This is a genomic window from Streptomyces sulfonofaciens (genome assembly GCF_014656295.1).
Classification (GTDB): Bacteria; Actinomycetota; Actinomycetes; order Streptomycetales; family Streptomycetaceae; genus Streptomyces; species Streptomyces sulfonofaciens.
Genome location: NZ_BNCD01000021.1, coordinates 31,099 through 88,769, shown reverse-complemented (window position 1 = coordinate 88,769; position 57,671 = coordinate 31,099). Strand labels below are relative to the sequence as shown.

Sequence of the window (57,671 nt, the reverse complement as noted above, 5' to 3'; positions counted from 1 at the left end):
GACACCACCGCCCGGGCTCGTCTGGCGGCCGATGCCACCGTGAACGGCACCAAGTGGGAGGCCGTGCTCGGCTGAGCCTCTCCGGGCGGTCCGGACCGGCTTCACCGGGACAGGGCATGCAGGGCACTCACCACACTCCGGTCCGCCGTCCAAGCAGAGCCCTCACATGTCCTGGCCCGGTCGCCTGCGGCCGCGTGACGGCAACCGCCGTGCCCCTCGCCACCGGACCCGGCGCGGCGGCGGCCGACAGCTTCCCGGCCGCCGCCGCGTCGTTCTCCCACGCGGTCGTCCGGCAGGACTTCGCGAACATCCGCACCATCCGTGTCGGCGACGCGTACTGCTGCTCGGCCTCACCGCACTACTCGCCCGGGTGCCGGTCCCGCGCTCCTGCGGCCTGGCCAACCGGCCCGTTCGCCGCCCACCCCTCACTTCGGTCCCTGCCAGGACCGCAGCGGCGGGCGGGCCTGCGTCAGAGGCTGCGGGCGGCCTCCCCCAACGCGACAACGGCACCACCCGGGTGGCCGTGGTGGCCGCCACCCGGCAGGTCCGGGTCGTCGTAGTGCCCGGGACGCTGTGCGCTGGGGTGCTGGGCGCAGTCGAAGTCGATCGGCACGCGGTCCGTGGAGGGGCTCTGGCCGCGGTGGATGTCCTTGCGGCTGCGCCGCGCGGTGGACATGCCCGGCGCCCAGGCACTGGCCGTTGCCGTTGCCGTGGGCTCGGCGGTCACCTGCCGTCCGGAGCAACTGGACCGGTGATCCGGGTCGGGACGCCCTTCCGATCGGCCGGGAGTTATCCGCTCACGGTGATGTTGGAGCTGCCGCTGCTCTGGTAGCCCTCGGTGGCGAGGATCATGTAGTAGGCGAAGTTGCCCAGGGGCATGCCGTGGCTGGCCCAGGCGTCGAAGTGGTTGCCGGTGGTGATGGTGCCGGAGCTGTTCAACTGCTTCTGCTGCCGGACGCTCCAGTACTGGTTGAAGGTTCTGGTGCCCTCGACGGACGGGGCGTTGTAGCGCGTGGTCTGGTAGATGTCGTACGTAGCGCCATCGCTGTAGACGGTGCCCTTGAAGCTGCCCGTGGGCCGGAAGCTGCCCCAGTTGTCGACGACGTAGTACTCCACCAGCGGGTTCGAGGTCCAGCCGTAGAGGGCTCCGTATCCGTTGCCCGACGGGTTGAAGTACCCGTTGTAGCGGACCGTTCGGCGTCCGCCGTTGCTCCATCCCTTGCCCGCGACGAAGTTGCCGCAGTTGCTCCACTGGGTGCTGTAGCTGCCGTTGCCGTTGAGGTTCATGGAGACCGACCCGCCGCCGTCGGTCCAGAAGGAGTAGTACATGCCGTCGTAGCCGGTCTGGCTGCCGGTGATGGTGTAGTCGGCCGAGGCGTGGGCCGTACCGGGCAGCAGCAGCCCGGACGCGGCCCCGAGCGTCAGAGCACCGGCGCCGCCGAGGAAGCCTCGGCGGCCGATCCTGTGAGCTGCGGCACCGTTGGTGGGTCCGGTCTCGTTCATGCGTGCGCTTCCTCTCGTGAAGGTTGGGACAGGGGCCGGTCGCCTGGTGTCGCCCAGCCGGCCTGTCAGATGGCCAGGACGCCGCCGACCCGCATATGGCATCGCGCAACGCGGAAGCGGGGGTGGCTCGCCGTGCGGCCGACGACCACACGGCCCCTCGCGCTGCTCGTCCAGGTCGACGGGTACCGGGGTCCGTCGATGCCGAAAGAGTGGGTCGACAGCATCTGGCCTGTCAACGATTTCGACAGGATTTCGAAAAATTGCGGGCTGCTGTTATGCATCTTCCGTCATCTATCGTGCCTGGTCATTGCATAGGCCCTGCTGCTGATGCGCGGACTCGACCGTGCTCCCGCTGGACTCAGTGCAAGTAGTGGAATTGTCAACGTTGTCGAAAGTTTCGGGGTCTCGGTCCCGCGCTGTGACGGGCTCGTCGAGCTGATCGACCAGAAGGCAGAGGGGCATCGTCCGGGGCGGAACCCGAGTGGGCCGCGACTTCCGCCACCTGCATCGCTCCAAGACGGACCGGCGACTCGTCGTGGGGGCGGTGCCCCGCACGGCTTCCGCACCAGCGCCCCCTCCCGGCGCGACACCCGGCGTGGCCCACGACGAGAGCGCCGACCGCGAGTCGTGCACGACCGGGAGCCGGTTCCGCGCCGGGGCGTTCGACGGCGCGGTGGCATGACCCGCGCCCACGGGTGCGTACCGGTACGCAGGGGCGCGCGTCGCCGTACAAGGCGCGGACGCACGGGCTCCGGCGCCACGGCGCGTCTGCCGGACGGACGCCGCATCCGCAGCCGTGCCCGGTCTGCGGCGGGCCTGCGTCACCGTGCGGCCCCCGTCCCCTGCGTACGGGGCGAGCCCGCCGGGCCTGGCTGCAGGGCGACCATGGCCACATCGTCGTCCAGCCCCATCTCGCCGCCGACGTGTGCCGTCAGGCCCGACAGCACGTGGCTCAGCAGTTCGTCCGGGGTCGAGCCCGGCCACGATGCGACGCGGGTGTCCAGGTCGTAGAACCGGCCCTCCGCGTCGCGGGCCTCGTAGGTGCCGTCCGTGTACAGCAGCAGTGTGGATCCGGGGGTGAAGGGAAAGGTGTCGACGAGGTAGTCCTCCGCGTGGACGCTGCCCAGGCCGAGCGGGGGAGCGGGGCGCTGCGGCAGCACCACACCGGCTCCCTGGGGGCTGATGAGATAGGGCGGCGGATGCCCGCAGTTGACCATCCTGACCTCCCCCGCGCCCTCCGGAACCTCCAGCACCAGCACGGTGATGAAACGCTCAACGGCGTCCGGGTCGACCATCGCGGCCTCCGAGAAATAGCTCCGCGCATTCGCTTCGAGGTCCGCCACGAGCTGCCGCAGGGGAAGCGTCCTGTGCGAGGTCCCGCGGAACGCGCCCAGCAGCGCCGCCGCGTCCTCCACCGCAGGCAGCCCCTTGCCCTTCACATCGCCGATCATCACCCGAGCCCCGTCGGCCGTCCGCACCGCCGCAAAGAGGTCACCTCCGATCAGGGCGTGCGGATGGGAGGCGTGGTACGCCGAGCGGATGAGCAGGGAACCCATCCGCGGCGGCAGCGGGCGCAGCAGGATGCGCTGCATCGTCTCGGAGACCGTGCGCACCTCCGTCAGCTCCCTGATGTTGCGCTCGCGCAGGCTGCGGAAGCCGATGACGAACCCCGAGACGAGCAGGATCGCCAGCAGGTGCACCGCGAAGATGGAGGTGTCCAGCAGGCCGTCGTAGGCGTCGAGGATGAGGGCGCCGCCGCATGAGAGGCCGGCGATGACGGCGGTCACCCGGGACCCTGCGAGTGCGGCGGTGGTCGCCGGGACGGTCACCATGAGCGATGCCAGGTGCTGGGAGGTGGGCAGCAGGAATCCGGCGAGCAGGATCACCGCGATCATGGCCAGTGCCACCCCGAGCGGCCCGTACCGCTCCGTCAGCAGCCTTCTCAGGGTCATGGCCTTCGGCTGCACGCGGGGCCAGGGAGTGGCGGCCGGGCCCTCGGCCGGAGGGACGAGGCGGCGGAGGAGTCCCCGTACGGTCACGGTGCCGTCAGCCCACCGCGGTCCGACCGGCGCGCGCACCGAGGGACCGGGCCGGTGGGGAGCGCGGCGCGGGGCACGGTGGGGGACACCGCGACTGCGGCGGACCGCGCGCATCCCACCGGGCTGCCCGGGGCGGTGCCGGACCCGCACTCCGGGGGGCCGCTCACGGCGGCACCGGCGGTGGCGCCGCCGGCCGGTCCCGAGGGGCCCGGGAGTTCCGCAGTCATGGATGGCTCCCTGTCAGTGGGCGGACCCGTGCTGCTTCCCCAACGACCGGGGTCGGAGGCGGGGTACGGCCTGGCCGCCCGGGCGGACGGCGATGGAGTGACGCCTCCCCGGCCGGCCGAGCGGGCGCACCGCGGGCCACGGGCGTGGTGACGCGCACGGGCCTGCCCCCGCCCCGGCGCCGTCCTGCGGGCAGGTGTCCCCGGACGGCGGACGGCGGACGGCGGACGGCGGATTGCGGACGGTGGACCCGTGGCGGAACGGCTAGGCCGCCTGCCGCAGCGCCTCGTCGGCCACCTTCTTGTCCAGGGCGGCCCGTACGAGGGCGGAGGCGAAGGCGGCGGGCTCGTGGTTCTCGTCCAGCCGGGACAGTGCTTCGGGCTCGTCCGGCAGGCCCAGGCGGCGGGCGCCCTGGATCGCCTTGGCGTCCAGGTAGGGCGCGGCCTCCGGCCAGACGCCCTGCACCTCGCGCAGGAAGATGTCCGCGCCGGTCGGGCCGAGTCCCGGCACGCGCTGGAGCAACTGGCGCAGTTCGGCCACGTCGCCGTGCGCGTCGGCGCGCAGCCTGCGCAGATCGCCGCCCCAGGCGTCCAGCACCAGCCGGGCGCCCTCGCCCAGTTGGGTCGCCGTGCGCTCGTCGTAACGCCGGTAACCCCCCTCGCCGAGCGCGTCCACCCGCTGCTGCCAGGTGGCGTCCGCCATCCGGCGTGCGCTGCGCAGTCCGGCGTCGTGCAGCGCGCGTGCCGTCGCGACCGCCACCGAGCTGCGGATCCTGGCGCTGAGCAGAGTGGCGAGCACGAGGGTGCGGTACAGCGGCTGCGGGGTGTTGGCGAGACGGATGCCCGCGTCCGCCGCGAAGGTCCGGCCCTCGGCGGCGAGCAGTTCCCGGATCACCTTCTTCTGGGCAGGCATGTGGTGCACCTCCTCCGCTCGGCGGCTCCCGGTCTCCCGGCCTCCCCCTCTCCCGGCACCGCCACCGGCACCGGCACCGGCGCTGGGCCGGATGTCCGCGCTACCGAGTGCCCGGCCGCCCCCTGGCGGAAACGTGCGCGCGCCCCGCGCCCGCGGTGCGGGGCCCGCTGGTACGCGCCCCCATGCCCCCGCTCGCGCAGGGCAGGGCCCTGCGGCCCGGCCCTGGCGGCGGACGCTTCACAGGCGCGGGGAGGCGGGCTATAGTCCGAAACTAGCGGTGCTAATTAAAGGGTGTCCGCCGACCGCCCACCACGCGGTGCCGGTACCGTCCACCGGTTCCTCACACCAGGAGTGCCATCGTGCGTCCAGTCCACTTCGCCGCCGCCCGCCGCACCCCCGTCGGCAAGCTGCGCGGGGCCCTCTCCTCGGTGCGTCCCGACGACCTCGCCGCGACCGTGATCCGGGGGCTGCTCGCCGAGACGCCCGGTCTCGACCCGGCCCGCATCGACGACGTGTACTGGGGCGCCGCGAACCAGGCGGGCGAGGACAACCGCAATGTCGCGCGCATGGCGGCGCTCCTCGCCGGGCTTCCCGACTCGGTGCCCGGTGCCACCGTGAACCGGCTGTGCGCATCCGGCCTGGAGGCGGTGACCACCGCGGCCCGCACCATCGCCGCCGGCGAGGCCGACGTCGTGCTGGCCGGCGGCTCGGAGTCCATGAGCCGGGCCCCGTTCGTCCTGCCGCGCCCCGACAAGGCGTTCCCGCAACGCATGGAGACCGCCGACACCCGGCTCGGCTGGCGGCTGATCAACCCCAGGATGAAGGACCTGCACGGGCTGCTCGCGATGGGCGAGACCGCGGAGGAGGTCGCCGAGCGGTACTCGATCTCCCGGGAGCGCCAGGACGGCTTCGCGCTGCGCAGCCACCTGCGGGCCGCGGATGCCCGCAAGGACGGCCGCTTCGACGCCGAACTGCTCCCCGTCACCCGCCAGGACGACGTGGTCGTCGACGCCGACGAGGGCATCAGGGTCGACACCTCGTACGAGAAGCTGGCCGCGCTGAAGCCGGTGTTCCGGCAGGGCGGCACGGTCACCGCGGGCAACTCCTCGCCGATGAACGACGGCGCGGCCGGCCTCCTGCTGGTCAGCGAGGAAGCGCTGGACGAATACGGCCTGGAGTCCCTGGGCCGGTACGTCGGCGGCGCCTCCGCCGGAGTGCACCCGGACATCATGGGCGTCGGGCCCGTGCCGGCCACCAGGAAGGTGCTGGCGCGGGCCGGCTGGTCCATCGGCGACATCCAGGAGGCCGAGCTCAACGAGGCGTTCGCGGCACAGGTGCTGGCCTGCGTGGACACCCTCGGACTCGACCCCGAGCTGGTCAACCCGGACGGCGGCGCCATCGCGCTCGGACACCCGCTGGGCTGCTCGGGCGCCCGCATCCTGACCACCCTGCTGCACCGTATGCGGCGCACGGGTGCCGCACGGGGCCTGGCCACGATGTGCGTCGGCGTGGGCCAGGGCAGCGCGGTACTCGTCGAGCGGGCCTGAGCGGTGGGCGCCCAGCCCGGGCGCGCCCGCCCCGGGGCGAGGCGGTTCGGGCCCGCCCCGGTATGAATCGGCTCGGCGCCCCTGCCCCGGCGTGAAGCTGTTCGGTGCGCCCGCCCGAGCGTGTGGAGGCGGGGCGCGATCGGCCGGGGCGCGAATGGGCGGGGCGCGACCGGCCGGGGCATGACCGGCCGGGGCGCGACGCGCGTGGTCGGCCAGGGCGGGGCCCGCAGGCGGGCGGGGGAGCGGTGCGCCCCCGGGGCGTGCAAGCCGGCACACGGCCCGCGGACCCGCCGACCCGCCGACAGCACCGGCACCGGCATCGGTGCCGGCACCCACGAGCCATGCCGGGCGCGGCGGGTACCGTCGCGGATGCGAAGAGGGCGGCCTTACCCGCGGTGATGCGTGGGCATAGCATCTGTCCCCGGTATGGACATCACCTTGTGGGACTTCATGGCGCTCGCCGCGGCGGCCGCGCTCGTCGGGTTCGCGAAGACCGCCGTGAGCGGCGCCAACACGGTGAGCCTCGCGGTGTTCGCCGCCGTGCTCCCGGCCCGTGAGTCGACCGGCGTCCTGCTGCCCATCCTGATCACCGGCGACGTGCTGGCGGTCCTCACCTACCGGCGGCACGCCCACTGGCCCACCCTGTGGCGGCTGTTCCCGGCCGTCGCCGCCGGGGTCGTGGTCGGCACGCTCTTCCTGGTGTGGGCGGACGACGAGGCGGTGCGCACCTCGATCGGAGCGATCCTGCTGCTGATGGCAGCGATCACCGTCTGGCGCAGACGAGCCGTCCGGGACGAGGAGCCGCCCGGGTCCGCCGGCCACGGCGAGCGGCTGAAGGCCCACTCCTACGGGGTGCTCGGCGGCTTCACCACGATGGTCGCCAACGCGGGCGGCCCCGTGATGTCGCTGTACCTGCTCTCCGCCGGTTTCCGGAAACTGAGCTTCCTGGGCACGTCCGCCTGGTTCTTCCTGATAGTGAACACCTCGAAGGTGCCCTTCAGCGCCGGACTCGGCCTGATCGACGGGCACTCCCTGCTGCTGGACGCGGAACTCGCCCTCTTCGTCCTGCCCGGCGCACTGATCGGAAAGGTCTGCGTGGCCCGGATCAACCAGCGCCTCTTCGAACAACTGGTGATCGCCGCCACCGTGCTCGGCGGCCTGGAACTGCTGCTGCGCTGACGGCGGTCGGCGGCGCCGCCGTGATGTGACCAGGGCTCAGCCGGGACCCCCGCCGCGCAGCCGGGGAGCCCAGGCCGCCGCGTCGACGGGAGAGCCGTCCTCGTCGACCGCATCCGCCAGCTCCCGGGCCCATACGGTCAGACCCGGCACGTCGAGGCCGTACGGCTGGAGCCGTGCGGCGGTGCTGCACCAGTCGCCGGCGGCCTCGGCGCCGCGCCGCAGCAGCCGGGCGCCGCCCTTCGCGTTGCCGCGGGCCGCGTGCGTCAGGCCGACGGCGAGCTGGGCCAGGGCACGCCACAGGGCGCGCTCCGCGGCCGGGCCGGACTTCCAGGCGTCCTCGAAGACCTCGTGGGCGTGGAAGGGCTTGCCCTCGTCCAGGAGGAGCTGGGCCTCGTCGATGGTGGCGGTGGGGCTCCGGGAGATGCCCTCAGGCTGCCGGGCGGTGCCCTGCGCGCCGTAGCGCAGGGGTCGGCCGAGCCCGTCCCGGGGGCGGGCGTTCCTGGCCCGGCCGTCCCGGTCCCGGTCCCGGTCCGGACCCGCCGGGCGCCCCGTGCCGCTCTCGCCTTCGTCGTCGTCCATGCGCCCCATTGTCCAGCGCGACCGCCGGGACCCGAAACGGGCGGGAGCGTTGCGGTGGACCGGGACGGAAGGCGGCGGACGAATCCGCGGCCCGCAGGTGTCCTTGCTGCGGGGAGGTCCGTGTGGTGATGTTGGCGGGGGCCGAGGGACCATGGGGGGACACGGATGGGGAGTGTGACGGGCGCGCACGCCCGGTTGAGGGCCGCGCAGAAGTCCGCCAAGGGCGTCTCGCTGTACTCGCGCCATGTGAACCGGCCGGCCGGACGCTGGCTGGCGGCCGGCGCGTACGGGCTCGGCCTCACGCCGAACCAGGTCACCGCGATCAGCGCCGTGTTCAGCTTCGCGGCGGTGGCCTGCGTCGCCACCGAAGGGCCGTCCCGGGGCCTTGGCCTGGTGGTGTGGCTGGGGCTCGCGGTCGGCTTCGCCTTCGACTCCGCGGACGGCCAACTGGCCCGGTTGCGCGGCACCGGCAGCCCGGCGGGCGAATGGCTGGACCACGTCGTGGACTGCGCCAAGATCACCGCGCTGCACACCGCCGTGCTGATCGCCTTCGACCGTCACCCGGACCACTTCGGCCTGACCGGCGACGCCTGGCTGCTGGTCCCGCTGGGCTTCCAGTTCGCGGCCGTCGTCACCTTCTTCGGCGGACTGCTCACCGAGAAGCTCAAGCCGGAGGCGGCCGCGGGGGGACCGGCCGCGGCGCCGTCCACCCTGCGCGCGGTGGCCCTGCTGCCCGTGGACCACGGCGTGTTCTGCCTGGTCTTCCTGCTGCTGGGCGACGGGTCGTGGTTCCGCTGGGCCTACACGGCCCTCGGCGCCGCGGCCTGGCTCTTCCTGCCGGCGTTCCTCACGAAGTGGTTCCGGGAACTGACCGCAGCTCCCCGCTGAACGGCACCTCGCCGCCGCCCCGGCCGCCCAGCACGTCCAGCGCACGGCGCAACTGCGTGCTGGAGGTGTGCACGGTGTACGGGAAGTAGACGACGCTCACGCCCACCGACGCGAAGTCGCTCTCCAGCCGGTCGCCCTTGGGCGTGCCGCGCCAGTCGTCCCCCTTGAACAGCACGTCGAAGCGGACCTGCTGCCAGGTCTCCAGCTTGTCGGGAACCGTTTCCACGAAGGCGGCGTCCACGTACTTGACGCTGCGCACGATCTCAAGACGCTCCACCAGCGGAATCATCGGCCGCCGGCCCTTGGCCTGCTCCGCCATCTCGTCCGAGACCACACCGGCCACCAGGTAGTCGCACTGCGCGCGTGCGTGGCGGAGGATGTTGAGGTGCCCGATGTGGAAGAGGTCGTACGCTCCTGGTGCGTACCCCACGCGCCACCTTCTGCCCGGTCCGCCCGCTGTCACCCGTACCCCCCAGGGTTCGTTCGTGCCCGTGCGCGCCCCGGCCGGCCGGGCCGTGCGCGGTCTTCGACGATAGCGTGCACAATTCGTGCCCGTATGGTGAACGATGAGGGTGATCGCAGCTTCCGCCGACCGCCGGCCGGACGCTGCCAGCGGATCCGGGAGGGGACCACCGGGTGAGTGAGGACGAGCGGGACGGGAGCGCCCGGACGCCGCACCGCAGGCTGTTACTGGTGTCGACGAACTACGCACCGGAGCACGCCGGAATAGGGCCGTACGCCACGCAGATCGCCGAGCACTGGGCCGGGCGCGGCCATGAGACCCATGTGCTGACCGGGATGCCGCACTACCCGTCCTGGCGCCTCGACGCCTCCTACGCCGGCGTCTGGCGGCGCACCGAGCGGCGCGCCGGCGTGCTGGTGCACCGCAGGCGCCATACGGTGCCGCCCCGTCAGACCGCCGGGCGGCGCGCGCTGTTCGAGGCCTCCGTGCTGACGCACGGCCTGCTCGCGCCGCCCCGCACCGGCCGCCCGGACGCCGTGCTCGCCCAGATGCCGAGCCTGGCCGGCGGACTGCTCGGCGCCCGGCTCGCGGCCCGCCACCGCGTGCCGTACATACCCGTCGTCCAGGACCTGATGGGGGCGGCCGCGGCGCAGAGCGGCATCCGGGGCGGCTCGCGGGCGGCGTCACTCGCCGAGCGGGCCGAGGGATACGCGCTGCGCCGCGCGGCGCTCGTCGGCGTGATCCACGAGACCTTCGTCGACCGGGTCACGGCCCTGGGCGTGGACCGCGGCCGTATCCGCCTGGTGCCCAACTGGTCCCATGTGCCCGGGCCCCGTGCGCCCCGCGAGGAGACCAGGGCCCGGCTCGGCTGGCCGGCGGGGCAGGCCGTGGTGCTGCACTCCGGGAACATGGGCCTCAAACAGGGCCTCGACGTACTTGTCGAGGCGGCCCGCCGGGAGCCGGGGATCCGCTTCGTGCTGATGGGCGACGGCAGCCAGCGTGAGGCCCTCACGCGGCTCGCGGCCCATGTGCCCAACGTGGACTTCCTGCCGCCCGCCGCCGCCGACGACTTCCCCGAGGTGCTGGCCGCGGCCGACGTGCTCGCCGTCACCCAGCGTGCCTCGGTGCTCGACATGAGCGTGCCCTCCAAACTGACCTCGTACTTCGCCGCCGGACGGCCGGTGGTGGCGGCCGTGGCCGCGGCCGGCGGCACCGCGCAGGAGGTGCGGCGCTCCGGCGCCGGAGTGCTGGTCGCCCCGGAGGACCCCGCCGAACTGCTGTCCGCGGTGCGTAGACTCACCGCCGATCCGGCCCTGGCGGACGCGCTGGGCGCCGAGGGGCCCCGCCACGTGGCCGCCCACCTCTCCCGGGAGGCGGGCCTGGCGCGGATCGACGCACTCATCGACGAGGCCTTGGGGGGACCAGGCACGTGACCGACACACATGTTCCGGCCAGGGGCGAGGACGAACCCGACCAGTTGCGCGAGCAGTTCCGGCAGTTGCTGCGCTACCGCTGGCTCATCGGAGGCGGCATCGGCGTCGGCCTGCTCGGCGGTGCCTGGCTCGGGGTGACCGGGGCCGACTCCTACGCGGCGAGCAGCGACATCGTGCTGCGGGCGCCCACCAACGACCCCTTCAACCCCGCCGTCTCGGTGGACAAGACCCTCAACATGGGCTCCGAGCGGCAGACCGCGCTCAGCAGCAGCGTCGCCCAGGTGGCGGCCCACGACCTCGGCATGACCGACCGCAGCGGCGACCTCCAGCACGGACTCCAGGTCACCAACCCGCCGCAGACCCTCGTGCTGCACTTCACGTACACCGCCGCCGACCCGGCACAGGCGGCCCGCCGCGCCAACGCCCTCACCGTGGCCTACCTGGAACTGCGCAAGAGCCAGTGGGAACAGGTCAGGGGCAGCATGATCAAGAAGTACAGCGACCAGCTCGCCCCGCTCGTCAAACAGCACGAGGACATCACCAAGCAGATCGCCCAGCTCCCCGACGGCGGCTCGGCCACTGACTCCGCTTACGCCGTGAAGGCCAACCTCCTCAACCGCATCACCGAGCTGAACGGCCAGATCAGCAGCCTCAAGGCGCTCGACATGACACCCGGCACGGTGATCCGCGAAGCCGTGCCGCCCAGCGCCCCCGACGGCCCCGGCCTGCTCATGGCGCTGGGCCTCGGCGGCGCCGTCGGCATCGCCCTCGGACTGCTGTCCGCCTGGGTGCGCCTGGTGTTCGACCCGACCCCGCGCTCCGCGGGCGAGGTCGCCAGGGCGGTGCGCGCGCCCGTGCTCGGCATCCTGCCCCGCGGCGGCACCGGCGTCCTGCTCGTCGGCGGCCAGAGCGACTCGCGGGCGGCCGAGGAGTACCGCTCGATCGCTTTCCGGCTCGCCTACGACGACCGGTTCGCCGACCGCCGCCGGCTGCTGGTCGTGGCGCCCCGCGGTGGCGCGGAACCGGCCGCGGCGGTCGCGGCGGTCGCCTGCAACCTCACCGCGTCGTTCGCCGAGACCGGCAAGGACGTGCTGCTCGTCGAGGCCGACCTGCGCACCCCCTCGCTCGTCGAACGGCTCCGCACGACCACCACCCCGCGCCCCCAGTGGACCTTGCCGGAACCCACCTCCCGGGCCCATGGCCAGGACGGCGCCGACTGGCCCGGGGGCGGCCACCTCGCCGTCGACGCGGGCGAGTCGGGCATGTTCGACCTGGTGCCGGGCGAGCGGGTGCGCAACGTGCCCCGGGCCCTCACCTCGTCCCGGATGACCCGGCTGATCGCCGAGGCGGACGACCCCGGCTCCACCGTCGTCGTCCTCGCCCCGCCCGTCCTCGCCTACGCCGATGCGCTCGCGCTCGTCGACCGGGTGGACGGCGTCCTGATCGTGTGCGACCCGCGCGCCGTGCACCGCTCGGACCTGGCCCGGGTGCGGGAGCTGATCGGCGGCGCGGGCGGCACCGTGCTGGGGGCCGTCATCCACACCGAGGGCGGCCGGGCCCGGCGCGGCAAACGGCGCGGCGCGGCGGGCGGCGGCCACCGAGCGGGACGGCAGGCGGCCCCCGAACCCCCGCCGGGACCCCGCAAGGTGCACAGCACCCGGCGCGCACTCCTCGACGACGACGGGGACATCGTCGCCCCGCGCGGCGTGCGCGCGGGCGACAGGTGAGCGACCGCCCGGGGCCGCAGGGCCCCGAAGGCCCGCCGGCGGACGGGCGACCGGTCGTGCGGAGCCGGCTCACCGGGGCCGTGGCGGCCTCCGTCCTCGACCAGGCCGCCTCCAGCTTGACCAACATCCTGGTCCTGGTCATCGCCGCCAGGGTCTCCACCACCACGGGCTTCGCCGCGTTCTCGATGGTCTACCTGACCTTCACCGTGCTGCTCGGCCTCAACGTGGCGTACGTGGGCCAGGCCCTGGTGCTTGAGCGCGGCGACGAGCACGCGCTCGGCGCCGCGTGCCGCTCCGCGGTCGCCTTCACGGCCTGTGCCGCCTGCGCCGCGGGCGGCCCGCTCCTGCTGGGCGGGCTGCTCGCCGGGGGGCGGCAGGGCGGCGCGTTCGCCGCGCTCGGCCTCGTCCTGCCGCTGGTACTCGTTCAGGACGGGCTGCGGTACGCGTTCTCCGCGCTGCGCAGGCCCGGTCGCGCCCTCGCCGCCGACACACTGCGCCTGCTGTGCGTCGTCCCGGCGCTCGTCCTGCAACCGCAGCACGCCACGCCCGCCCGGCTGGTGGCCGTCTGGGGCCTGTCGGCGGTGCCCGCGCTGCTGCTCGGTCTCGGGCTGCTGCGGCCCTTCGCCACGGGCGCCGCCGTCCGGCTGCGCGGCTACCTGCGCCGCGGCCACCTGGGGATGCGGTTCGCCGTCGAGTTCTGCGTGGGCAACGCCTCCAGCCAGTTGGCGGTGCTCGCCCTCGGGCTGCTCGCCGACCCGCTCGCGGTGGGGGCGCTGCGTGGCGCCACCACCCTCTTCGGCCCGCTGAACGTCCTGTTCACCTCCGTCAACGCCTTCGGCCCGCCGGTCCTCGGGCGGCTCGGCGGACGGCGCGCCACCACCAGGGCGGCCGCGGCGCTCGGAGCGGTGCTCGCCGCGCTCGGCCTCGGCTGGGCCGCCGTGCTGTACGCGTTGCCGGCCTCAGCGGGGCGGCACATCCTCGGTGCCACCTGGCCGTCCGCGGCCGCCCTGCTGCCGGCCACGGGCGGCCAGTACGCCGTGATGGGCCTGGGCACCTGCGCCCTGGTCACCCTGCGGGTGCTCACCCCCCGCGCCACCCTGTCAGTCCAGGTGGTGTTCTCCCTGCTCACGGTCGTCCTGATGCTCACCGGCTACCGGGTCGGCGGCGCGTCGGGCGCGGCCTGGGGGCTGGCCGCCGGCTCGGCGCTCAAGGCCACGGCCGCCTGGCTGCGGGTGCTGAGACCCCGGCCCGCGGAGCGTGCGGCGCGCACCGGCGTCAGCGCAGCGCGGCACCCCGATCCTGACGGCGTGTCGTGATCAGCAGGATGCAGCACAGCGCGATGGCCACCCGGCCCGACGCCTGCAGCAGCGGCCCGCGCAGCAGGATGAACGAGTAGCCCGCGACCAGCGGCACCACCAGGGCGATCAGGCTGCCCGGCGGGGCCCGCCGGCGCGCCCGGTGGGCGTAGCGCCGGTCCACCCGCGCCGCCGCGTACCCCATGGCGAGGAAGCCCGCCACCATGCCCACCGGCCCCGCGTCGATCCACAGCTCGGCCCACACGGGCGAGGACAGGTTGGTGTTCACCGCACCCATCCACTGCCCCACCAGCACACCGGTGTCCAGCGGTTTGTCCGGCCACACCGAGCGCGGCACCGCGAACAGCAGGGAACCCGCGAGCTGCCTGCCGTAGGTGTGCCCCTCGCCCGACCTGACGAACGTGACCGTGTTGGCGAACATCCCCACCTGGTCGTAGTCCTTGATGGCCAGCGGCTCAAGCACCGAGGTCGTCTGGAGGGGGTGGTAGTTCAGCTCGTCGTAGCGGAACCGGTCCGCGAACGGGAACACCACCAGGGCCATCACCACCCCGAGGCTCAGCGCCGAGCGGTACATCGCCGCGCTGACCGGGAAGACGGTGAACAGCAGGGAGAACAGGACCGTGAGGAACCAGTAGCGGGGGTTGGAGACCGGGTTGTTGACGACCGTGTTCACCGCCAGCAGCGCCACCCACACCGCGAGCACGGCGGGCGAGCGCCGGGAGCGCCGCGAGGTGACGAGACGGCGGGTGTAGACCAGCAGTGCGATCAGCGCGGGCACGGTGCCGAAGCCGCGCAGGAATGCCTGGCCCGCCTGCGAGTCGGCCTGGGAGATACCGGCCTCCTGGAGGTCGGCGACGATCTCCTGACGGCTGCTGAAGAACACCGCGGGCCCGCCCAGCTTCACCACCAGCGCCGCACTGCCCGCGAACGCGAGCAGCACGAGCAGGCTCAACCGGTGCCGGTGCACCAGGGCCGGCCGCGACTCGCCCCGGCCCGTGCCACCGGGCCGGTGCCTGGCCAGCAGTACCCCGACGTCGAAGGCGACACAGCCGATCAGGACCAGGGCGATGGCTTCGGTGAGGTCGGAGCGCGGCCCGACCACCGGCGTCGGCACCTGTCCGAGCACCGTCTGCGCCAGCGGCGCCACACCCATCGCCATGTAGACGAAGAGCCAGAACGACCCCTGCAGCAGCTTGCGGCGGCCGGTGAGGATCATCGCGGACAGCCGGGCACCCGCGTACACCGTCAGGGTGAGCTGGAGCCAGTACGCCGCGTCCCTGCTGCCCGCCCCCGGCTGGGCGGCGACGGCCAGCGGCAGCAGCACGGACAGCCCCAGGACCAGCGGCACGGACAGCGCTCGGGAGAGCAGCGTACGGGGCGACACCGCGGCGGGGCCCCGCGCGCCGGGAGCGGGCCGTGGCGCGCCGGGTGCGTCCTCGCCCCCGGACGCGGCGGGAGCCGTGGCCCCGGTGGGCGGTGCCCCGGGCCCGGGCGCCGGCGCGCGGGGACCGCGGCGGGCCCCGGCAGCGGACCGCGCGTCCGCGGAGCCCTCCGTCGCACTCCCGTCCCGCGGCACCTGCGGCACGACCGCCCCCCAACTCGCCCCACCCGAGGGGGCGTCCCCGCGGGCAGTCTACCGACGCCGCCGTGTCACCCCGCGGTTACCGTTAGGCTGCTTCGACAGGCGTTCGAGGGGGCGCCGTTGGGGGGTACAGCGGTGCGCGATCTGACGGCCTTCACCCTGGCCGGCTACGACAAGGGGCGCGGCAGACTCGTCCAGGCCCTCTGGTTCGCCGTGCTGAACACGCTCTTCATGGCGTGGTTCTGCCCCGCCCGGCTGCGGGTGGCGCTGCTGCGCGCGTTCGGCGCGCGGATCGGCACCGGGGTGCTCATCAGGCACCGGGTGCGCGTCCTGTGGCCGTGGAAGCTGACGGTCGGCGACCACACCTGGATCGGCGAGGGCGCCTGGATCCTCAATCTGGAACCGGTCACCCTCGGCTCGCACGTCTGCCTCTCCCAGGAGGCGCTGCTGTGCACCGGCAGCCACGACCACCGCGCCGCCGACTTCCGGTACCGCAACGCCCCGGTCACCGTCGCCGACGGTGCCTGGATAGCCGCGCGCGCCACCGTGCTGGCCGGGGTCAGCGTCGGCCGGCACGCCGTGGTCGCCGCGGGCACCGTCCTCGACCGGGACCTGCCCGAGCTGACCCTGCACACCGCCGCCGGCCGGCGGCCCGTCGAGGACCCGGCATGAAGGTCCTGCACGCGGTCACCCTGCACAGCCCCACCGGCGCCTTCGGCGGTCCCGTGCGTGTGGCGCTGAACCTCGCCAAGGGGCTGGCGGCCCGGGGCCACGAGCCCCGCCTCGTCGCGCTCGCCGACGGCTTCCCCGGGCCGCCGCCCACGGAGGTGGAAGGGGTGCCCGCGCGGCTGTACCCGGCCCGCAGGGTCCTGCCGCTCGGCTTCAGCGGCCTGACGTCGCCCGCGCTGCTCGCCGGTGCCGGCCGGCTGGTGCGCGGCGCCGACGTGGTCCACGTCCACCTCGCCCGCGACCTGGTCACGCTGCCCGTCGCACTGGCCGCGCTGCGCGCCCGCAGACCGCTGGTGCTGCAGACCCACGGCATGGTGGACCCGAGCGGGCGCGCGTCGGCCCGGCTGCTCGACGCCCTCGCGGTGCGCAGGGTGCTGCGGTCGGCGGACCGGCTGCTGTACCTGACGGACCACGAGCGCGGCGCCCTGGAAGAGGTGGCCGGCCCCTTCGCGCGGGCCCGCGCGGTGCGGCTGGTGAACGGGGTGCCCGCCCAGGACGCGGGCGCCGCGCCCGCCGGGCCGCCCCGCATCCTGTACGCGGCCCGGCTCCAGGAGCGCAAGCGGCCGCGGGACTTCGTGGCGGCGGCGCCCGAGGTGCTGCGCGGCAACCCGGCCGCGGAGTTCGTGGTCGCCGGTCCCGACGAGGGCGAGCTGACGGCGGTGCGGGCCCTGGCCGACGAGTTGGGCCTGGCCCACAAGGTGCTCTTCCCCGGGCCGCTGACCGGCGCGCAGATGCTCACCGAACTGCGCCGTGCGCACGTCTACGTGCTGCCGTCCGTGGACGAGCCGTTTCCCATGTCGGTGCTTGAGGCGATGGCCGTCGGCACTCCGGTCGTCGTCACCCGCTCCAACGGTCTGGCCAGTGACGTGGCGAAGGCGGCTGCGGGCCGGGTGGTGGCGGACGCGGACGGCATCGCGGGCGCGGTGCTCGACCTGCTGGACCCGGACACCCGCCGGGCCGCCTCGGCGGCGGCCCGGGCGCTGAGCGCCGAGGCGTTCTCGATGGACGCGGTGCTCGACACGCTGCTGGGGGAGTACGAGCGGGTGCGCGCGACCGCCGCGTAGCCTCGCCGGCGTACGACGCGGCGGCCGCGTCAGCGCGGGTGCGAGGTGGTGTTCGCGGCGTCGAGCGGTGCGCCGCAGCGTGTGCAGAGCAGGTGGCCGTCGGGCGCGCCGCCGCAGCCGGTGTGCAGGAACGCGCGCGGCGGGCCCTCGGGGGACGGGTAGTGGGTGTCGCCCCACCTGGCCAGGTGGATCAGCACCGGCCACAACTGCCTGCCCTTCTCGGTGAGCAGGTACTCGTGGCGCACGGGGTGCTCCTGGTAGGGCCTGCGCTCAAGGACGCCCTCGCCCACCAGCCGCTCCAGGCGTGCGGTCAGCACGCTCCTGGTGATGCCGAGCCGCTCGACGAAGTCCTCGAACCGGTGCACACCGAAGACCACGTCGCGCACCAGCAGCAGGGACCACCGCTCGCCCACCACCTCCAGGGCGCGGGCGATCGAGCAGACCTGGGTGTCGTAGTCGCGGCGCAGCATCGGCGCCAGTGTACCGGGTGCGTTCGGTGAAGCGACTGGCTATGCTGACCGAGTCGCTTCACCGAACCCACCCGGTGAGAGCCCGTACCGAGGAGTCCTCGCGATGGCACCACCTCCGCAGCAGACCCCGCGCATCCCCGCCCCGCCCGCCTCCGGTGCCGCCCGGGCCGGGGCCGCCCCGGGCGCGGTGCTGCTCGTGGTGTCGTCCGCGGTGTTCCTGGCCAGCCTGGACCTGTTCATCGTCAACATCGCGCTGCCCGCGATCCGCCAGGCGTTCCCCGGCGAAGACCTGGCGAACGCCTCCTGGGTGCTCAACGGCTACACGGTCGTCTTCGCCGCCTTCCTCGCGCCCGCCGGCCGCCTGGCCGACCGCTACGGCCGGCGGCGGGCGTTCCTGGTGGGCACGGCGCTGTTCACCGCGGGCTCGGCGGCCTGCGCCGCGGCCCCCACGATCCCGCTGCTGGTCGCCTTCCGCGCGGTGCAGGCCCTGGGCGCCGCCCTGGTCATGCCGACCTCGCTCGCGCTGCTGCTCTCGGCCTTCCCCGCCGCCCGCCGCGCGGTGGCGGTCAGCGTCTGGTCGGCGGTGGGAGGCGTGGCCGCCGCCGCAGGGCCGCCGCTGGGCGGGCTGCTCGTCCCGCTCTCCTGGCGCTGGATCTTCCTGGTCAACCTGCCGGTGGGACTGCTCGCGCTGGCCTTCGGGCCGAAGATCCTGCGGGAGAGCAAGGACACGTCCTCGGGGGTACCGGATCTGCCGGGTGCCGGCGGGCTCGTGCTCGGCATCGGCGCCCTCACCTGGGCGCTGGTCTCCGGCTCCGACGACGGTTGGGGAAGTCCACGGATCCTGGCCGCGGGGGCGCTGTCGGCCCTCGCCCTGACGTGGGTGGCGCTGCGCTCCCGCCGGCATCCCGTCCCGGTCCTCGATCTCGCCGCGCTGTCCCGGCCACCGCTGTGGCTGGCCTGTACGGCGATGCTGCTCTTCACGGTCGGGTTCGGCAGCATGCTCTTCGGCAACGTCCTCTTCCTGACCGGTAGCTGGCACTACTCGGTGATCGCCGCCGGACTCGCCCTGGCACCGGGGCCCGCGGTGGTGGTCGTGGTCTCGCTGACGGCCACGGGCAGGCTCGCCGGGCGGTTCGGGCCCGGGCCCGTCGCGGCCGCCGGTGCGCTGTCGTTCGCGGCCGGGGCGGCGTCCTGGGTCTGGCGGATGGGCGAGGCGCCGCACTACGCCACCGAACTGCTGCCCGGCCAGTTCCTCACCGGCCTGGGCGTCGGGCTGATCCTGCCCAGCCTCTCCGGTGTGGTCGGCACGGTGCTGCCGTCCCACCAGTGGGGCGCGGGCTCGTCCCTGATCAACACCGCGCGCCAGATCGGGGCGGTGCTCGGTGTCGCCCTGCTGGTGGTGGTCTACGGCCCGGCGCCGGGACTCGACGCCTTCCGGCGGGGTTGGACCTTCCTCGCCGCCGTGGCGGTCGCCGCGGCGCTGGCGGCGGCCGCGATGACGACCCGTATGCACAGCGGTGCCGCACCGCGTCCCGGCATCGATCAGGGGCCGGACGCCGATCCGCCGTCCGGCGCGGCGCCCGCCCCGTCCGTCGTCGGCCCGCGGTCCGGCGCGCAGCCGCTGCCGTCCGCCGCGGCGGACGGCGTCCACACCGCCGGCGACCACCCGGACACCTGACACTCGCGGTCACACGACCGGCGGCGGAGGCCACCGCCGGTGGCTGCTGGCGGCGGCTGCCGCCGGGGCGGACGCGGAGGCGCCCCGGCGTCCTCATGAACGGGCGTCAGGCGGGCACCCACGCGTAGCAGCCCTCGGACACGAACTCCCGGGTTCCGGGCGGTACCTTCGCAGTGATCTTCTTGCCGGAGCCGGAGCCGGAGCCGGAGCCGGAGCCGGAGCCGGAGCCGGAGCCGGAGCCGGAGCCGGAGCCGGAAGCGGGCTCGGGCCCCGACGCCAGGACCCTGCCCGCCGCACCCACGGCCCGCCAGGCGCAGGACGCGCTCGGTGTCGGCGCGCGGTACGTTCCGGCGGCCGGCGCCTTCTTCACACCGTCCGGAAAACCGGCCCTCGCCGCCCGCAGTACGGGCATCTGGTCCGGGCACAGCGATGCGACGGCGTCCTTCGCGCCGGGGATGTCCCCGGCGATCACGGCGCCCACGGCGGCGTCCCGGTCGTGCCGTGCGGTGCGTGCCACCCGCTCGCACGCCTCCTGCCCGAGCTGGAGGACCGCGGCGGGATCCATGTTCGCGGGCACCCGCCCGCTGAGGTACTCCTTCTGCTTCTTGCTGAACGAGCCGGTGGCCGGGGTGATCCGGGAGTCGGGCAGCATCGGGACCCGGGACGCCGAGGGCGCGGGGCCGGGACGGCCGGCCGCGGTCCCCGCGCCCGGCCGCCCGCCGTCGTCCTGCGCGCCGCACCCGGCCAGCAGGGCCAGGGCGGCGCTGAGCCCGGTGCAGAGCAGGGCCGCGCGCCGGTGGAGTGGATGCATGGGAGGAAGCTCCTGTGACTCGGGGAGGAAGTCGGCACGGTGCACCGGGCGTCCGGCGCGGCGGCCGGGCCGCGCGGCACGGGGGCGGACGGAGTGGCACGGTGGGCGGACCGGGCGGACCGGGGGGACCGTCAGACGGGTAGATGAGGCAGACGGGGCGGACGGGTGCGCGGACGCACGGCGGAGGCGCCGTCCACCCCCGCCGTGCGTCCGTGCCGCTTACGGCGCGCCGAAGGTGAGCACCAGTTGCGGGGTGCCCTCGGCGGCCGACGCCTCGCGCGACCACAGCCAGAGCGCGTCCGAGCCGCTGCCCGTCAGCGCCATGTCGTAGGAGCCGCCCAGCCCCGCCGACAGCGCGGCGGTGTCCAGTGCCGCCGAGTACACGGCCGAGCCCTCCGCGGTGCCGTCGAGCGTCCCGATCGGCCGGTCGCCGAGCGCGGGACGGCCGGTGTACGTGACGCCGGACTCGGTCCACGCCCCGGTGACCGGCAGGACCGACACGGTGTCGGCCGACTCGGCACCCGACTGGGTGCTGGTCTTCACCGCGAGCCGGGCGCTCTTGAGGACCGTGCCGGACGGCGCGGACGGCAGGGCGAAGCGGAGGTACGACACGTACGCCGAACTGCCCCGCACCGCCAGCGAGCCGGACGAGCCGTAGTTGGTGCCCGGCGCGCCGGCGTTGACGTAGCCGTCCTCGGTCGCGGTGACCGTGCGCACCGTGTCCGCCGGGGCCGAGGCCAGCTCGTAGTGGGCCCACACCTGGCCCGCGGTGAGCGCCTTCGGGTAGACGGCCGTCTCGTCGATCTGGCCGTTGAAGAAGGAACTCGACGGTGCGTCGGGCCAGTTGCGCAGGGTGTCCCCGCCGACGTGCCAGTGGCCCGTGTAGCTCTGGTTACCGGTGATCTTGTTGCTGCCTGCGAGCTTGCCGTCCACGTACAGCGCCATGCCCGACGAACTCTGGGTACCGACGACGTGGTGCCACTTGCCGTCGTTGTACCTGGCCGCGGTGGTGAGGGTGCGGGACGAGTCGGCGTGGACGCCGAAGACCAGCTTCCCGGCGTTGTCCATGTAGACGTGCTTGTCGTAGTACGTGCTGGTGCCGGTGGTGCCGCTGCCGAACCCGATGAGCTTGCCGCCCCGCCCGGTGGTGGTCTTGAACCAGGTCTCCACGGAGAAGGCGCCGGGCACGGTGGTCGCGCGGTCGCTGTAGACCTGCTGGTCGCTGCCGTCGAGGCCGAGCGCGGTGCTGGGGCCGTTCACCGCGGCGGGTGTCTGGCGCAGCGCCGGGCCGCCCACGTAGGCACCGGCGTCGTCGGCCGGCGAGGAGTCGCCGGCGAAGGGGGTGGTGGACTCGTCGTAGCGCCAGTAGAGCGTGGCACCGTCGTCCAGTACCGCCTGCGGGTACTTCTCCGCGGACGTCGGCACCGTCACGGTGGCGGCGGGGGACGGGGCGCTGGTGTTGCCTGCGCCGTCGGTGGCGGTGACCCGGTAGGTGTAGGTCTGGCCGGGGGTCACATCGGTGTCGCTGAAGGACAACTGCGGGCGCGTCCACTCGGCGGAGCTTCCCTCGACGGTGCCGACGGGTGCCGAGGCGCCGTTGCGGTACACCTTGTAGGTGAGCTTGCTGTCGTCCAGGTCGGTGCTGGAGCGCCAGCGGACCTGCACCCGGTCGGGCGTGACGCTGGCGGCGGCGGCCTGCGGGACGCCCGGTGCTCCCGTGTCGTGGTCCGAGGCGAACCTGGTCAGTCCCTGTGCGGAGGCCCCGTTGACGGTGGTGAACTCGCCGCCCACCCACATGTAGTGGGTGTCACCGGTGCCTGCGATGGTCAGCGCGCGCGGGCCGATGCCCTCGCCGAGGCCGTCGTTGGTGTCCGGGAACCAGCCGAGCAGGCTCGGGTCGTCGGTCGGCTCGGCCATCAGGTGGTGCCGCCGCCCGTCGGGGAACTCGCCCATGGTGGAGCAGTCGTGCGCGTGCGAGGCGCTGTAGAGCACGCCCTCGTAGGACAGCACGGACTGTGTGGCGCCCAGGCAGGTGTCACGCCAGCGCTGTTCGAAGGTGCCGGCGTCGACCGCGATGCGTCCGTCGAAGACACCTCCGCCGGTGCCCTCGTTCCCGGTGTAGAAGCCGGTGCCGTCGGTGTCGATGGTCTTGACCACCGAGGTGGTCGTGATGAAACCCAGGGGATACGTCTTCACGTTGGCGCCCGTGGTGGCGTCGACCACGGCGAGGGCGTGCGAGTCCGCGCGGTTGACGGTGAAGAAGTCGCCGCCGAGTACGACGTCCTTGCCGTCCGCGGTCACCTTCACGGCCCGGCCCGGCTCGTCGGCGTCCGCCCGGAACGGCCGTACGTCGCCGCTGGCCGCGTCGACCGCCGCGAACCGCTGCCGCGGCTGCCCGTCGACGGTGGTGAAGTCGCCGCCCGCGTAGACCGTGTCGTCGGTCACCGCCAGCGCTCGTACGGTGGCGGGGAAGGCGGCGTGGAAGTCGGCCCTCGGGGTGCAGGTGGCGATGTCGATGGCGGCGAGGCTGCTGACCGGGGTGCCGTTCACCGAGCCGAAGTAGCCGCCCGCGTACAGCGTCTTCTGGTCCGAAGACACCGCCAGCGCCCGGACGGTGGCGGTGCCGCTGCCCACCGTGAAGGAGAGGTCGCACGAGGTGGGAGCGCCGGTGGCGGCGTTCATCGCGACGAAGTTCACGGCGTCGCGAGGCGTCCCGTCCGCGCCCTGCGGGGGCCGCACCTGGGAGAAGGTGCCGCCCGCGAAGACCGTGTCGCCGGCGTGCGCGAGCGCCCACACGATCCCGTTGGTCTGCCAGGTGGGCAGGTCGTCGGCCGTGAACGCCACGGGCGGGGTGAGCGCGGCGGCCTCGGGGACGGTGACCACCCCCAGACAGGTGGCGGCGAAGGAGAGGACGAGGGCCGCGGAAAGCCCCCTTGATCTGAACATGTACCCCCCAGGGTGATAGGCCCGGTCATGTGGCCAGAAGTAACCTAAAAAACACCTGTGCTGGCGAACCATACGGGCCTGTGGAGTGCCCCGGGCCACACTTGAAGAAATCCCTGACGAAGCGGAACCGCCGCATGACGCGCTGTCATACCCGGCTGTCGGGCGGTCGGGCCGGTCAGCGATCGATACGGACGGCCGCCCCGGCGAGCTGCTCCTCCACCAGGCGGACATCCGCGTCCACCATGATCCGCGCCAGTTCGTCGACCAGCACCGTCGGCTTCCAGCCGAGCACATCGCGGGCCTTGGAGGCGTCCCCTATCAGGGCGTCGACCTCGCTGGGCCGTTCGTACTTGGGGTCGTAGCGGACGTGCTCGCCCGCGTCCAGCCCGGCGTGCGCGAACGCGGTGTCCACGAACTGCCGCACCGTGGCCGGTACTCCGGTCGCCACCACGTAGTCGGACGGCTCGTCGTGCTGGAGCATCCGCCACATCGCCTCCACGTACTCGGGCGCGTAGCCCCAGTCACGTACCGCGTCCAGGTTGCCGAGGTAGAGCCGATCCTGGAGTCCGGCCTTGATCCGGGCCACGGCCCGGGTCACCTTGCGGGTCACGAAGGTCTCCCCGCGGCGCGGCGACTCGTGGTTGAACAGGATCCCGTTGACCGCGAACATCCCGTACGCCTCACGGTAGTTCACCGTCGCCCAGTACGCGTACACCTTCGCGGCGCCGTACGGGCTGCGCGGGTGGAAGGGGGTGAGCTCGTTCTGCGGCGGGGGAGCGGAGCCGAACATCTCCGAGGACGACGCCTGGTAGATCCGGGTCCGCACCCCGCTCGCCCGGATCGCCTCCAGCAGCCGCAGGGCGCCCAGGCCCGTGACGTCACCCGTGTACAGCGGGGCGTCGAAGGAGACCCGGACGTGGGACTGCGCGCCCAGGTTGTACACCTCGTCCGGCCGTATGTCGCGCAGCAGGTTCACGAGCGCCACGCCGTCGGCGAGGTCGGCGTGGTGCAGCACGAAGGACCGGTTCGCCTCCTGCGGCCCCTGGTAGATGTGGTCGATGCGCTCGGTGTTGAAGCTGGACGAGCGCCGTACGAGGCCGTGCACCGTGTACCCCTTGGAGAGCAGCAGCTCCGCCAGATAGGAACCGTCCTGCCCGGTGACTCCGGTGATCAGCGCACATGTGCTCATGAGGTGTGCTCCCCTTCCGACCGGGTGTGCCCGAGGGGGGACCGCGGCCTGGTGTGGTGACTGCCCCGCCGCCCGCCGACGCCTTCTCCGGCATGTCGTGACGTGGGTCTGTATTTCGGGGTTTGCCACCCCTTGCGGTTCCTGGTCCTGGCATGATCCGGGGCATGACCGAATCGCTGCTGCCCGACCGGGCCCGAATATTCGTCGCCGGACACCGTGGTCTCGTCGGCTCCGCGGTGGCCAGGCGACTGACCGCGGACGGCCACCGGGTCCTCACCCGCACCCGGACCGAGCTCGACCTGCGGGACGCGGCGCGCACCGCCGAGGTGCTGGGCGAGCTGCGCCCCGACGCCGTGGTGCTGGCCGCCGCCAAGGTCGGCGGGATCCTCGCGAACAGCACCTACCCGGTGCAGTTCATCGAGGAGAACCTCCAGATCCAGCTCAGCGTGGTGGCCGGTGCCCATGCGGCCGGTGTGCCGCGGCTGCTGTTCCTCGGCTCGTCGTGCATCTACCCCAAGCTGGCCCCCCAGCCGATCACCGAGGACGCGCTCCTCGGCGGCCCCCTGGAACCCACCAACCGCGCCTACGCCCTGGCGAAGATCGCCGGTGTCGTGCAGGTCCAGGCGTACCGGCAGCAGTACGGTGCGTCCTACATCTCCGCGATGCCGACGAACCTCTACGGCCCCGGCGACAACTTCGACCTGGCGACGTCGCACGTGCTGCCCGCTCTGATCCGCCGCTTCCACGAGGCACGCGAGGAGGGCCGCGACGAGGTGGTGCTGTGGGGCTCGGGCACCCCGCGCCGTGAGTTCCTGCACGTCGACGACCTGGCCTCGGCCTGTGCCGTGCTGCTGCGGCGCTACGACGGGGACGACCCGGTGAACATCGGCTGCGGCACGGACCTGACGATCAGCGAACTCGCGGCGACGGTCGCCGAGGTGACCGGCTTCGCCGGCCGGATCTCCTGGGACACCGGCAAGCCGGACGGCACTCCGCGCAAACTCCTCGACGTCACCCGGCTGACGGCGCTCGGCTGGCGCCCCGCCGTCCCGCTGCGGGACGGCATCGCAGCCACCTACGCGCACTGGCGCGCGACCTCCGGGAGCTGACCGGCGCCGGGCCGCCCGGACCCGGGTCCCACCTGCCCGGTCCCGGACTCCGCCCGACGCGGCGCGGAGAGGGCCCGGCCGGTGGGGGACGGAGCCCGACGCGGCCCGGGCGGAGCGTGCCGGGGCCGCGGCCGCCCGAGCTCCGGCCCGGGCCGTCGGGGATCCCGGCTGCCCGCTGCCCGCACCAGGCCGCCGTGCGCGGGCCGTACCGCGCGCCCTGCCGCGGGCCGTGCCGTGCGCCCACGGCGCCGGTCGTGTCGCCACCGACGTCCCGCCGCCCCTCAGTACGCCCCGCGGCCGTCGACGACGGCGCGCAGGGTGCGTGCCATCACGTCGAGGTCGCTGGTGAAGGACCAGTTGTCGACGTACTGCAGGTCAAGCTGGACGGCCTCGTCCCAGGACAGGTCGGAGCGCCCGCTTATCTGCCACAGGCCCGTCATCCCGGGCCGCACGGCGAGCCTGCGCCGCTCCACCGCCGTGTAGTGGACGACCTCCTCGGCCAGCGGCGGACGGGGCCCGACCAGCGACATCTCGCCGCGCAACACGTTCGCAAGCTGGGGCAGCTCGTCGAGCGAGGTGCGCCGCAGCAGGTGACCCACCCGCGTCACCCTGGGGTCGGCGCGCATCTTGAACAGGGGTCCGTCCTGCTCGTTCTGCCCGGCCAGTTCGGCCTTGCGCTCGTCCGCACCGACGTCCATGGTGCGGAACTTCCACATCACGAACGGCACACCGCCCTTTCCGATCCGCTCCTGCCGGTAGAGCACCGGCCCCGGTGAACCCAGCCGGACCGCCAGCGCGACGGCCAGCAGCAGCGGCGAGAGCACCAGCAGACCGAGCCCCGCGGCGACCCGGTCCAGGGCGTGCTTGAGCGTGGGCTGTACGCCGTGCCGGACCGGGGGAGCGACGCGCAGCAGCGCCATGCCCGCCGCCGAGCTGGTCTCAAGACGCTTGACGGACACCTCCACGAGACCGGGGGCGAGGGCGAGTTCGAGCCCCGCGTCGCCCAGCCCCCACGACAGCCGGCGCAGCCGCTCGCCGGAGAGCGGCGCACCCGGCGCGACCAGCGCGATGTCGGCACCGCGGGCCCGGGCCGCGGCCAGCACCGCCGAGGTGTCCCCGTCCGGTGCGGCGGGCGTCCCGCGGCCGATGCGGGCGGCCGCGGGGACACCGCTGGCCAGCGGGCCACCGCCGACGGCCACCACGCCGACCACGACGTACGGGTGGTCCGTGCGGCCCACGAGGTGCCCCGCGACCTCGTCGGCCGCGGTCGGCTCGCCGACGACCAGGACCCGGATCACCGCCTGCGCCTCCCGGCGGCTCGCCGTCAGGTGGCGGTAGATCAGCTTGTGGCAGAGCAGGGTGGCCAGCAGCGGCGGGACGAGGGCGGCCAGGCAGAGCAGCGGCGGCTGGCGGAGGTCGGCGGCGACCCGGGCGACGGCCAGCACGCCGAGCAGGACCAGCCAGTCGTGCAGCACGGGCAGCGCTCCGCGGGACTCGCCGAGCGCCCGGCCCGCGTACCGGGACCTGAGGAGGCGCACCAGCGGCCAGGCGACGGCGGCGAGCAGGACCGACGGCAGCCAGGGCCCGGGCGGCGCGGCGGGCGGACGCAGGAGCAGCGTCACGGACAGCCCGGCGCCGAAAACGTCGACGAGCAGCGTGACGGGGAGGTACCAGCGGGGTTTTGCGCCCAGCGCGGAGGCCGGCGCCCGGGTGCGGGTCCACGTCGGTGACGTACGTATCTCAGGTTCCTGAACATGCCGCATGTACCCCCCTGGACGTCCTGCCCCGAAATTGCGTTGTCCGTCCCGTTCGCCGATTCCCCAGTAGACGGCCCGGCGTCATAGCGGCGAACAGTATGGCAATCAATGGTGTGTTGAGTGCGGATAACGTGAAAATCATCGGAGAGTTGCGTATGGTTCCGGCCATTTGGTGAGCGTGGCTGTGGAACGAGACTCCGGAGCCCGGGCGAGGTAGCGGCCGGAGACGCCGACCGTGCCGCGTGGATGCGGACGTGGCGGGCCGTAGGAGTGCGGGCGGGGCAGGCGGCCTGGTCAGGGTCGGGGGCGCCCGGTGGGACGCGGTCCACGGGACGCCCCGCACCGGCGCCGCACCGCCCGCTCCGGAAGGTCCGGGCGGCCCGCCCCGAAACCGTCCGGTACGGCCGTGCGCCCGGCCGGGCCCCGCGCCGCGCGTCCGGATCCCGCCCGGGTCCGCCGCTTCGGCCCCGGTCGGCAGGTCCCTGCGGATAGGGTCGCGCCGGCGGTGCGTCCCGGCGGCCGCGGGGCCGCGCAGGGGCGGCCGGATGTGGCATTGCCCCGGTGTCGTCCGATGGGCTCTACTGGCTCATACCGGGGTCTTTGGCCCCAGGCCCGTACGGCCTCCCGCAGATCCCCGCACTCCGCCCGTGCCCCGCGGCCCCGCCACCCGGCCCGCCTCCCCCTGCCCGGCCGCCTCCCGGAGGGAATGACCATGACCCACGCGCCCGACCGCGCGGCGCTGCAGGACCGCCAGGCCGGGCACCGCCGCGGCCGGCCGGGCGGCTACCGCCGCCTAGTGCTCGCCACCCTGCTCGGGGCCCTGCTGATCGGTGCCGTCGCGGGCACCGGACTCGCCTGGGACACCTCGTCCGACCACGCGCCGCCCGCCGCCACCGCCGCCGGCCCGGGCCGCACCGCGGCCCTGCCGTTCGACCTGCCGGACACCCGGCGGCTGCGCGCCGGAGGGCACCTCGTCTTCGCCCACTACTTCCCGCCGTATCCGCTCTCCCTGGACAACGAGCCCGCCAACCGGGACTACTACGCCCGCAACTACCTCACCGTCGACGGCGAGCACGGCAAGCACGCCGCGTACGGCGGCCTGCTGCGGGACAGGCCGCTGCCGGTCGAGCCGTCCGGCGGGGACTGGCGGCTCGCCAACCTGGAACGCGAGGTGCGCACCGCGCGGGACGCCGGCATCGACGGCTTCAGTGTCGACATCCTCGCGCTGTCGGGGCCGAACTGGGAGCGGGCCCGCACCCTGCTGCGGGCGGCCCGTGCCGTGGACCCCGGCTTCCAGATCATGCTCATGCCGGACATGAAGGCCCTGGCCGAGGAGAGCCCAGAGGCCCTGGCCGACGCGCTCGCCCGGCTGTCCGGCTCGCCGGCCGCGTTCCACCTGTCCGACGGGCGCCTCGTCGTCTCCCCGTTCAAGGCCGAGGCGCACACCCCCGACTGGTGGACACGGGTCGTGAACCGGCTCGCCCTGCGGCACGGTGTGCGCACCGCCCTGGTGCCGCTGTTCCTGGACTTCCGCGGCCACGCCGAGCGGTTCGCGCCGATCAGCTACGGCTTCTCCGCATGGGGCAACCGCAGCCACACGGGCCAGTCCGGCACCGCGGAGAACATCAGCCGCGCACACGACCTCGGCAAGCGCTGGATGCAGTCCGTGGCCGTCCAGGACGCCCGCCCTGACCAGGGCGTCTACGACGAGGCGGGCAACACCGCCCTGCTGCGCACCACCTGGGGCGACGCGATCGACAGCGGCGCCGACTGGGTCCAGCTCACCACCTGGAACGACTACTCCGAGTCCAGCCACATCGCGCCCTCGGTGCACAACGGCCACGCCTACCTGGACCTTTGCTCGTACTACCTGGCCCGCTTCAAGACGGGGCAGTGGCCGCGGATCGTCCGGGACACGGTCTACCTCACCTCGCGCGTGCGGTTCACGGGCGACCGCGAGGCCGCCCGCCAGCCCCGGTTGATGGAGCCGCGGCCCGGCACGGCGACCCCCCGTGACACCGTCGAGGTCCTGACTTTCCTCACCGCACCCGCCACCGTGGACACCGCCGTCGGCCCCGTCCACCGCCGTGGGAGGGCACCCGCGGGTGTCCGTTCCGCTCTGCTGCCGCTGGGCCCCGGCCACAGCTCGGCCACCGTCAGCCGCGGCGGCCGCGTCACCGCGGAGGTCGCCACGCGCTACCCGGTGCGCACCGCGACGGAGGTCCAGGACCTCCAGTACTACGCGGTGAGCAGCGGGCGCCCCGGGGAGGCGGGGCACCCCGGATGATCGCCGGGCCCCCGTCGTCCTGTATGGTGTGACGCACAGTACCGGGACGTGGCGCAGCTTGGTAGCGCACTTGACTGGGGGTCAAGGGGTCGCAGGTTCAAATCCTGTCGTCCCGACGGTACGGAGGGTCTTCGCGGGCGGTTGCCCGGCGAAGGCCCTCTTTTCGTACCCCGTCGCATCCCGGCACCTCCCCGCACCCGGCTTCCGGGCATCCGGCTTCCGGTCCGCGGGCCGGGCCCTGCGCCCCGATATCGCGCTCCGTGCCGAGCGTGTCGCCGGGCCACGGCCGGGGCCGCCCTTCCGCACCGCCGCGCCTTCGGTCAGGCCGTGAGGGGTGAGGTCTCCAGCGAGGCGACGGCGGCGACCAGCGGGGCGAGCCTCGGGTCGCGGCCGGCCACGTCGAGGGCCTCGCGCAGGGTGGCCTCGTAGGTCGGCCGGGCCTGGCGGAGCAGGGTGTTGCCGGCGTCGGTGACGTTGGTGTAGATGCCCCGCCGATCGGTGGGGCACAGGTAGCGGGAGAGCAGCCCGCGGTCCTCGAGTCTGGTGACCAGGCGGGTGGTGGCGCTCTGACTCAGGGCGACCGCGTCGGCGACCTGCTTCATCTGCAGATGGCCGTTGTCACCGTCGTGCTGCCGGCTGAGGACGTCCAGCAGCGCGTACTCGCGGGCGCTGAGGCCGTGGTGGGTGTGCAGGGCTCCCTCGATGTGCCCCTCGATCCTGCTGTGCAGCAGGGAGAGCATGCACCAGCCCTGTGCGAGGTCGGTGGCGGGGGTGTCCGATGCGGTCATGGATGCCTCCTGGGGCGGGTGCGGGGCGGGCGGGGAGTGGGCCGGTTTGGGCCCGCGGAAGCGTGATACACGGCACTGGCAATATACAAGGGCCAGCGGTAGAGCGCGCTTGCAATTAATGCTCATGCAAGTATTGTGGACGCTCGTAAAGGGCGTCAGCAATCACTTGGAGTGAACTCTCATGCCCCTCGCACTGCTGGCCCTCGCCATCGGGGCCTTCGGGATCGGGACCACGGAATTCGTGATCATGGGGCTGCTGCCCCAGGTCGCCGGCGACTTCGGGGTGTCGATCCCCACCGCCGGCTTCCTGGTGACCGGCTACGCACTGGGCGTCATGGTGGGCGCACCCCTGATGACCGCACTCGGCACCAGGATCTCCCGCAAGCGGATGCTGATGCTGCTGATGGGGCTGTTCGTGGCGGGCAACCTGCTCTCGGCCCTCGCGCCCGCGTTCGGTGTGATGGCGGCGGGGCGGATCGTCGCCTCCTTCGCGCACGGCGCCTTCTTCGGCATCGGATCGGTCGTCGCGGCCGACCTGGTGGCCCCGCAGAAGAAGGCCGGTGCCATCTCGATGATGTTCACCGGCCTGACCGTTGCCAATGTCGTCGGTGTGCCGCTCGGTACCTCGATCGGCCAGTCGCTCGGGTGGCGGACCACGTTCTTCCTCGTGGCGGCGCTCGGTGTGGTGGGCCTTGCGGGGATCGCCCGGCTCGTGCCCGAGATCCCCAGGCCCCAGGGTGTGCGCCTCGGGAACGAGCTGGCCGTCTTCCGCAACACGCAGGTGCTGCTGGCCATGGGGATGACCGTGCTCGGCTTCGGCGGTGTCTTCGCCGCGATCACCTACATCGCGCCGATGATGACCGAGGTCGCCGGTTACGCGGACTCCTCCGTGACCTGGCTGCTGGTCCTCTTCGGACTCGGCATGGTCGGTGGCAACCTGATCGGCGGAAGGTTCGCCGACCGCGCCCTGATGCCGATGTTGTACGTGTCGCTGGGCGCCCTCGCCGTGGTCCTCGCCGTGTTCACGTTCGCCGCCCACGACAAGATCGCCGCCGCGGTGTGCATCGCCCTCGTCGGCGCGCTCGGCTTCGCCACGGTGCCCCCGTTGCAGAAGCGGGTGCTCGACCAGTCGGCGGGTGCCCCCACCCTGGCCTCGGCCGTCAACATCGGCGCCTTCAATTTGGGCAACGCGCTCTCGGCGTGGCTCGGCGGTCTGGTGATCTCGGCCGGGCTCGGCTACACCGCCCCCAACTGGGTCGGGGCCGTACTCGCCGGATCCGCCCTGGGGCTGGCCGTCCTCTCCGCGGCCCTGGAGCGCCGGGACCTCCGCCGCGCCGGTGCGGCCGCGGCGGCCCCGGCCGACGCCACCTCTGCGCCCGACCGTGCCACCGCCGAGCGGTACTGACACGGACACCACGCGGGCGACCAGCGCCCCTCGCCGCCGAGGAGCACGGCCCGGGCCGCGCACCGCCGGGACGGCAGCGCGGGTCCCCAGGGCGCCGAGGCTCCCGCCGCAGGCCCGCCCGTCCGCACCGCCGCACACTCACACGCAGGAACGACCGAACCGAGAAAGGGCATCATGACCTCCGTACCCCGCGTAAGCCTCCACAACGGCATCGAGATCCCGCAGTTGGGCTTCGGTGTCTTCCAGGTGGAGGACGACCGCACCACCGCTGCGGTCCTCTCCGCCCTGGAGGCCGGCTACCGCAGCATCGACACCGCGGCCATCTACGGCAACGAGGCCGGCGTCGGCCGAGCCCTGGCCGAGTCGGGCCTGCCCCGTGAGGAACTGTTCCTCACCACCAAGCTGTGGAACGCGGACCAGGGCTACGACTCCGCCCTGCGCGCGTTCGACGCCAGCCTGGCCAAGCTCGGCACCGACCACGTGGACCTCTACCTCATCCACTGGCCGACCCCCGCCCGCGACCTCTACCTGGACACCTGGCGGGCGCTGGAGAAGCTGCTGGCCGACGGCAGGACCCGGGCCATCGGCGTGTCCAACTTCCAGCCCGCCCACCTGGAACGGCTGCTCGACCACAGCGATGCGGTCCCGGTCCTCAACCAGGTCGAGCTGCACCCTTATCTCCAGCAGGGCCGGCTGCGGGCCTTCCACGCCGAGCACGGCATCGCCACCGAGGCATGGAGCCCGCTGGCCCAGGGTTCCCTGCTGGAGGACCCGGCCCTCGCCGCGATAGCGCAGCGGCACGGCAGGACGCCCGCCCAGGTGGTCCTGCGCTGGCATCTGCAACTGGGGAACATCGTCATCCCCAAGTCCGTCACCCCCGCCCGCATCCGGCAGAACATCGAGGTGTTCGACTTCACCCTGACCGGCGAGGACATCGAGGCGATCACCGCTCTCGACCGGGGCCTGCGCACCGGGCCCGACCCCGACACCCTGAACTGACCGCCCACCGCGCAGGCGCCCGTGCCGCTCCGGACCCCGGCCGGGGCGGCACGGTCGGCCGGGGCGGCACGGGCCGGGCCCTTCACGCCGGTCACTTCCGGGGCGGGGATGCCTTCGCCCAGGCGCTGTGCGCCGCCGTGCGCACCGCGGTCGGGGCGGCGGGACCGGCGGCGGAGCCGGGCGGGCGGGTGTGCCGGGCGGGCGGGTGTGCCGCTACTCGTCGACCGTCAGGACGAGCTTCCCGCGGACCCGGGAGGTCTTGCTGCGTTCCCATGCCTGCGCCGCCCGGGCCAGGGGCAGCGTCCGGTCGATGGGGACGGTGAGCCTGCCCTCGTCCGCCAGGTCGGCGAGCGCGGCGAGATCCGAACTGTCCGGGCGCACCCAGACGTAGTGTCCGCCTCGGTCGGTGACGTCGGGAGCGACGATGGACGCCACACGGGCGGGGTCCTTGAGGAGGCGCTGCGAGACGGTGACCGCGTCGTCGCCGCCGAAGTCGAGCGCGGCGTCCACCCCGTCGGGGGCGAGTCGGGCGACCCTCTCGGCGAGACCGTCCCCGTACTCGACGGGTTCGGCGCCGAGTTCGCGCAGGAAGTCGTGGTTGCGGGCGCTCGCCGTGCCGATGACGCGGGCACCGAGGGCCACGGCGATCTGCGTGCCGAGGGAGCCGACCCCGCCTGCCGCGGCGTGGATGAGGACGGTGTCACCCGAGCGGACCCCGACCCGCTTGAGGGCCTGGTACGCGGTCAGCCCGGCCAGCGGGACTCCCGCCGCCTGGGCCCAGTCCAACGCCGCGGGTTTGCGAGCGAGCATGCGCACATGGGCGGAGACCAGTTCCGCGTACGCGCCGTGCTGCACCTCGTCCTTGCGGATGTAGCCGAACACCTCGTCGCCGACGAAGAACTCCCCGGCGTCAAGTCCCACCCGGACCACCACACCGCTGACGTCCCAGCCGGGGATCAAGGGGAAGTGGGTCTCCATCAGGCCGTCGAGGCGGCCTTCGGCGAGCTTCCAGTCGACGGGATTGACCCCGGCGGCCTTCACCCGGACGAGTACCTCTCCGGGCGCCACCTTGGGATCCGGCAGATCCGCCGGCGTCAGGTTCTCCGGGCCGCCGTACTGGTCGAGTGTGATCGCCTTCATACGGGCACGTTACCACCGCGGCGCGACTAGAAGCGATTGCAATTATGGGCGTTTGCATGTAATTGCCGGGTGGATCGAGCCCCCGGCCGGCGAGTGCGTCGCCGCCGGCCGGGGGCGACGAAATCGCCGCGCCACGCCGCTGTCCGGCGACTGCCCGCGCCCTGCCCCCGGCCCGGGCATCGCCCCCGCGACGTCACCCCCCGGCAAGGGGTCAGGGAGGCGAGGGGACGAGAACGGGTTGTTATGCTGGGGTTGCCGTAGGACGTGTACCGAGGAGTCAAAGACGTGGTGGGTGACGACGACATCTCCGGGTGAGATCCGGATCTGACGGCCACCGGCCGGCGCTCAGGAGCGCTGCCGAGGTGGTCCGTTTCGTCGTACCCCCTTCTTCCACGTCTGCCCAGGGCAGAGATCTACCCTCTGCCCTCAGTACCTCCGAGGTCACCTCATGTCCGACGCTGCCGTCGTCTGCTCGAACGTCTCCTTCGCCTGGCCCGACGACACCCCCGTCTTCCACGACCTGTCCTTCGCCGTGCCCCCCGGGTGTACGGGGCTGGTCGCACCCAACGGCTCCGGCAAGAGCACCCTGCTCAAGCTGATCGCCGGTGAGCTGAAGCCCGCCACCGGCTCGGTGGCGGTGCACGGCACGCTCGGCTACCTCCCGCAGACCCTGCCGCTGACCGGCGGCCTCACCGTCGCCGAGGTGCTCGGGGTCGCCGCGGTGATCCGCGCCCTGGACGCAGTCGAGTCCGGGGACGTCGACGAGAGGCACTTCGCCACCATCGGTGACGACTGGGACATCGAGGAGCGCACCCGCGCACAGCTCGACCGTCTTGGCCTGGCCGACCTCACCCTGGACCGCAGCCTGAGCACGCTCAGCGGCGGCCAGGTGGTCTCCCTCGGTCTCATCGCCCAGTTGCTCAAGCGGCCCGACGTCCTCCTGCTCGACGAGCCGACCAACAACCTTGACCTCCAGGCCAGGCACAGGCTCTACGACGTCCTGTCGGACTTCAACGGCTGCCTGCTCCTGGTCAGCCACGACCGCGCGCTGCTGGACCGCGTGGAACGCATCGCCGAACTCGGCAGCGACGAACTGCGCCTGTACGGAGGCGACTTCACCGAGTATGAGAAGGCCGTCCGCGCCGAGCAGGAGGTCGCGGAGAAGAACGTCCGCAACGCCGAGCAGGAGCTGAAGCGTGAGAAGCGGGAGCTGCAGCAGGCTCGCGAACGCGCCGAGCGCCGGGCGGGCAACGCTGCCAGGAACCTGAAGAACGCCGGTCTTCCCAAGATCTTCGCCGGAACCATGAAGCGGGGCGCGCAGGAGGCCGCGGGCAGGTCCAGCACCGTGCACGCCTCCCGGGTCAGCGATGCCAAGGCACGTCTCGACGAGGCCGGACTGGCCGTGCGCGGGGAGCAGCGACTCACGCTGGAGCTGCCCGACACCCAGGTGCCCGCCGGCCGTAACCTGTTCCTCGGCCACGGCATACAGATCCGCCTCGGGGACAGGGACGTGTTCGCGGCGGGCGGCGTCGATCTGAGCGTCCGGGGCCCCGAGCGCATCGCACTGACCGGGCCCAACGGCGTAGGCAAGACCACTCTGATGCGGCTGGTCACAGGGGGTCTCACCCCGGACAGCGGGGAGATCAGGCGCAGCGACGGACGGATCGCCTACCTGTCACAGCGCCTGGACCTGCTGGACCTCGACCGAACCGTGGCGGACAACTTCGCCGCGTTCGCCCCCGAGCGTCCCGAGGCGGAGCGGATGAACCTGCTCGCCCGCTTCCTCTTCCGGGGCGCCCGGGCACACCTGCCGGTGGGCGTGCTCTCCGGCGGCGAACGGCTTCGCGCCACCCTGGCCTGCGTGCTGTGCGCGGAACCCGCCCCGCACCTGCTGCTGCTCGACGAGCCCACCAACAACCTCGACCTCGTCAGTGCGGGCCAGTTGGAGAGCGCGCTCAACTCCTACCAGGGCGCCTTCATGGTGGTCAGCCACGACGAGGGGTTTCTCGCCGAGATCGGAATCAGCCGCTGGCTGCGGCTGGCGGACGGAGTACTGAAGGAGACGGGGGCACCGGCGGTGTGAGCCTCGGACGTGTGACGTGGCCCGCGTCCGAGGCCGTGCGCCCGGCGGGCCGACCACCGATCACGCGAGGACGGTACCCCGTGCCCCAGCCCGCTCTGCTCGCCCACGACCTCGTCCGCGTCCTCGGCGGACGTCGCGTTCTCGACGGCGTCTGCCTCACCGCCTCCCCCGGCCATCGCATCGGCCTGATCGGGGAGAACGGCGTCGGCAAGTCCACCCTGCTGCGGCTGCCGGCCGGCGTGGACGAACCCGACGCGGGAAGCGTCACCCGCCCCCGCGACCTAGACTTCCTCGACCAGGAGATGCCGTTCGACACGGACTCCACCCTCGCCGCCGTACTGGACGAGGCACTGCGCGAGGCCCGCGAGGACCTCGCCGAACTGGACCGGTTCGGCGAGGAACTCGCCCGCGTCCCCGAGGACGACCCCGGCCACCAGGAACTCCTGCACGCCTACGGCACACGTCTCGAACGGGCCCGGCACCGGGAATCCTGGGACGCCGACCGCCGCGCCACACGGGTCCTGGAGGGCCTCGGCCTCGGCGCCCTCGCGTACGGCCGGAAGCTCGGCTCGCTCTCCGGGGGACAGCGCGGCCGGCTGGCCCTGGCCGCGCTGCTGGTCCGGCGGCCCTCCGCGCTGCTCCTGGACGAGCCGACCAACCACCTCGATGACGACGGGGCCGGCTTCCTGGAGGGACAGGTCCGGTCCCTGCCGGGCACAGTGGTGGCCGCCGGCCACGACCGGGCGTTCCTCGACGCCGTCAGCACCGACCTGATCGACCTCGACCCGGCGGTGGAGGGACCGGTCCGCTACGGCGGCAACTACAGCGCCTACCTGGCCGAGAAGCACGCCGAGCGGCGGCGCTGGGAGCGGCACTACGCCGAGGAGCAGGAGGAACTGGAGGAACTTCGCGAGTCGGCGGGCGTGATCGCGCACCGGGTCGCGCCGGACCGGAACCGTGCCGACAACGAGAAGATGGGCTACGGCCACCGGGTCGGCCGGGTGCAGAACGCGGTCGCCCGCCGGGTGCGCAACGCCACCCGGCGGCTTGCGGAACTGGAGCGCACCCAGGTCACCGAGCCGCCGCGCCCTCTGCGATTCGCCGCCGGGGACCTGGCGAGGCAGGCCGAGGGGAGCCCGCAGCCGCTGGTGGCCCTGCGGGACGTCCGGGTGCCGGGCCGGCTGGCACTGGACGGCCTGGAGGTGACCGCGTCCGACCGGCTGCTGGTCACAGGCGGCAACGGGACCGGCAAGTCGACGCTGCTCGCCGTGCTCGCCGGGGTGCTCCCGGCCGAGGGCGAGGTGTACAGGCGGCGCCGCCTGACGGTGGGGCTGCTCACCCAGGACACGGTGTTCGAACGGCCCGGGCGCACGGTTCGCGACACCTACGAGCTGTCGCTCGGACCGGTGCGGGCGCAGAGGGTGCCGCTGGCTTCGCTCGGCCTGATGCGGGAAACGGACCTGGACAGACCTCGGCCAGTTGTCCGTGGGGCAGCGCCGACGCCTGGCGCTGGCCTTGTTGGTGGCCGGCCCGCCCCGCCTGCTGCTGCTCGACGAGCCCACGAACCACCTCTCCCCCCGCCTGTGTGACGAACTGGAGGAGGCGCTCGGCACCGGACCAGGCGCGATCGTGGTCGCCAGCCACGACCGCTGGCTGCGCCGACGCTGGCGGGGCCGGGAGGTTCGACTGGCCCTCGGGCCCGACCGGCGGAGCAGTGGCATCGGGACCCGCTGACATCGATCACGGACTCCCGCACGCGGTGACTCCCGGCATCACGGGCGAACGACCCCCGTGGAAGGGCTCCGGTCCACTTCGTGGGGTCGCGTGCACAGGGTGATGGCCGATCTTCGCCTCGTGGTGGTCCGAGCGGTCGCGGACGGTCGGTGCGCGCATGGCCGACCGGCCGCGAACGGACCTGACTCCCCTCACCAGGCCACTGGACCGATCACTTAGGCTGGCGCGGTGACTGGTGAGCAGGAGCGGGTGCAGCCGTCGGGAGTGTGGGCCACGGCGGTGGGGGTGGCCAGGGTGCGGGCGCTGGAGACCGAGCGGGAGGACGCGCTGTTCCGCGACCCACTGGCACGGGCCTTCGCCACCGCCGGCGGTCTGTGGCCCTCCTCGCCGCGGCCCGATGACGAGGCCGCGCGACGCCGCCGGCTGGCCGTGTCGCTCTCCATCGTCATCAGGACGAAGTTCCTCGACGACCTGTTGCGGCAGGCCTCCGCGTCCGGAATCCGGCAGGTCGTGCTGCTCGGCGCCGGCATGGACAGCCGGGCCTTCCGGATGGACTGGCCCGAAGGCACCCGGCTGTTCGAGGTCGACACCGCCGCGCCACTGGACTTCAAGGCTTCGGTGCTGCGCCGGGAGCGGGCCGCCGCACGCTGCGAGCGGACCACCGTCGCGGTGGATCTGCGTGGGGACTGGCCGGGCGCGCTGGCCGCCGCAGGGCACGACCCGGCCGTGCCGACCGCCTGGATCGCCGAAGGACTGCTGATCTATCTGCCCGAGGACGCGGTCGAACTGCTGCTGGCCCGGATCAGCGCGCGGTCGGCGGCGGGCAGCCGGATGGGGCTGACGTTGGGCTCGCGCGGCGTGATCGAGCGCTTCGGCACGGACGCCGCGGCTGGATCGGCGGCGTCCATGTGGGTCTCGGAGATGCCCGACGACCCGGTGGGCTGGCTGGCCGGGCACGGCTGGGAGGCCGACATCCACACCCTGCGCGAGCGTGCTGCCGCCTACGGCCGCCCGATCGGCACCCCGCCGCGGCGCGAGGAGGGGCCCGGGGGCCTGGTCTCGGCGGTCCGCCGGTAGAGCCGGCCCGACCGGGAGTCACGCGACCACACGAGGTGGACCGGAGCCCGTGGAAGGCGACGCGACCGGCAGGGGCCTCGCCCACACCCCGTGCATCCAAGCGGGTCAGCCCGCAGGCTCCCCGCTTCTGCCTCCGCGGCGCGGGCGAGACGTTCGACCCAGTCCTGTTGACAGCGGTTAAGCACACCGGATGCTTGCGCCCGAGCTCCCTCCGGGCGGATCCCGGCCTTGCTGAAAGACCGGACAAGGCGTGCGCCCAGGCCGTTCTCGGGGGTGAAGTGGACGAGGCGCACCCCGTCGAGATCCTGTATGCGCACGAGGGGCTCCCGCACCGGAGGATGGTCGGTGGGTGCCACCAGCGCGATCTCCTCGTCAGCCACGACGGTGGCCGTGAAGCGGTCGGGCACGGGAGCGGGCATCAGTACGACGTCGACCTCGTCTGAGTCGACCAAGCCGTGGAGCTCGTCGACCGCCGTGGATTCGCGCAGGGTCCGGGTGGCGGTGGTGCCACGGGCGGACGACCGGGGCGAGCGCGGACCCGAGGCTCTGTGAGCAGGCCAGTCGCAGCGAGCCGCCGGCCGCTCCGCCGACGGCCCGTGCCGGCCTCACCGCGGAGGCGGCCGCTTCGACGGCCCGTCCGGCATGCGTGACGGTGGCTCGCCCCGCGGGAGTGAGCTTGGGCCGGGCCGGTCGGCAGGAGGCGTTCCGGAGACGCCGGTGGCCCGCTCGGCGGTCGGCCGGTGGTACGGGTCGGAACGGGCCGGTACGGGTCGGCCGCGGCAGGATCCGCCGGAGCGGGTCCGCCGGTCAGCGCACGTGACCGGCGAGCAGGCGAAGGGCGCCGTCGACAGCCCGGGTGTACGCCTCGGCGGAGCCGGCGGCGCGGGCCAGCACATAGCCGCCCTGCAACACGGCGACCAGTGCGGCGGCCGTGCTCGCGGGATCCAGCGCGGCATCGAGTTCACCGCTCGCGCGGGCCTCTGCCAGCAGTCCGGCCAGCCGGTCGGTGAGCCATGCGAAGGTCTCCTCGACCGGCCGGCGGAGCTCGGCGTCGGCCATCACGTCGGGGTCCTGGGTGAGGCGGCCGACCGGGCAGCCCCTGAGCGCGTCACGCTCGCGCCGCAGATAGCCGCTGACCCGCTCGACGGCGGTGCCCGGCCCGGTGAACTCGGCCTCCGCGCGGTCCCGCAGCTCCTCGGCGCTGCGGCCGATGGCGGCCAGCGCCAGGTCGGGCTTGCCGCGGAAGTGGTGGTACATGCTGCCCTGGCCGGCGCCGGATCGCTCCTGGATCGCCTTCGGGCTGGTACCCACGTAGCCGCGCTCCCACAGCAGCTCGCGGGTGCTCTGGACGAGCCGCTCCCTCGTGTCCATGGCCCCGACGATACATACCAGTAGGTACAGCGGGCAACGTCGGACCCCCGATGGCGCTCGGCCGTCGAACAGGGAGAAGCCGCACGCAGCGGCGGCCCCGACGGCGGAGAACACGGTGCCTCCCGGCGGCCGAGCCCCACCACCGCCCGCACATGGCGCACGCCGTCCCCGGCGGACCGCTCCTCCGGGGCCCCTCCCGCCCGAGTGGATCAACGGCAGGCGGCACCATGCCTATACTCGGACGGTTGGAGAGCATGCGTCCGCCGGCCCGTACGCCGGGGTGTGGCGTCCGGGACGAGGGCGGGCCTATCGCGTGAGGCAGTATCAGGCCAGGGCCACCATCAAGGACGTGGCGGCCCGCGCCGGGGTGTCCCCGTCGGCCGTGTCCATGGCGCTGCACGATCGCCCGGGTGTGTCGTCCGCGACGCGCGAGCGCATCCTCACCGCCGCGCGTGAGCTGGGCTGGCGTCCGAACCAGGCGGCGCAGTCGCTGTCCGGACGCCGAGTGCACACCGTCGGCCTGGCCATCGCCAAGCCCGCCCGCACACCGGGACCGGAGCCGTTCTGCCTGGAGTTCCTCTCCGGTGTCGACAACGTTCTCATCGAGCGTTCGTGCTCGCTGCTGCTGCGGCTCGTCGACGCCGACGAGGAGGTGGAGGTGCACCGTAAGTGGTGGCAGGAGGGCCGGGTCAACGGCAGCATCCTGCTCGACGTGCGCACCCAGGACGCACGTATCCCGGCGCTGGCGGCCATCGACCTGCCCACCGTGGTGGTCGGCCACCCCTCACTCGCCGGCCCGTTCACCTCGGTGCACACCGATGACGAGGCGGCCGCCGTCGAGGCGGTCCGCCATCTCGCGGCGCTGGGACACCGAGTCGTGGCCCACGTGGGCGGCTCCCCGGAGCTCGGCCGCACCGTGCTGCGGGCCAGGGCCTTCGAGGACGCGGCCCGTCGGCTCGGCCTGACGGCGCGGTCCGTGCACACCGGCTCCTCCCCGGACGAGGGCACGCGCACCTGCCGGGACCTGATGCTGTCGCGGGACAGCCCCACGGCCGTCCTCTTCGACAGCGACATCACGGCCGCGGCTGCGCTCGGTGTCGCGGCGGAGTCAGGGCTCCGGGTGCCGCAGGACCTCTCACTGCTCGCCTGGGACGACTCCCCGCTCTGCCGGCTCACCCGGCCGACGCTCTCGGCGATGCGACACGACGTCTTCGCTTTCGGGGCCCTTGCGGCGCGCACCCTCTTCGACGTCATGGGAGGCGCCGGGCACACCTCGCACTCCGTGCGGCCACCGACCCTGGTGCCGCGCGGCAGCACGGGGCCCGCGCCGCGGGACCGGCACCACCACGCCTGCCCTGAACGGCCGGTCGCACGGCGCCGTGCAGACCCGCCCCGTGAGCCGGGGCCCTGCGGCACCGGTGGCTAGTGTCATGGCGTAGGGCGGGGGACCGACGTCGATCGGAGCGCTCGACGTACGCGCTGCCAAGGGTCTCGTCGGACGTGCGGCGCACGGTGTGGTCTGCGGTGTGGTCCCCGACCTCCACCGGCACCCGGCTTCCGACGACGCCAGGGAGGTGTGCGCCGCCCTGGACGTCGAGCTGGTGGACATGGTGAACGGCGGCATCACGGCTGCGCCCGCCGGTCGACCGGCCCGCACCGCCGGATCCGTACCGCCACATCCGCACCATAAGGTGCGCGGCGGCGGGCGCCGGCCGGCCGCGCGTGGGACCGCGGCCGACGCGCCGTGCGGCGTTCCCGACCGCGTCGCGGGGCCGGGACCCGAACCGTGGTGCGGCCGTGGCGGCCTCACAGCGAGAAGTCGCCACCCGCGAGCTGCCCACTGCCCATCCGGCTGCCCACGCCGGAGCCCATCTGCTCGAACCTGTCCTGGAACTGCGCGGCGATCTGCCGGGACTCGTTGCCGCGGGACGGCTGGCCGGTGATGTCCATGGCGACCGTGAGCACCCCGCTGATGACGGTCGCCCCGGGGGAGAGCTTCACAGGGGTGCAGGTGAAGGAGAACGTCTTGGGGGTGGAGGAGTTGTACGGAATGAGCTGGGCCTGCGGAAGCGTGATCGTCTGACCGGTGTGGAAGGCCTGATCCATTGTCTTGAAGACACCCACGGAGTCCAGACCGCTGAGAGCCTGACGGCCACGGCTGAGGCGGGGCACCAGACCGAAGGCGTCACCCTGGGTAGCATTGGCGTAGCGCAGAAGGTGGTCGGGGCCCTCGGTGAGCATGATCGGGAAGGGCGCACGGTCGAAGATGGCGAAGAGCTGCTGCTGCTGGGTCAGCAGGCTGTCGCGCAGCTTGAATTCCGACAGCAGGGTCTCGCTGAGCTGCTGCATGCCCTCTCTGGGCTCCCGGCCCCACTGGCGCGGCTTCATGTCGGCCACGCACACCGTGCCGAGGATCATGCCGTTGTGGTCGCGCAGCGGTGTGCCCAGGTAGGAACGTACACCCAGGTCGTTGACCAGCGCGTTCCCCTTGAACCTGGGGTAGTCGAAGACGTCGTCGAGGGCGAGCTGGGCGCCCTGGGCGACGACGTGCGGGCAGAAGCCGTAGTCGCTGGGGGCCTCACGCGCGAGGTCGCTGAGGTCGAAGACTATGCCGTCGGTGCTGCCGTCGGGGACCTCCGACGACGGCGGGACGTACATACCGCGGAACATCTGGCGCTCGTTGTTGATGAAGTTGACCATGGCGAGGGGTGCCTGGGTGAGGGTCGCCGCGATGCGTGCGACCCGGTCGAACGTCGCCTCGGACTCAACGCTGTTGAGTCCGAGGACCTGCAGCCGGTGGGTGCGTTCCTCGGCCGAGTGCTCGGGGTGATCAGGCGTCAGGGAATCCATGACTGGAGATGAAACCAGATCCCTCCCCTCCGCGTACCGCCCCCACTGGCATCTTTGACCGTTCCCCGCCACACGGGCACCACTCGGGCGGGTAACTCGTACCTCCGCGTAACCGCTGGTGGATGCATTGACTGCAGAGAGTGCCAGGCAGGGTGCAACCTTGAATCCTGTCCATGCGCAACCCGTCTCAATCAGGCAACGACCAGTTCCTGCCAATCCTCGACGGGGCAACGACCGCACCGGTTCTTACATACGACAATCGTGGCGTGGTTGGGTTGTTGGGAGCAGTGTGCACAGCGGTAGCCTCAGCGCCGGTTGGGCGGGCCGCGCGGCGTGGTCGCTCTCCCGTCAAGCCGGTATGAATCACGACTGAGTCGAGTAAGGAAGGGAGGGACATGCGGTCGGCCGGGTGCCACGCCTTACGGCGGGGCTTGGAATTATCCCGCAGCCACAGATTCGGCGCCGGAACGAGACGTGAAGTTGGCCGGTTTCCAGCGCAGCCGGGTCCTTCCCGTGCCGTCGTCTCAGGGAGCGGACAGAAGCGTCCGCAGAGGCAGACCCCCACCGCGCCTGTTTCCCCGCGAACGGCCCTCCGCCGACACGGCTGTGATCGAGACCACTGCGACCGCGGCGAGGCATCCCAGTCGGTGCACCGCCCGGCCCTCTGCCCGGCAAGCTCCGCCTCTGGGCGCCGCTGACAGTACGAATCAGGACGCAACCATCACGTGTCGAGTTCCCGCCTGTCAGAATCCGAGATTCCGCACCGCTTCGGCGGCTCAGGATCGTCACGGCCGCCCCCTTTGGGTACGCATGGCGCAGGCGTGCAGGCAACATCGCAGCGGTACCCGGGGATGCATCGAAGGAGTGTTCTGGTGAACAGGTCGACAGCGGACGTCGAAGCACGGTCGGTGGCGGTGATCGGCATGGCCTGCCGTTTCCCGGGCGCGCCCGGGACCGACCACCTGTGGGAGTTGCTCTGCAACGGCGCGGACGCCACGGGCGACACCCCGTCCGAACGCTACGACGTCGACGCGCTGTACTCCACGGTCCCCAAACCCGGCACCGTCCGCAGCCGCAGGGCCGGCTATGTGCAGGACATGGCGGCCTTCGACGCCGAGTTCTTCGAGATGTCGCCCACCGATGCCACCGAACTCGACCCGCAGCACCGTCTGCTGCTGATGGCGGCCTGGGAGGCGCTGGAGGACGCGGGCCAGCGCCCCGACTCGCTCGCCGGCAGCAGGACCGGAGTCTTCGTCGGCAACGCGCACGCCGACTTCCTGGAGATGCAGTACCGCAAGGGCCTCCAGGCCGCCACGGCCTCCCAGTTCCACAACTACCGCTCCCTGCTGTCCGCCCGCCTCTCCTACTTCTTCGACCTCCGCGGCCCCAGCATGGTGCTGGACACGGCCTGCTCGTCCGCGCTGGTCGCCGTGCACACCGCCATGCAGAGCCTGCGCGCGGGTGAGGTGCCGCTGGCGCTGGCCGCCGGTGTGAACATCAAGCTGCGCCCGGACGAGGCCGTGATGATGACGCAGGCCGGGACGCTGGCCAGGGACGGCCGGAGCAAGTTCGGCGACGCCGACGCCGACGGCTACGCCCCCAGCGACGGTGTGGGCGTCGTCGTCCTCAAGCCGCTGGCCGCGGCGCTCGCCGACGGCGACCGCATCCGCGCGGTGCTGCAGGGCAGCGCGGTCAGCAACGACGGCCGCACCGGCGGTGCCCTGCTGACCCCCTCGCTGGCCGGACAGGTCGACGTGCTCCGCTGGGCCTACCAGGACGCCGGGGTGAACCCGGCCGACGTGGACTTCGTCGAGGCGCACGGCGTCGGCTCACCGACGCTCGACCCGCTGGAGTTCACCGCGATCGGCGAGGTGATGGGTCGCGGCCGTCCGGCCGAGCGGCCGTGCCTGGTCGGCTCCGTGAAGACCAACATCGGGCACTCGGAGGCCGCGGGCGGACTCGCCGGCCTGATCAAGACGGTGCTCTGCCTGGAACACGGCCAGGTCCCCGCCAGTCTGCACCTGGCGACCCCCAACCCCCGGATCGCCTGGGACAGGCTGGCCCTGCGCGTGCCCGACCGGCTCCAGCCCCTGCCGTACACGGGCAGACCAGCACTCGCCGGTGTCAGCGGCCAGGGCGTCTCGGCGCTCAACGCCCACCTGGTGGTCCGGCAGGGCGACACCGTCGCCGCCGGCCGCATCCCGACACCACGGGGACTGCGCGGCCGGGAGGTCTACCTGCTGCCGCTCTCCGCGCGCAGCCCCGAGGCGCTCGCGGACCTGGTCCGCGCCTACGCCGAGTACCTCGGCCCCTACGGGCGCGGAGCCGCCTACCAACTGCGCGACATCTGCTTCAGCGCATCCACCCGCCGCCAGCACCACCCCTACCGCACCGCGGTGGTCGGCACCTCGCACGAGGAGATGCTCGCCGCCCTGCACGGCACCGGCACACCGCGTCGCAAGAGCCGCAGCGCGCTGGCCGTCGCCGAGCGCTACTGCGCCGGTGAGACGATCGACTGGCACGAGGTGTACGGCCCCGGCTTCCGGTACGTCCCGCTCCCCACCTATCCCTGGCAGCTCAAACGTTACTGGCCGGGTGAGCAACGCGCGTCACAGGCGGGCGGTGACCTCGCCGACGCGGTGCTGCGCGAGCACGCGCGCACCTCGTACACCGACTCGTCGATGCTCGCCGAGATCGGCATCGACTCACTGGCGATGCTGCGGATCATCGTCGAGCTGTCCGAGAAGTTCGACCGCCAGGTGGAGCCCGAGGAACTGGCCCGGCTGCACGACGTGGCCGCGCTGCGGCAGTGGCTCCTGGAACTGGAGGCACAGAAGGCATGAGCTGCCCGCAGACCGCCTACGCCTGGTTCTCCCGCAGTGCCGACCGGCTCGGAGACGCATGGACCGCCGTGGAGGTGGGCGAGGAGAAACTGACCTACGGTCAGTTGCGGGAGCTGGCGGAGCACCTCGCGGCCCGGCTCGTCGCCGCGGGCGGCGGGAGTGCGCCCCGCAGGGTCGGACTGCTGGCCAACCGCTCCGTGACCGCGTACGCCGGGTACCTGGCGATCCTTCGCGCGGGCGCGGCCGTCGTACCGCTCAACCCGGAGTTCCCCGCGGCGCGCAACGCGTCGATAGCCAAGGCCGCCGAGCTCGACCTGGTGCTCACCGAGACGGCGGAGGACGGCGCCGAACTCGGTGTGCCGCTGCTCGCGGCCCGGCCGCTCGACCCGGACGCGCGGGACCTCGCCCCCGCGCCCCACCCCCGGACCGCACCCGACGACATCGCCTACATCATCTTCACCTCGGGCTCCACCGGCGTGCCCAAGGGCGTGCCGGTGCTGCACCGCAACATCTGCGCCTACCTCGCCCACCTCAGCACGCGCTACGAGGCGGGGCCGGGCAGCCGGATGTCGGGGAGCTTCGACCTGACCTTCGACGGCTCGGTGCACGATCTGTTCGTCGCCTGGGCCTGCGGTGCCACCCTGGTGGTGCCGATGCGCCACCAACTGCTGGCACCGGTGAAGTTCATCAACGCCCAGCAGCTCACCCACTGGTTCTCGGTGCCGTCCCTGGTGTCCTTCGCCTCCCGCCTCGGCACCCTCACGCCCGGCAGCATGCCGACCCTGCGCTGGAGCGTCTTCGGGGGCGAGCCGCTGCCGCTCAACGCTGCCCGGGCCTGGGCGGCCGCCGCGCCGAGCGCGACCCTGGAGGTCCTCTACGGCCCCACCGAACTCACCATCTCCTGCACCGCCTACCGGCTGCCGGCCGCCACCGGGGACTGGCCGAGGCCCGCCAACGGCATCGTCCCCATCGGCACCCCCCACCCGGCGACGGAGTACCTCCTGCTCGACGAGAGCGGCAGGCCCGGTACCGTCGGCGAGCTGTGCGTGCGCGGCGCGCAGCGGTTCGGGGGTTACCTCGACCCGGCGAACGACGCCGGACGGTTCCTGCTGATCGGCGCGGACGGCCTGGCACACCCCACCACCGCAGGCACCCCCCTCACCGAGGAGCACTGGTACCGCACCGGCGACCGGGTCGGGCTGGAGGACGGACAACTGGTGCACCTGGGACGGGTGGACCAGCAGGTCAAGATCCGCGGCCACCGGATCGAACTCGGCGAGGTGGAGGCCATGCTGAGGGAGCAGAGGGGGGTGCGGGACGCGGTGGTCGTCGCCGTGCCCGGGCGGGACGGCGAGCCCGAGCTGGAGGCGGCGGTCAGCGGTAGCGACTGCGACACCGAGCGGCTCTTCTCCGCCCTCGGCAACCGCCTGCCCCTGTACATGCTGCCCCGCCGGATCGTTCCGTTCGACCAGCTTCCGCTGAACTCCAATGGCAAGATCGACCGGCGCGCGCTGCTCGAAGCCCTGGGCAGCGACCGCCCCTGAGCGCGCACCGCCTGGCAGCCGCTGCGCAGGTCGGCCGCAGGCCCCACCGCTCCTCGGGAGCGGGCGTGCACGGATCGTCCACCTGCGCCCGTGTCACCCACCCACCGTCCCGTTCGACTCGTCTGTGAGGCTCACCCATGTTTGACGCCATCGTGGTGGGAGCGCGCTGCGCCGGAGCACCCACCGCCATGCTGCTCGCCCGTGCGGGGTACCGGGTGCTCATGGTGGACCGGGCGGACTTCCCCTCCGACACCCTCTCCACCCACCTCATCCACCAACCGGGCGTCGCGGCGCTGGCCAGGTGGGGGTTGCTCGACCGGGTGCGCGAGTCGGGGTGCCCGCCCCTCGACAACGCGCTCTACGAGGTGGCCGACGTCCGGCTCGAAGGGTGCGCGCGCGGAGTGGAGGGGCAGCGCGCGGGGTATGCGCCGCGCCGCAAGGTCCTCGACGCCATCTTGGTGGAGGGCGCCGTACGGGGCGGGGTGGAGTTCCGCGACAAGTGCACCGTGAGCGGCCTGCTGTACGACGAGACCGGACGGGTCGTCGGAATCGAGGGCAGATACGCGGGCCGCACCTTCACCGAGCGCGCACACCTGGTGATCGGCGCGGACGGTATGCGCTCCAAGGTCGCGGAGCTCTGCGGCGCACCCTACACCTCGCAGAAGCCCCGCATGACCTGTGCCTACTACGCCTACTGGCAGGATGTGCCGGCCGATCTGGAGCTGTACGAGGCACCGTCGAGCTGGGTGGCCGCGGTACCCACCAACGACTCCGCGACCCTGGTGCTCACCTACTTCCCGCAGTCGCGCTTCGACGAGGTGCGCACCGACACCCAGCACGCCTACCTGGAGCAGATCCGCACCACCGCACCGGCGCTCCACGAGCGACTCCAGGGCAAGCGGGTCGTGGAGCGCCTGCGCGGCACCGGTGACCAGCAGAACTTCTTCCGGCAGGCGACGGGCCCCGGTTGGGTGCTGGTCGGCGACGCGGGGCACCACAAGGACTCGATCACGGCACGGGGCATCAGCGACGCCTTCTACCAGGCGGAGAGCCTGGTGCGGCACGTGGGCGGCCGACTCGGCGGCCACCCGGGGGAGCTCGACGCGGCCCTTGCGGCGTACGCACAGGACCGCGACGCCGCACTGGCCCAGGGATACCAGGCCACGCTCGCGGCGGCCCAGCTCACGCAGCACGAGCAGCGCCTGGAGCTGCTGCGTGCGGTGCAGACGGACCCGGACCTCAAGGCGATCTACTTCGACATCGTTGCCGGGATCGAGCCCATTACCGCCCTTTACGTCCCGAAACTCCTGGCATTGCTCTGAACGAGCGGCATGGGCCACTGGCATGTGACCTTGCCCACCGTCGGGTGTTCGCGGCCGCCCTGGCCAGGCATCACTTTCGGCAGGACAGAACGCTGGACGCCGGGAAGCGGGTAGAGTCCGCTGCGGCCCCGCGTCCTGGTCGCCGCGCTGCTCCGTTCCGTGGGCACCCCCCCCCGGAGGCGGTTCCACTCAGGCACCGGACTCGTATGATTGGCTCGCCATGATCCTGGTACGGTGCACCGGGTCGTGATCGGTAGATGACGGCACGTCAGAAGTGGCGCGCGCGGGAAAACAAGGCATGTCGCACCATTTGCTACCGCTACCAGTTTCGCTGCAGTTCAAGGAACCAGATGCCAGCTATACGCGACCGGCACACAGCTAGCAGTGCAGCTCAACGCAACTCCCCTCGATCCGCGTCTGTTCTGCCGGTGGCGATTCCGGCGGTGCTCCTCGTCGGGCTCTGGGGATGCACGGCGACCGGCCTGCTCGCCGACCAGTTCCAGGTGCGTGACGACACGTCCCTGGCCTCGACGGTGGGTGGACCGGCCCACGACGTGCTCTCCCAGTTGCAGATCGAGCGCCGTCTGACCGCCACGTGGCAGGCCAACCAGGCAGAGTCCTCCCGGGCCGCCCTGGAGAAGGCCCGCACCAACACCGACGCCGCCATCGAGAGCTTCCGCCGGTCGACGGACTCCGCTCCGGACGGCAAGGCACTGCAGGACCGCACCAAGAGCCTGAACACCGCGCTGAACAAGCTGCAGAAGAACCGCAGCGCGATCGACCGGCGCACACTCAGCGAGGCCAAGGTCTTCCAGTACTACACGGAGACCATCGCCGACAGTGCCTCAGTGATCGACGCCGCCACGCGGATCGGTGACGGCAGGCTCGCGAAGGCCGCCAGGGCCACCACGTCCCTGGTGCAGGTCGCGGAGATGATCTCCCGTGAGGACGCGCTGCTGTCCAGCGCGTTGGCCTCCGGAGAGCTGTCCGCCACGGCGCGCACCCAGTTCACCCAGTACTCCGCCATCCAGCGGCACATCCGCACCGCGCTCCTGGAAGCGGACGACCTGCCCGGTGACGAGGCCGCCGCCTACGAGCGCCTGCTCGCCGACCCGCAGTGGAAGTCGCTGACGGGTGTCGAGGACGCCGTCGCAGGGAGCGCATCCACCACGGTGCCGAAGCAGGCGGAGGGCTGGCGGACCGCCGACGACACCATCGCCGGCGCCCTGACCGACCTCGACGCCAAGTCCTTCAGCGCCCTCGCCGACGACGGCTCAGACCGTGCCGACGTGCTGCTGCTCCAGGCGATCCTCGGCACGGTGGCCGCGCTCGCCGCGCTGGTCGTCACCGGTGTCCTGGTGCGCCGCGCCACGAAGGCGGACTCCGGTCGGCTCGCCGAACTGCAGGAGCAGATCGAGGACCTGGGCCAGCGCAGGCTGCCGCAGATCCTGGAGGAGCTGGACCGCGGGGAGCACGTCCTCCCGGAGGGAGAGGTGGCGCCGGCCGGTGCGGACGCCGACTCCCTGGAGCGGCTCGGGGTGGCCGTCAACCGCCTCGGCCGGGAGTTCGAGGCCGCCCTGGTGCGGCAGGCGCGGGGCCGCGAGGGCACCGAGAAGGTCTTCGCCAACCTCACGCGCCGCACCCAGATCCTGGTGCACCGTCTGATCTCCCTGCTGGACGACCTGGAGCGCAAGCACGAGGACTCCGACCTCCTCCAGGACATCTTCAAGGTGGACCACCTGGCCACCCGTGTGCGCAGGCACTCGGAGAACCTGGTGATCCTCGGTGGTTCCGCCCCGGGCCGCCGCGGCATCCGTCCGCTGTCCATCACCGACGTGGTGCGCGGTGCCGTGTCCGAGACCGAGCAGTACCGCCGGGTGACGGTGCAGGCGTTCCCACCGGGGCGCCAGGTGTCGGTGGCGGCGCGCGCGGTCACGGACATCACCCATCTGCTGGCCGAGCTCATCGAGAACGGCACCACCTTCTCGCCGCCGGACACCCAGGTGCAGATCAGCGCACGGAAGGTGGCCAGGGGCCTCGCGCTGCACGTGGAGGACCGCGGCCTCGGCATGCCGCCCGAGCAGTACCAGTACCTGAACAACCTGCTGGCCGAGCCGCCGCAGCCGGACATGGACGCCCTCGGCAAGGACCCGCGGCTGGGACTGTTCGTGGTGGCGAAGCTGGCGGAGCGGCACGGGCTCAAGGTGTCGCTGCGCGAGTCCGACTACGGCGGCACGCTCGCGGTGGTCCTGGTGCCCTCCGTGCTCCTGGAGGAGCACGAGTCGTCGCTGCCGGAGAAGCTCAAGGTGGCCACGGGCCACGCCGGCGCGGCGGCCTCGGCCACCGCCCCGAAACCGGCTCCCGCGCCCGCCGCGGTGCAGGTGCCCTCTCCCCGGGGTCCCGAGCCCTTCGCCACCGGTGGCGGCGGCCTGCTGGACACCCCCGGTGTCGCGGTGCCCGCCGGTTCGCCGGGACTGGTCACGGCCGGGGCGCCGGCGCCGCAGTTCGAGACCCACGGGTTCCCCGACTACGGCGGTGCCGGTCTGCTGCCTTCGGTGTCGGAGGAGGCCATGGGCGCCGCCCCGTCTTCGGCGTGGTCGCCCCTCCAGGGGCACCCGGACTTCCAGGACTACCCGGAGTTCCAGGAACGCCCGGACGTCCGCGCGCAGCACGACGTACCGGTGTACCCCCAACCCCGGCACGACCTGCCTGTGCGCGCCGGCTCGCACGCGCACACGGATCTCCACGCCCGTGCCGATCGGTACCAGGAGCCTTCGGATCGCTATGCCGAACACGTGGCTCCGCAGTCCGAACCACCCATGGGGCAGGGTTTGTCGCCACAGCCACTGGAAGACCCCCAGGTCCTTCCCACCAGGACCCGGGGCGCGAGTCTCGCCCAGCAACTGCGGGAGGAGGCGGCGCCCCCGCGCTCGGGACGAGAGGACGTTGAGGAAGACATGGGCAGTTTCACACCTGGTAGGTCCGCTGCCAACATGATGGCCATTCAGCGTGCAACGAGGCGGGCCCGGGACGGCGAGGGCTCTTCGGCCACCGAGCTGGACGGTCCGGCAGAGTCGCGTCAACACGGCACCGACGAACTGTGAGGGATGAATCGGTAATGACTGAACAGGTGGAAACCCTGCCAAGGCTTGATTGGCTCCTGGACAGCCTCGTCGACAGGATCCCGGAGATCCGCCACGCGATCGTCCTGTCCGAAGACGGTCTGACTCTCGCCAAGTCGAAGGAGCTGGGCAGGGAGGACGCGGAGCAGCTTTCCGCGATCGCCTCGGGCCTGCAGAGCCTCTCCCGCGGTGCCGCCAACCGCTTCCACGGTGGGCAGGTGCGGCAGACGGTGGTGGAGATGGACACCGCCTACCTCTTCGTGACCAGTGCCGGTCAGGGGGCGAGGCTCGCGGCCTTCGCGTCCGACACCGTCGACGTCGGCATGATGGCGTTCGAGATGAACACACTGGTGAAGCAGGTGGGGCAGTACCTGAGTGCCGCGCCCCGCGTGGAGACCTCTTTCGTGCGGTACGGTAAGGGTGCCTGACCGACAGTGGTCCGACGCCGAAGGAGTCGGACACCACGTCCGGCCGTACGCCATCACCGGGGGACGCACCCGCCACAGCGAGCACTCGTTCGCACTGATCACCCTGGTGGTCACCCGGTCTCCGGACGGATTCGGTGGTGAGTCGGTCGAACCGGAGGCAGCCGCAATCCTGGACATCTGCCGGGACCGTGCGGTGGCCATTGCCGAGATCGCCGCTGAACTGGACCTTCCGGTGAGCGTGGTGAAGGTCCTCTGCGGCGATTTACTGAATTCGGAGCTGATTCTCGTTCAGGCTCCGCCCAAGGAGAGCGACGCCCCGAGCGTGGAACTGATCGAAAGGGTCATGGATGGCATTCGCCGCCTCTAACCCAGTCATGCCGACGGCGTTGAAGATCCTCATCGCGGGCGGTTTCGGCGTGGGCAAGACCACCATGGTCGGCTCCGTCAGCGAGGTCCCGCCACTGGAGACCGAAGAGCGCATGACCGTGGCGAGCGTGGGTCTCGACAGCCTCGCCGGTATCGAGAACAAGTCGGCGACCACCGTCGCCATGGACTTCGGCCGGATCACCATCGCCCCGGAACTGGTCCTGTACCTGTTCGGCACACCGGGGCAGCACCGCTTCTGGTTCATGTGGGACGACCTGGCGCTCGGCGCGCTGGGCGCCGTGGTGCTCGCCGACACCCGCCGCCTGGAGCAGTGCTTCGCGTCGGTCGACTACTTCGAGAAGCGCGGAACCCCCTTCGCCGTGGGCATCAACTGCTTCCACGGCAAACGGGAGTGGACGACCGAGCAGGTCCGCAAGGCACTGGACCTCGGCCCCGACACCCCCGTGATGCTCTGCGACGCCCGCGACCGCGAGTCCAGCAAGAAGGTGCTGCTCGCACTGCTCGACGTGGCCCGGGCGCACGCCCTGGCCAGGACGGCGTCCATCCCGGGCGTCTGAGCGCGCCCGGGACAACCGGTCCGGGGGCGCACGGCCCCCGGCACCACACCGCCCGTGGCTCAGCCGCCGACTTCGGCGACCTCCACGGTGCACAGCGGATCCGCGTGGAAGGGCGCAAGCTGACGGTCGGTCGCGCCGTCGTCGGTGATCAGGGTCCAGGGCGCCTCGAAGCCCGCCCACCAGTAGGACTCCTCACGGCCCAGCTTGCCCGCGTCGGCGAGTACGAACACCGACCGTGAGCGGCTGATCATGAGTTCCTTCAGCGCGGCCTGCTCGGGACGGGCCTCGCAGATGCCCCGCCCGGCAACCACACCGTCCGCACCGAGGAAGACGGCCCGTGCGGTGAGGCGGGCCACCGCCGCCTCGGCGAGCGGGCCCACCATGCCCAGGCTGAGCCTGCGCACCGTCCCACCGAGCACGATCAGTTCCACGCCCGGTACCCCGGCCAGTTCGTTGATGGACGTCAGGCCCGAGGTGGCCACCGTCACCCCGCCGCGCGCCGCCAGCCGGGCGGCGAGCGCACCGACCGTGGTGCCGGCGTCCAGCAGCACCAGGCCGCCGCCGGCGGCGTGCGCCTCGGCGGCCCGCGCGATGGCCTCCTTCTCCCGGCGGGCCAGCAACTCACGTTCCTGGAGCGGCTGTTCCTCGCCGGCCGACGACACCGCACCGCCGTAGGTGCGGACGATCTCCCCCGACTCGGAGAGCCGGGAGAGATCGCGCCGGATGGTGGACTCCGAGACGCCGTACCGCTGCGCCAGCTCCGCCACGCTCAGTGGGCGGCTCTGGAGCAGGTCGCGGATCGTGGCGCGCCGGTCCGTTCCGTTCACGCCGGTCCGCCTCCCACGGCCGCCGAGCCACGGCGCGGGGCCAGCTCCACCGCCTGCCGCAGCGCCTCCACCATGCTCGCCTCGTCGGCCCGGCCGGTACCCGCGATGTCGAAGGCGGTGCCGTGGTCGACACTGGTACGGATCACCGGCAGGCCCACCGTGATGTTCACCCCGGCGTCCAGGCCCAGCACCTTCACCGGACCGTGGCCCTGGTCGTGGTACATGGCGACGACCAGGTCGAAGTCGCCGCGTACGGCGCGGAAGAAGACCGTGTCGGCGGGCAGCGGGCCCTGTGCGTCGATCCCGTCGGCACGCACCGCGGCTATCGCCGGGACCACCTTCGTCTCCTCCTCACCGTGTCCGAACAGGCCGTTCTCCCCGGCGTGCGGGTTGATGCCGCACACCGCGACGCGCGGCGCGGCCACCCCGGAGGCGGTGAGCGTCGCGTGCCCGCGGCGGATGGTGCGTTCCACGAGACCGGGCTCGATCTTCGCCACCGCGTCGACCAGGCCGATGTGCGTGGTGACGTGGATGACCCGCAGCTTGGGCGCCGAGAGCAGCATGGAGACCTCGGGGGTGCCGGTCAGCTCGGCGAGCAGTTCGGTGTGCCCGGGGTAGCGGTGGCCGGCGGCGTGCAGCGCCTCCTTGTTCAGCGGCGCGGTGCAGATCGCGTCGACCTGCCGCTCGGACGCCAGCCGGGTGGCCGCCGCCACATAGCGGTACGCACCCTCGCCGGCCACCGCGGAGAGCCGGCCGAAGGGCAGGTCGGCCGGGATGCCGCCGATGTCCAGGCAGTCCACCCGGCCCGGCCGCCAGGCGGCCTCGGCCACGGAGTCCACCGGATCGATGCCCAGCTCCACCCCGCTCACCTCGACGGCCTTGGCCAGCCGGGCGGCGTCGCCCACCACCAGCGGCCGGAAGGGCAGTGACGCGGCGGCGCCGGCCAGCGCCTTGACGATCACCTCGGGGCCGACGCCGGCGGCGTCGCCCATGGTGATGGCGATAACAGGTTCGGACATGGTGACATCCTTCCGTAGCCGCGGCAGCGCCGCGCAATCGGTTCCGGTCATGACAGGGCGCCCCCGGCACCGGCGGAGGGCCGGTCGGCGGCAGAGGGGGCCGGGGCCGCCGGCCCGGTGAGGGCGCGGGCCGCACGCAGCAGGGTGTCCTCGTCACCGAAGGCCCCGGCCTTGGTGACCACAGCCAGCCCGGCGGGCGTCCGCATGCGCACCACACCGGGTGCCGGCTCGCCCAGCACGGTCAGGCTCCGCACGCCCGCCGCCAGCAGCACGGCACGCGCCGTCTCTCCTCCGGTGGCGACCAGGGCACCGGCCAGCGGCAGCCCGTCCGCAGCGGCCCGCGCCAGCGCCCGTGCGAACCGGTCCGCGGCGGACGGCCGCACCTCCTGGTCGGGATCGGGGAAGAGCACCGCGTGCCGGCCTGCCAGCAGTGCGGCGCGCAGCGCTCGCCCGGCGTCCTCGGGGCCGCCGGCTGCTGCGCCGACGGTGACGGCGGTCGCCGGCAGCCGCTCGACGAGCGCCCGGCGCTGCGCGCGGGCCTGCTCGGTGCGGCTGCCCACACAGATGAGCAGGGGGCGCGGCCCCTGCGCCGGGCCGATGGGCCCGGGAGCCACGGCGGGTGCCGCCACGGCGGGCGCCGCCCCGACGGGGGCCGGCAGCGGCAGGTGGTGCGCCAGACCGCCGGAGCCCACCAGCAGCACGGGGAGCTCTCCGGTGGCCCGCAGGGTGGCGGCCAGATCGCCGTCGTCGACCGCGTCCACCACGACGGCGTCGGCTCGGCCGTACGCCTCGGCCAGCAGCGCGTGGGCGTCCCCGCGGCGCAGGGCGTCAAGGGGCAGCACGTCCACGACCAGGCCCGCGGCGGTGAGCTGGTCGGTGAGCGGAGCGCGGTCCGGATGGCGCAGGTCCACCGGCTCGCCGTCGACCAGGACCCGGCCGCCGACGACGGTGCGCCCGGTGGCGGGGAACGCCGGGGCGACCACGGCGAGGCGGCGGACGCCGTGCCGCTCGTGCAGCGCGGCCAGGCAGGCCCGCACCTCGGGGCCGATGGAGCCGCGCAGCGTGGAGTCGACCTTCTTGTAGACCCGGGTGCCCGGGCCGTGTCCCGCGAGGGCACGGGTGACCCGGGCGGCGGCCTCGGCGGGCGGCAGATACCGGCTGTCGGTGTCGACCGCGACCACGCCGGCGCCGTGCGGGAACTCCCCGGGCTCCAGGACCACCGCCGTCTGCGCGCGGTCCGCGAAGGCCACGGCGCTGTCGGCGGCGCCGGACAGGTCGTCCGCGACGATCAGCAGGAGCGGTTCTTCCGGGTTCACGGGCGCGCGGTCCCCTCGGTGGGGCCTTCGGCTGCGGGGCGCGGCGCGGTGCCGGGAGGGGCCGCCGGGGCGGGGCCCTCGTCGCCGTCCGCCGGGCGCCCGCCGGACGGCAGCGCGGACAGTGCGGACGGGCGTGGGCCCTGCCCGTCGGTTCCGTCGGCCGGGACGGGGTCCTGCCCGGCCATGTCCGGCGGCGCGAGCCGTTGCAGCCTGCGGTGGTAGGCGGCGGTGACCACCGGCACCAGCAGGGAGGTCACCACCACCGACGCGGCCACCAGGACGGTCGCCTTGTCCGCGGCCTGCTTGTAGGCGGGGTTGGCCGCGGCGACCAGCGCGGGCACCGCGGCCGCGTTCCCCGCGGTACTGGCGGCGGCGAGGCCCGCCAGGCCGTTGCCGCCGATCAGCCGGTCGGTGGCGAACAGGGTGGCACCGCTGAAGACCAGCACGAACAGTCCGAGGCCCAGGCCGAGCAGGCCGGCCGTCCATACCGCGGAGAGGTTGATTCCGGCGCCGAGCGCAAAGCCGAAGAAGGGGATGCAGACGGGCACGGCGGCACCGAGGAAGGTGCGCATCTGCGGATCGAGGTTGCCCAGGACCATGCCCACGATCAGCGGCAGGATGGCGCCGAGCATGGTCTGCCACGGGAACGACGACAGACCGGCCACGCCCAGTGTGACCATGGTGAGGAACGGCCCGGACTCCAGGCTCATCAGCGAGTAGGCCGCGGCGTCCTTGGCCTTGCCGAACTGCCCCATCAGCGCCATGTACAGGCCGCCGTTGGTGTCGTTGAGCGCGGCCACCACGGCGAGCGTGGACAGTCCGGCGAACGCCCCGCCGCTGACCGGGCCCTCGCCCAGGAAGTGCCCGAGCACCACGCCGACGACCACCGCCATCAGCACCTTCACCAGCAGCAGCGCCCCACCCTTGCGCAGGACGTACGGGGTGGTGCGCAGCTCGATGGTGGCGCCCATGCACACGTAGAACACCGCGAGGATGGTCAGGGAGCCGGAGAACAGCGCACCCGTGAACGAGCCGAAGAACTCGCCGGTGCCCTGGTGGACGGTGTTGATCACCGCGCCGACCAGCAGCGGGACCAGCATCATCCCGCCCGGCACCCGCTCCAGGCTCTTCTTGATCGGTATGGACATGTGCGCATTCCGCCTTCCCTGCACCGGACCGGCCTGCACACGGCCCCCGGCAGCAGGAGGGGTCGTGCGTTCCGCCGTGACGACGGTAGACCTCTGTGCGTGTTTCGCGCAATGTGCTTGAAACGCGCAGTGTGAGCAGGGTGATCTTGGGGACTGTTGCGCACTTCGCGCAGGATGCGGTACGTGATCATGCGACTGCGCGACTGCGCGACTGCGCGACTGCGCGACTGCGCGACTGCGCGACTGCGCGACTGCGCGACTGCGCGACTGCGCGACTG

At 73.0% G+C, this 57,671-nt stretch carries 45 protein-coding genes, 1 tRNA gene and 1 pseudogene (1 of these 47 running past the window's edge); 26 read left to right on the top strand and 21 right to left on the bottom strand.

Annotated features, from left to right (window positions below; all coding sequences use genetic code 11):
• Positions 1-75: the 3' end of an alpha/beta hydrolase family protein gene (locus tag IE313_RS27745; RefSeq protein WP_189936973.1), read on the top strand. The gene continues 879 nt to the left of window position 1, outside the view; the window shows 75 of its 954 coding nt (coding positions 880-954); the start codon falls outside the window, past its left edge; it ends in the stop codon at positions 73-75.
• A 394-nt stretch (positions 76-469) separates the two neighbouring features.
• Here IE313_RS27745 and IE313_RS27740 read toward each other — a convergent pair whose 3' ends face one another.
• The 4 genes from IE313_RS27740 to IE313_RS27725 all read right to left on the bottom strand — a co-directional run bounded on the left by IE313_RS27740 (position 470) and on the right by IE313_RS27725 (position 4,679).
• Positions 470-727: a hypothetical protein gene (locus IE313_RS27740; RefSeq protein ID WP_189936971.1), complete on the bottom strand. Its 258-nt coding sequence runs from the start codon at positions 725-727 to the stop codon at positions 470-472.
• A 62-nt stretch (positions 728-789) separates the two neighbouring features.
• On the bottom strand, positions 790-1,503 hold the full coding sequence (locus IE313_RS27735; RefSeq protein ID WP_189936969.1) for a glycoside hydrolase family 11 protein: 714 nt from the start codon (positions 1,501-1,503) through the stop codon (positions 790-792).
• Between the two features lie 821 nt (positions 1,504-2,324).
• A complete protein-coding gene (locus IE313_RS27730; RefSeq protein WP_189936967.1) occupies positions 2,325-3,455 on the bottom strand; it encodes a PP2C family protein-serine/threonine phosphatase in 1,131 nt (376 codons plus the stop codon).
• A 576-nt stretch (positions 3,456-4,031) separates the two neighbouring features.
• Positions 4,032-4,679: an HhH-GDP family DNA glycosylase gene (locus IE313_RS27725; RefSeq protein ID WP_189936965.1), complete on the bottom strand. Its 648-nt coding sequence runs from the start codon at positions 4,677-4,679 to the stop codon at positions 4,032-4,034.
• A gap of 359 nt (positions 4,680-5,038) precedes the next feature.
• On the opposite strand from IE313_RS27725, the gene IE313_RS27720 reads away from it, so the two are divergent.
• The gene (locus IE313_RS27720) at positions 5,039-6,226 is read left to right on the top strand and encodes a thiolase family protein (RefSeq protein ID WP_189936963.1); all 1,188 of its coding nucleotides are present in this window, start codon (positions 5,039-5,041) and stop codon (positions 6,224-6,226) included.
• A gap of 426 nt (positions 6,227-6,652) precedes the next feature.
• Positions 6,653-7,405 (top strand): sulfite exporter TauE/SafE family protein, encoded by a 753-nt coding sequence (locus tag IE313_RS27715; protein WP_189936961.1) that lies wholly within the window; start codon positions 6,653-6,655, stop codon positions 7,403-7,405.
• 36 nt (positions 7,406-7,441) lie between these two features.
• Here IE313_RS27715 and IE313_RS27710 read toward each other — a convergent pair whose 3' ends face one another.
• Positions 7,442-7,993: a DUF309 domain-containing protein gene (locus tag IE313_RS27710; protein WP_189936959.1), complete on the bottom strand. Its 552-nt coding sequence runs from the start codon at positions 7,991-7,993 to the stop codon at positions 7,442-7,444.
• 156 nt (positions 7,994-8,149) lie between these two features.
• Between IE313_RS27710 and IE313_RS27705 the strand changes: the two genes are divergently transcribed.
• On the top strand, positions 8,150-8,872 hold the full coding sequence (locus IE313_RS27705; protein ID WP_189936957.1) for a CDP-alcohol phosphatidyltransferase family protein: 723 nt from the start codon (positions 8,150-8,152) through the stop codon (positions 8,870-8,872).
• Here IE313_RS27705 and IE313_RS27700 read toward each other — a convergent pair.
• Complete coding sequence (locus IE313_RS27700) at positions 8,832-9,302, bottom strand: FAD synthase family protein (RefSeq protein WP_229925007.1); 471 nt, start codon at positions 9,300-9,302, stop codon at positions 8,832-8,834. The two genes, IE313_RS27705 and IE313_RS27700, sit on opposite strands and share 41 nt — an antisense overlap.
• 260 nt (positions 9,303-9,562) lie before the next feature.
• Between IE313_RS27700 and IE313_RS27695 the strand changes: the two genes are divergently transcribed.
• The 3 genes from IE313_RS27695 (at position 9,563) to IE313_RS27685 (ending at position 13,811) form a co-directional block, all read left to right on the top strand.
• Complete coding sequence (locus IE313_RS27695; protein ID WP_189937046.1) at positions 9,563-10,768, top strand: glycosyltransferase; 1,206 nt, start codon at positions 9,563-9,565, stop codon at positions 10,766-10,768.
• Positions 10,765-12,495 carry a tyrosine-protein kinase domain-containing protein gene (locus IE313_RS27690; protein ID WP_189936955.1) on the top strand — a complete coding sequence of 577 codons (1,731 nt, stop codon included), beginning with the start codon at positions 10,765-10,767 and terminating at the stop codon, positions 12,493-12,495. Before IE313_RS27695 ends, IE313_RS27690 begins: the two co-directional genes overlap by 4 nt.
• A gap of 80 nt (positions 12,496-12,575) precedes the next feature.
• On the top strand, positions 12,576-13,811 hold the full coding sequence (locus tag IE313_RS27685) for an MATE family efflux transporter (protein ID WP_229925006.1): 1,236 nt from the start codon (positions 12,576-12,578) through the stop codon (positions 13,809-13,811).
• Here the strand turns inward: IE313_RS27685 and IE313_RS27680 are convergent.
• Positions 13,771-15,195 (bottom strand): hypothetical protein, encoded by a 1,425-nt coding sequence (locus IE313_RS27680; protein ID WP_229925005.1) that lies wholly within the window; start codon positions 15,193-15,195, stop codon positions 13,771-13,773. The two genes, IE313_RS27685 and IE313_RS27680, sit on opposite strands and share 41 nt — an antisense overlap.
• A 333-nt stretch (positions 15,196-15,528) precedes the next feature.
• On the opposite strand from IE313_RS27680, the gene IE313_RS27675 reads away from it, so the two are divergent.
• Positions 15,529-16,065, top strand: coding sequence for a WcaF family extracellular polysaccharide biosynthesis acetyltransferase (locus tag IE313_RS27675; protein WP_229925004.1), 537 nt, complete (start codon positions 15,529-15,531; stop codon positions 16,063-16,065).
• On the top strand, positions 16,062-17,186 hold the full coding sequence (locus IE313_RS27670) for a glycosyltransferase (RefSeq protein ID WP_189936952.1): 1,125 nt from the start codon (positions 16,062-16,064) through the stop codon (positions 17,184-17,186). Before IE313_RS27675 ends, IE313_RS27670 begins: the two co-directional genes overlap by 4 nt.
• A gap of 29 nt (positions 17,187-17,215) precedes the next feature.
• On the opposite strand, the gene IE313_RS27665 is transcribed toward IE313_RS27670, so the two are convergent.
• Complete coding sequence (locus IE313_RS27665; protein ID WP_189936951.1) at positions 17,216-17,656, bottom strand: winged helix-turn-helix transcriptional regulator; 441 nt, start codon at positions 17,654-17,656, stop codon at positions 17,216-17,218.
• A 103-nt stretch (positions 17,657-17,759) separates the two neighbouring features.
• On the opposite strand from IE313_RS27665, the gene IE313_RS27660 reads away from it, so the two are divergent.
• The gene (locus tag IE313_RS27660) at positions 17,760-19,334 is read left to right on the top strand and encodes an MFS transporter (RefSeq protein ID WP_189936950.1); all 1,575 of its coding nucleotides are present in this window, start codon (positions 17,760-17,762) and stop codon (positions 19,332-19,334) included.
• A 106-nt stretch (positions 19,335-19,440) separates the two neighbouring features.
• Here IE313_RS27660 and IE313_RS27655 read toward each other — a convergent pair whose 3' ends face one another.
• The 3 genes from IE313_RS27655 to gmd form a co-directional block, all read right to left on the bottom strand.
• Positions 19,441-20,145, bottom strand: coding sequence for a hypothetical protein (locus tag IE313_RS27655; RefSeq protein WP_189936948.1), 705 nt, complete (start codon positions 20,143-20,145; stop codon positions 19,441-19,443).
• Positions 20,146-20,364: 219 nt separating this feature from the next.
• Positions 20,365-23,091 (bottom strand): LamG-like jellyroll fold domain-containing protein, encoded by a 2,727-nt coding sequence (locus IE313_RS27650; protein WP_189936946.1) that lies wholly within the window; start codon positions 23,089-23,091, stop codon positions 20,365-20,367.
• Positions 23,092-23,266: 175 nt separating this feature from the next.
• The gene (gmd, locus tag IE313_RS27645) at positions 23,267-24,280 is read right to left on the bottom strand and encodes a GDP-mannose 4,6-dehydratase (protein WP_189936944.1); all 1,014 of its coding nucleotides are present in this window, start codon (positions 24,278-24,280) and stop codon (positions 23,267-23,269) included.
• Between the two features lie 164 nt (positions 24,281-24,444).
• Between gmd and IE313_RS27640 the strand changes: the two genes are divergently transcribed.
• A complete protein-coding gene (locus IE313_RS27640; protein WP_189936941.1) occupies positions 24,445-25,389 on the top strand; it encodes a GDP-L-fucose synthase family protein in 945 nt (314 codons plus the stop codon).
• A gap of 281 nt (positions 25,390-25,670) precedes the next feature.
• Here the strand turns inward: IE313_RS27640 and IE313_RS27635 are convergent, their stop codons facing one another.
• The gene (locus IE313_RS27635; RefSeq protein WP_189936939.1) at positions 25,671-27,152 is read right to left on the bottom strand and encodes a sugar transferase; all 1,482 of its coding nucleotides are present in this window, start codon (positions 27,150-27,152) and stop codon (positions 25,671-25,673) included.
• Positions 27,153-27,858: 706 nt separating this feature from the next.
• On the opposite strand from IE313_RS27635, the gene IE313_RS27630 reads away from it, so the two are divergent.
• Both IE313_RS27630 and IE313_RS27625 read left to right on the top strand, forming a co-directional pair.
• Positions 27,859-29,433, top strand: a complete 1,575-nt coding sequence (locus IE313_RS27630) for a glycoside hydrolase family 71 protein (RefSeq protein ID WP_189936937.1) — start codon at positions 27,859-27,861, stop codon at positions 29,431-29,433.
• A gap of 42 nt (positions 29,434-29,475) precedes the next feature.
• Positions 29,476-29,549 (top strand) — tRNA-Pro (locus IE313_RS27625).
• Between the two features lie 204 nt (positions 29,550-29,753).
• On the opposite strand, the gene IE313_RS27620 is transcribed toward IE313_RS27625, so the two are convergent.
• The gene (locus IE313_RS27620) at positions 29,754-30,221 is read right to left on the bottom strand and encodes a MarR family winged helix-turn-helix transcriptional regulator (protein WP_189936935.1); all 468 of its coding nucleotides are present in this window, start codon (positions 30,219-30,221) and stop codon (positions 29,754-29,756) included.
• A gap of 181 nt (positions 30,222-30,402) precedes the next feature.
• Between IE313_RS27620 and IE313_RS27615 the strand changes: the two genes are divergently transcribed.
• Both IE313_RS27615 and IE313_RS27610 read left to right on the top strand, forming a co-directional pair.
• Entirely contained in the window at positions 30,403-31,626 is a 1,224-nt protein-coding gene (locus tag IE313_RS27615; RefSeq protein WP_189936933.1) for an MFS transporter, read from the top strand.
• 174 nt (positions 31,627-31,800) lie between these two features.
• On the top strand, positions 31,801-32,625 hold the full coding sequence (locus IE313_RS27610; RefSeq protein WP_189936931.1) for an aldo/keto reductase: 825 nt from the start codon (positions 31,801-31,803) through the stop codon (positions 32,623-32,625).
• A 213-nt stretch (positions 32,626-32,838) separates the two neighbouring features.
• Here the strand turns inward: IE313_RS27610 and IE313_RS27605 are convergent, their stop codons facing one another.
• Positions 32,839-33,765 carry an NADP-dependent oxidoreductase gene (locus IE313_RS27605; protein WP_189936928.1) on the bottom strand — a complete coding sequence of 309 codons (927 nt, stop codon included), beginning with the start codon at positions 33,763-33,765 and terminating at the stop codon, positions 32,839-32,841.
• 448 nt (positions 33,766-34,213) lie between these two features.
• Here IE313_RS27605 and IE313_RS27600 point away from each other — a divergent pair, with 448 nt between their 5' ends.
• The 3 genes and pseudogenes from IE313_RS27600 to IE313_RS27590 all read left to right on the top strand — a co-directional run bounded on the left by IE313_RS27600 (position 34,214) and on the right by IE313_RS27590 (position 38,659).
• Positions 34,214-35,848 carry an ABC-F family ATP-binding cassette domain-containing protein gene (locus IE313_RS27600; RefSeq protein ID WP_189936927.1) on the top strand — a complete coding sequence of 545 codons (1,635 nt, stop codon included), beginning with the start codon at positions 34,214-34,216 and terminating at the stop codon, positions 35,846-35,848.
• A gap of 80 nt (positions 35,849-35,928) precedes the next feature.
• Positions 35,929-37,582, top strand: a pseudogene (locus IE313_RS27595) (ABC-F family ATP-binding cassette domain-containing protein).
• 228 nt (positions 37,583-37,810) lie between these two features.
• A complete protein-coding gene (locus IE313_RS27590) occupies positions 37,811-38,659 on the top strand; it encodes a class I SAM-dependent methyltransferase (RefSeq protein WP_308439220.1) in 849 nt (282 codons plus the stop codon).
• On the opposite strand, the gene IE313_RS36490 is transcribed toward IE313_RS27590, so the two are convergent.
• Both IE313_RS36490 and IE313_RS27580 read right to left on the bottom strand, forming a co-directional pair.
• Positions 38,584-39,078, bottom strand: coding sequence for a LysR family transcriptional regulator substrate-binding protein (locus tag IE313_RS36490; protein WP_373317080.1), 495 nt, complete (start codon positions 39,076-39,078; stop codon positions 38,584-38,586). The two genes, IE313_RS27590 and IE313_RS36490, sit on opposite strands and share 76 nt — an antisense overlap.
• A gap of 388 nt (positions 39,079-39,466) precedes the next feature.
• Entirely contained in the window at positions 39,467-40,030 is a 564-nt protein-coding gene (locus tag IE313_RS27580) for a TetR/AcrR family transcriptional regulator (protein ID WP_189936925.1), read from the bottom strand.
• Positions 40,031-40,343: 313 nt separating this feature from the next.
• Here IE313_RS27580 and IE313_RS27575 point away from each other — a divergent pair, with 313 nt between their 5' ends.
• Positions 40,344-41,456, top strand: coding sequence for a LacI family DNA-binding transcriptional regulator (locus IE313_RS27575; protein ID WP_229925002.1), 1,113 nt, complete (start codon positions 40,344-40,346; stop codon positions 41,454-41,456).
• 380 nt (positions 41,457-41,836) lie between these two features.
• Here IE313_RS27575 and IE313_RS27570 read toward each other — a convergent pair whose 3' ends face one another.
• Positions 41,837-42,880: a GAF domain-containing protein gene (locus tag IE313_RS27570; protein ID WP_189936918.1), complete on the bottom strand. Its 1,044-nt coding sequence runs from the start codon at positions 42,878-42,880 to the stop codon at positions 41,837-41,839.
• Positions 42,881-43,752: 872 nt separating this feature from the next.
• On the opposite strand from IE313_RS27570, the gene IE313_RS27565 reads away from it, so the two are divergent.
• The 7 genes from IE313_RS27565 to IE313_RS27535 all read left to right on the top strand — a co-directional run bounded on the left by IE313_RS27565 (position 43,753) and on the right by IE313_RS27535 (position 53,083).
• Positions 43,753-45,723 carry a beta-ketoacyl synthase N-terminal-like domain-containing protein gene (locus IE313_RS27565; protein ID WP_229925001.1) on the top strand — a complete coding sequence of 657 codons (1,971 nt, stop codon included), beginning with the start codon at positions 43,753-43,755 and terminating at the stop codon, positions 45,721-45,723.
• Positions 45,720-47,267 carry an amino acid adenylation domain-containing protein gene (locus IE313_RS27560; RefSeq protein ID WP_189936914.1) on the top strand — a complete coding sequence of 516 codons (1,548 nt, stop codon included), beginning with the start codon at positions 45,720-45,722 and terminating at the stop codon, positions 47,265-47,267. The genes IE313_RS27565 and IE313_RS27560 overlap by 4 nt, the downstream gene beginning before the upstream one ends.
• 137 nt (positions 47,268-47,404) lie before the next feature.
• Positions 47,405-48,589: an FAD-dependent oxidoreductase gene (locus IE313_RS27555; protein ID WP_189936912.1), complete on the top strand. Its 1,185-nt coding sequence runs from the start codon at positions 47,405-47,407 to the stop codon at positions 48,587-48,589.
• 428 nt (positions 48,590-49,017) lie between these two features.
• Complete coding sequence (locus IE313_RS36060) at positions 49,018-51,693, top strand: sensor histidine kinase (protein ID WP_189936909.1); 2,676 nt, start codon at positions 49,018-49,020, stop codon at positions 51,691-51,693.
• 14 nt (positions 51,694-51,707) lie between these two features.
• The gene (locus IE313_RS27545) at positions 51,708-52,139 is read left to right on the top strand and encodes a roadblock/LC7 domain-containing protein (RefSeq protein WP_189936907.1); all 432 of its coding nucleotides are present in this window, start codon (positions 51,708-51,710) and stop codon (positions 52,137-52,139) included.
• On the top strand, positions 52,132-52,506 hold the full coding sequence (locus IE313_RS27540; protein ID WP_189936905.1) for a DUF742 domain-containing protein: 375 nt from the start codon (positions 52,132-52,134) through the stop codon (positions 52,504-52,506). Before IE313_RS27545 ends, IE313_RS27540 begins: the two co-directional genes overlap by 8 nt.
• Positions 52,487-53,083, top strand: coding sequence for a GTP-binding protein (locus IE313_RS27535; protein ID WP_189936904.1), 597 nt, complete (start codon positions 52,487-52,489; stop codon positions 53,081-53,083). The genes IE313_RS27540 and IE313_RS27535 overlap by 20 nt, the downstream gene beginning before the upstream one ends.
• 59 nt (positions 53,084-53,142) lie before the next feature.
• On the opposite strand, the gene IE313_RS27530 is transcribed toward IE313_RS27535, so the two are convergent.
• From IE313_RS27530 to IE313_RS27515, 4 genes are read right to left on the bottom strand one after another with little or no spacing between them, the layout of a single operon-like run.
• The gene (locus tag IE313_RS27530) at positions 53,143-53,910 is read right to left on the bottom strand and encodes a DeoR/GlpR family DNA-binding transcription regulator (RefSeq protein ID WP_189936903.1); all 768 of its coding nucleotides are present in this window, start codon (positions 53,908-53,910) and stop codon (positions 53,143-53,145) included.
• Entirely contained in the window at positions 53,907-54,929 is a 1,023-nt protein-coding gene (gene pdxA / locus IE313_RS27525; protein WP_189936902.1) for a 4-hydroxythreonine-4-phosphate dehydrogenase PdxA, read from the bottom strand. The genes IE313_RS27530 and pdxA overlap by 4 nt, the downstream gene beginning before the upstream one ends.
• A gap of 47 nt (positions 54,930-54,976) precedes the next feature.
• The gene (locus tag IE313_RS27520) at positions 54,977-56,245 is read right to left on the bottom strand and encodes a four-carbon acid sugar kinase family protein (protein ID WP_189936900.1); all 1,269 of its coding nucleotides are present in this window, start codon (positions 56,243-56,245) and stop codon (positions 54,977-54,979) included.
• Positions 56,242-57,393: a 2-keto-3-deoxygluconate permease gene (locus IE313_RS27515; protein WP_189936899.1), complete on the bottom strand. Its 1,152-nt coding sequence runs from the start codon at positions 57,391-57,393 to the stop codon at positions 56,242-56,244. The genes IE313_RS27520 and IE313_RS27515 overlap by 4 nt, the downstream gene beginning before the upstream one ends.
• Positions 57,394-57,671: the final 278 nt, after the last annotated feature.

Excerpts from the sequence above, each read along its gene's own strand:
- IE313_RS27735 (WP_189936969.1), bottom strand. The coding sequence starts at position 1,503 with ATGAACGAGACCGGACCCACCAACGGTGCCGCAGCTCACAGGATCGGC.
- IE313_RS27730 (WP_189936967.1), bottom strand. The coding sequence starts at position 3,455 with ATGACCCTGAGAAGGCTGCTGACGGAGCGGTACGGGCCGCTCGGGGTG.
- IE313_RS27725 (WP_189936965.1), bottom strand. The coding sequence starts at position 4,679 with ATGCCTGCCCAGAAGAAGGTGATCCGGGAACTGCTCGCCGCCGAGGGC.
- IE313_RS27715 (WP_189936961.1), top strand. The coding sequence starts at position 6,653 with ATGGACATCACCTTGTGGGACTTCATGGCGCTCGCCGCGGCGGCCGCG.
- IE313_RS27710 (WP_189936959.1), bottom strand. The coding sequence starts at position 7,993 with ATGGGGCGCATGGACGACGACGAAGGCGAGAGCGGCACGGGGCGCCCG.
- IE313_RS27705 (WP_189936957.1), top strand. The coding sequence starts at position 8,150 with ATGGGGAGTGTGACGGGCGCGCACGCCCGGTTGAGGGCCGCGCAGAAG.
- IE313_RS27670 (WP_189936952.1), top strand. The coding sequence starts at position 16,062 with ATGAAGGTCCTGCACGCGGTCACCCTGCACAGCCCCACCGGCGCCTTC.
- IE313_RS27665 (WP_189936951.1), bottom strand. The coding sequence starts at position 17,656 with ATGCTGCGCCGCGACTACGACACCCAGGTCTGCTCGATCGCCCGCGCC.
- IE313_RS27660 (WP_189936950.1), top strand. The coding sequence starts at position 17,760 with ATGGCACCACCTCCGCAGCAGACCCCGCGCATCCCCGCCCCGCCCGCC.
- IE313_RS27655 (WP_189936948.1), bottom strand. The coding sequence starts at position 20,145 with ATGCATCCACTCCACCGGCGCGCGGCCCTGCTCTGCACCGGGCTCAGC.
- IE313_RS27650 (WP_189936946.1), bottom strand. The coding sequence starts at position 23,091 with ATGTTCAGATCAAGGGGGCTTTCCGCGGCCCTCGTCCTCTCCTTCGCC.
- gmd (WP_189936944.1), bottom strand. The coding sequence starts at position 24,280 with ATGAGCACATGTGCGCTGATCACCGGAGTCACCGGGCAGGACGGTTCC.
- IE313_RS27640 (WP_189936941.1), top strand. The coding sequence starts at position 24,445 with ATGACCGAATCGCTGCTGCCCGACCGGGCCCGAATATTCGTCGCCGGA.
- IE313_RS27635 (WP_189936939.1), bottom strand. The coding sequence starts at position 27,152 with ATGCGGCATGTTCAGGAACCTGAGATACGTACGTCACCGACGTGGACC.
- IE313_RS27630 (WP_189936937.1), top strand. The coding sequence starts at position 27,859 with ATGACCCACGCGCCCGACCGCGCGGCGCTGCAGGACCGCCAGGCCGGG.
- IE313_RS27620 (WP_189936935.1), bottom strand. The coding sequence starts at position 30,221 with ATGACCGCATCGGACACCCCCGCCACCGACCTCGCACAGGGCTGGTGC.
- IE313_RS27615 (WP_189936933.1), top strand. The coding sequence starts at position 30,403 with ATGCCCCTCGCACTGCTGGCCCTCGCCATCGGGGCCTTCGGGATCGGG.
- IE313_RS27610 (WP_189936931.1), top strand. The coding sequence starts at position 31,801 with ATGACCTCCGTACCCCGCGTAAGCCTCCACAACGGCATCGAGATCCCG.
- IE313_RS27605 (WP_189936928.1), bottom strand. The coding sequence starts at position 33,765 with ATGAAGGCGATCACACTCGACCAGTACGGCGGCCCGGAGAACCTGACG.
- IE313_RS27600 (WP_189936927.1), top strand. The coding sequence starts at position 34,214 with ATGTCCGACGCTGCCGTCGTCTGCTCGAACGTCTCCTTCGCCTGGCCC.
- IE313_RS36490 (WP_373317080.1), bottom strand. The coding sequence starts at position 39,078 with ATGCCCGCTCCCGTGCCCGACCGCTTCACGGCCACCGTCGTGGCTGAC.
- IE313_RS27580 (WP_189936925.1), bottom strand. The coding sequence starts at position 40,030 with ATGGACACGAGGGAGCGGCTCGTCCAGAGCACCCGCGAGCTGCTGTGG.
- IE313_RS27570 (WP_189936918.1), bottom strand. The coding sequence starts at position 42,880 with ATGGATTCCCTGACGCCTGATCACCCCGAGCACTCGGCCGAGGAACGC.
- IE313_RS27560 (WP_189936914.1), top strand. The coding sequence starts at position 45,720 with ATGAGCTGCCCGCAGACCGCCTACGCCTGGTTCTCCCGCAGTGCCGAC.
- IE313_RS27555 (WP_189936912.1), top strand. The coding sequence starts at position 47,405 with ATGTTTGACGCCATCGTGGTGGGAGCGCGCTGCGCCGGAGCACCCACC.
- IE313_RS27545 (WP_189936907.1), top strand. The coding sequence starts at position 51,708 with ATGACTGAACAGGTGGAAACCCTGCCAAGGCTTGATTGGCTCCTGGAC.
- IE313_RS27535 (WP_189936904.1), top strand. The coding sequence starts at position 52,487 with ATGGCATTCGCCGCCTCTAACCCAGTCATGCCGACGGCGTTGAAGATC.
- pdxA (WP_189936902.1), bottom strand. The coding sequence starts at position 54,929 with ATGTCCGAACCTGTTATCGCCATCACCATGGGCGACGCCGCCGGCGTC.
- IE313_RS27515 (WP_189936899.1), bottom strand. The coding sequence starts at position 57,393 with ATGTCCATACCGATCAAGAAGAGCCTGGAGCGGGTGCCGGGCGGGATG.